Annotated in this window: 49 protein-coding genes and 1 riboswitch (2 of these 50 only partly in view); of the genes, 31 read left to right on the top strand and 18 right to left on the bottom strand. The window is 71.6% G+C overall.

The window, feature by feature from the left end; all coding sequences use genetic code 11:
• The 4 genes from ACZ4XD_RS11270 to ACZ4XD_RS11285 form a co-directional block, all read left to right on the top strand.
• Positions 1-1,006 carry the 3' portion of a M16 family metallopeptidase gene (locus ACZ4XD_RS11270; protein ID WP_042159786.1) on the top strand. 335 nt of this gene lie to the left of the window's left edge, so only the last 1,006 of its 1,341 coding nucleotides appear in the window; its start codon lies beyond the left edge, outside the window; it ends in the stop codon at positions 1,004-1,006.
• A 38-nt stretch (positions 1,007-1,044) separates the two neighbouring features.
• Entirely contained in the window at positions 1,045-2,427 is a 1,383-nt protein-coding gene (locus ACZ4XD_RS11275) for a M16 family metallopeptidase (protein ID WP_468040721.1), read from the top strand.
• Positions 2,428-2,638: 211 nt separating this feature from the next.
• A riboswitch (cyclic di-AMP (ydaO/yuaA leader) is annotated at positions 2,639-2,794 on the top strand.
• A gap of 12 nt (positions 2,795-2,806) precedes the next feature.
• Positions 2,807-3,607, top strand: a complete 801-nt coding sequence (locus ACZ4XD_RS11280; RefSeq protein ID WP_423613385.1) for a M23 family metallopeptidase — start codon at positions 2,807-2,809, stop codon at positions 3,605-3,607.
• 262 nt (positions 3,608-3,869) lie between these two features.
• The gene (locus ACZ4XD_RS11285; RefSeq protein WP_468040632.1) at positions 3,870-4,559 is read left to right on the top strand and encodes a GntR family transcriptional regulator; all 690 of its coding nucleotides are present in this window, start codon (positions 3,870-3,872) and stop codon (positions 4,557-4,559) included.
• 320 nt (positions 4,560-4,879) lie between these two features.
• Here ACZ4XD_RS11285 and ACZ4XD_RS11290 read toward each other — a convergent pair whose 3' ends face one another.
• Positions 4,880-5,161: an HPr family phosphocarrier protein gene (locus tag ACZ4XD_RS11290; RefSeq protein WP_026170334.1), complete on the bottom strand. Its 282-nt coding sequence runs from the start codon at positions 5,159-5,161 to the stop codon at positions 4,880-4,882.
• A 207-nt stretch (positions 5,162-5,368) separates the two neighbouring features.
• Between ACZ4XD_RS11290 and ACZ4XD_RS11295 the strand changes: the two genes are divergently transcribed.
• From ACZ4XD_RS11295 to ACZ4XD_RS11310, 4 genes are all read left to right on the top strand, one after another.
• Positions 5,369-8,353, top strand: a complete 2,985-nt coding sequence (locus tag ACZ4XD_RS11295) for a bifunctional acetate--CoA ligase family protein/GNAT family N-acetyltransferase (RefSeq protein WP_468040635.1) — start codon at positions 5,369-5,371, stop codon at positions 8,351-8,353.
• A 38-nt stretch (positions 8,354-8,391) separates the two neighbouring features.
• On the top strand, positions 8,392-8,982 hold the full coding sequence (locus ACZ4XD_RS11300) for a DUF5998 family protein (protein ID WP_006602644.1): 591 nt from the start codon (positions 8,392-8,394) through the stop codon (positions 8,980-8,982).
• Entirely contained in the window at positions 8,982-10,172 is a 1,191-nt protein-coding gene (locus ACZ4XD_RS11305) for an alkaline phosphatase family protein (protein ID WP_468040638.1), read from the top strand. Before ACZ4XD_RS11300 ends, ACZ4XD_RS11305 begins: the two co-directional genes overlap by 1 nt.
• A 67-nt stretch (positions 10,173-10,239) precedes the next feature.
• Complete coding sequence (locus ACZ4XD_RS11310) at positions 10,240-10,905, top strand: thymidine kinase (RefSeq protein ID WP_468040641.1); 666 nt, start codon at positions 10,240-10,242, stop codon at positions 10,903-10,905.
• A 50-nt stretch (positions 10,906-10,955) separates the two neighbouring features.
• Here the strand turns inward: ACZ4XD_RS11310 and ACZ4XD_RS11315 are convergent, their stop codons facing one another.
• Positions 10,956-11,741 (bottom strand): VOC family protein, encoded by a 786-nt coding sequence (locus ACZ4XD_RS11315; protein ID WP_468040643.1) that lies wholly within the window; start codon positions 11,739-11,741, stop codon positions 10,956-10,958.
• Between the two features lie 249 nt (positions 11,742-11,990).
• On the opposite strand from ACZ4XD_RS11315, the gene ACZ4XD_RS11320 reads away from it, so the two are divergent.
• Positions 11,991-12,830, top strand: coding sequence for a sulfurtransferase (locus ACZ4XD_RS11320; protein ID WP_468040645.1), 840 nt, complete (start codon positions 11,991-11,993; stop codon positions 12,828-12,830).
• Between the two features lie 83 nt (positions 12,831-12,913).
• Here ACZ4XD_RS11320 and sepH read toward each other — a convergent pair whose 3' ends face one another.
• Entirely contained in the window at positions 12,914-13,978 is a 1,065-nt protein-coding gene (gene sepH / locus ACZ4XD_RS11325; RefSeq protein ID WP_468040648.1) for a septation protein SepH, read from the bottom strand.
• Between the two features lie 495 nt (positions 13,979-14,473).
• On the opposite strand from sepH, the gene ACZ4XD_RS11330 reads away from it, so the two are divergent.
• The gene (locus tag ACZ4XD_RS11330) at positions 14,474-15,676 is read left to right on the top strand and encodes a hypothetical protein (RefSeq protein ID WP_468040652.1); all 1,203 of its coding nucleotides are present in this window, start codon (positions 14,474-14,476) and stop codon (positions 15,674-15,676) included.
• 120 nt (positions 15,677-15,796) lie between these two features.
• Here ACZ4XD_RS11330 and ACZ4XD_RS11335 read toward each other — a convergent pair whose 3' ends face one another.
• Together ACZ4XD_RS11335 and ACZ4XD_RS11340 are read right to left on the bottom strand one after the other, a co-directional pair.
• Positions 15,797-17,140, bottom strand: coding sequence for a D-arabinono-1,4-lactone oxidase (locus tag ACZ4XD_RS11335; protein WP_468040654.1), 1,344 nt, complete (start codon positions 17,138-17,140; stop codon positions 15,797-15,799).
• 295 nt (positions 17,141-17,435) lie between these two features.
• Positions 17,436-18,710, bottom strand: a complete 1,275-nt coding sequence (locus ACZ4XD_RS11340; protein ID WP_468040656.1) for an MFS transporter — start codon at positions 18,708-18,710, stop codon at positions 17,436-17,438.
• A 175-nt stretch (positions 18,711-18,885) separates the two neighbouring features.
• Here ACZ4XD_RS11340 and ACZ4XD_RS11345 point away from each other — a divergent pair, with 175 nt between their 5' ends.
• Both ACZ4XD_RS11345 and ACZ4XD_RS11350 read left to right on the top strand, forming a co-directional pair.
• The gene (locus ACZ4XD_RS11345; protein ID WP_468040658.1) at positions 18,886-20,040 is read left to right on the top strand and encodes a ferrochelatase; all 1,155 of its coding nucleotides are present in this window, start codon (positions 18,886-18,888) and stop codon (positions 20,038-20,040) included.
• Positions 20,041-20,085: 45 nt separating this feature from the next.
• The gene (locus ACZ4XD_RS11350) at positions 20,086-20,931 is read left to right on the top strand and encodes an inositol monophosphatase family protein (RefSeq protein ID WP_468040660.1); all 846 of its coding nucleotides are present in this window, start codon (positions 20,086-20,088) and stop codon (positions 20,929-20,931) included.
• 81 nt (positions 20,932-21,012) lie between these two features.
• Here ACZ4XD_RS11350 and ACZ4XD_RS11355 read toward each other — a convergent pair whose 3' ends face one another.
• Positions 21,013-21,186: a hypothetical protein gene (locus tag ACZ4XD_RS11355; RefSeq protein ID WP_181018680.1), complete on the bottom strand. Its 174-nt coding sequence runs from the start codon at positions 21,184-21,186 to the stop codon at positions 21,013-21,015.
• Positions 21,187-21,507: 321 nt separating this feature from the next.
• Between ACZ4XD_RS11355 and ACZ4XD_RS11360 the strand changes: the two genes are divergently transcribed.
• The 4 genes from ACZ4XD_RS11360 (at position 21,508) to ACZ4XD_RS11375 (ending at position 25,130) form a co-directional block, all read left to right on the top strand.
• Positions 21,508-22,161, top strand: a complete 654-nt coding sequence (locus ACZ4XD_RS11360) for a response regulator transcription factor (protein ID WP_006602630.1) — start codon at positions 21,508-21,510, stop codon at positions 22,159-22,161.
• Between the two features lie 6 nt (positions 22,162-22,167).
• Entirely contained in the window at positions 22,168-23,430 is a 1,263-nt protein-coding gene (locus ACZ4XD_RS11365) for a sensor histidine kinase (protein WP_468040663.1), read from the top strand.
• A gap of 528 nt (positions 23,431-23,958) precedes the next feature.
• Positions 23,959-24,261: a DUF4193 domain-containing protein gene (locus ACZ4XD_RS11370; protein WP_016575747.1), complete on the top strand. Its 303-nt coding sequence runs from the start codon at positions 23,959-23,961 to the stop codon at positions 24,259-24,261.
• 14 nt (positions 24,262-24,275) lie between these two features.
• Positions 24,276-25,130, top strand: a complete 855-nt coding sequence (locus tag ACZ4XD_RS11375; protein ID WP_468040667.1) for a hypothetical protein — start codon at positions 24,276-24,278, stop codon at positions 25,128-25,130.
• Positions 25,131-25,150: 20 nt separating this feature from the next.
• Here ACZ4XD_RS11375 and ACZ4XD_RS11380 read toward each other — a convergent pair whose 3' ends face one another.
• Entirely contained in the window at positions 25,151-25,594 is a 444-nt protein-coding gene (locus ACZ4XD_RS11380; RefSeq protein ID WP_468040669.1) for a DUF3093 domain-containing protein, read from the bottom strand.
• A gap of 58 nt (positions 25,595-25,652) precedes the next feature.
• Between ACZ4XD_RS11380 and ACZ4XD_RS11385 the strand changes: the two genes are divergently transcribed.
• The 8 genes from ACZ4XD_RS11385 to ACZ4XD_RS11420 all read left to right on the top strand — a co-directional run bounded on the left by ACZ4XD_RS11385 (position 25,653) and on the right by ACZ4XD_RS11420 (position 33,943).
• Entirely contained in the window at positions 25,653-26,246 is a 594-nt protein-coding gene (locus tag ACZ4XD_RS11385) for a PaaI family thioesterase (RefSeq protein ID WP_235470522.1), read from the top strand.
• Positions 26,243-26,764 carry a dUTP diphosphatase gene (gene dut / locus ACZ4XD_RS11390; RefSeq protein WP_042159747.1) on the top strand — a complete coding sequence of 174 codons (522 nt, stop codon included), beginning with the start codon at positions 26,243-26,245 and terminating at the stop codon, positions 26,762-26,764. The genes ACZ4XD_RS11385 and dut overlap by 4 nt, the downstream gene beginning before the upstream one ends.
• A 1-nt stretch (position 26,765) precedes the next feature.
• Positions 26,766-27,533 carry a DUF3710 domain-containing protein gene (locus ACZ4XD_RS11395; protein WP_468040672.1) on the top strand — a complete coding sequence of 256 codons (768 nt, stop codon included), beginning with the start codon at positions 26,766-26,768 and terminating at the stop codon, positions 27,531-27,533.
• A 325-nt stretch (positions 27,534-27,858) separates the two neighbouring features.
• Complete coding sequence (gene kdpF, locus ACZ4XD_RS11400) at positions 27,859-27,948, top strand: K(+)-transporting ATPase subunit F (RefSeq protein WP_055544543.1); 90 nt, start codon at positions 27,859-27,861, stop codon at positions 27,946-27,948.
• 31 nt (positions 27,949-27,979) lie between these two features.
• Complete coding sequence (kdpA, locus tag ACZ4XD_RS11405) at positions 27,980-29,656, top strand: potassium-transporting ATPase subunit KdpA (RefSeq protein WP_468040723.1); 1,677 nt, start codon at positions 27,980-27,982, stop codon at positions 29,654-29,656.
• Positions 29,657-29,688: 32 nt separating this feature from the next.
• On the top strand, positions 29,689-31,836 hold the full coding sequence (gene kdpB, locus ACZ4XD_RS11410) for a potassium-transporting ATPase subunit KdpB (RefSeq protein ID WP_468040725.1): 2,148 nt from the start codon (positions 29,689-29,691) through the stop codon (positions 31,834-31,836).
• A 5-nt stretch (positions 31,837-31,841) separates the two neighbouring features.
• Positions 31,842-32,510 (top strand): potassium-transporting ATPase subunit KdpC, encoded by a 669-nt coding sequence (gene kdpC / locus ACZ4XD_RS11415; protein WP_468040675.1) that lies wholly within the window; start codon positions 31,842-31,844, stop codon positions 32,508-32,510.
• Positions 32,511-33,202: 692 nt separating this feature from the next.
• Positions 33,203-33,943, top strand: a complete 741-nt coding sequence (locus ACZ4XD_RS11420) for an ABC transporter ATP-binding protein (protein ID WP_468040677.1) — start codon at positions 33,203-33,205, stop codon at positions 33,941-33,943.
• Positions 33,944-33,989: 46 nt separating this feature from the next.
• Here ACZ4XD_RS11420 and ACZ4XD_RS11425 read toward each other — a convergent pair whose 3' ends face one another.
• The gene (locus ACZ4XD_RS11425) at positions 33,990-34,553 is read right to left on the bottom strand and encodes a GNAT family N-acetyltransferase (RefSeq protein WP_468040679.1); all 564 of its coding nucleotides are present in this window, start codon (positions 34,551-34,553) and stop codon (positions 33,990-33,992) included.
• A gap of 889 nt (positions 34,554-35,442) precedes the next feature.
• On the opposite strand from ACZ4XD_RS11425, the gene ACZ4XD_RS11430 reads away from it, so the two are divergent.
• From ACZ4XD_RS11430 to ACZ4XD_RS11445, 4 genes are all read left to right on the top strand, one after another.
• Positions 35,443-37,995, top strand: coding sequence for a DUF4118 domain-containing protein (locus ACZ4XD_RS11430; protein WP_468040681.1), 2,553 nt, complete (start codon positions 35,443-35,445; stop codon positions 37,993-37,995).
• Between the two features lie 79 nt (positions 37,996-38,074).
• Positions 38,075-38,758, top strand: coding sequence for a response regulator (locus ACZ4XD_RS11435; protein ID WP_468040684.1), 684 nt, complete (start codon positions 38,075-38,077; stop codon positions 38,756-38,758).
• Positions 38,759-38,850: 92 nt separating this feature from the next.
• The gene (locus ACZ4XD_RS11440; RefSeq protein ID WP_085928285.1) at positions 38,851-39,249 is read left to right on the top strand and encodes an OB-fold nucleic acid binding domain-containing protein; all 399 of its coding nucleotides are present in this window, start codon (positions 38,851-38,853) and stop codon (positions 39,247-39,249) included.
• Between the two features lie 3 nt (positions 39,250-39,252).
• Positions 39,253-40,137, top strand: coding sequence for a DUF3159 domain-containing protein (locus ACZ4XD_RS11445; RefSeq protein WP_468040686.1), 885 nt, complete (start codon positions 39,253-39,255; stop codon positions 40,135-40,137).
• Positions 40,138-40,210: 73 nt separating this feature from the next.
• Here the strand turns inward: ACZ4XD_RS11445 and ACZ4XD_RS11450 are convergent, their stop codons facing one another.
• On the bottom strand, positions 40,211-40,882 hold the full coding sequence (locus tag ACZ4XD_RS11450) for a potassium channel family protein (protein WP_042159733.1): 672 nt from the start codon (positions 40,880-40,882) through the stop codon (positions 40,211-40,213).
• A complete protein-coding gene (locus ACZ4XD_RS11455; protein WP_018093582.1) occupies positions 40,879-41,547 on the bottom strand; it encodes a potassium channel family protein in 669 nt (222 codons plus the stop codon). Before ACZ4XD_RS11455 ends, ACZ4XD_RS11450 begins: the two co-directional genes overlap by 4 nt.
• A gap of 327 nt (positions 41,548-41,874) precedes the next feature.
• Between ACZ4XD_RS11455 and ACZ4XD_RS11460 the strand changes: the two genes are divergently transcribed.
• From ACZ4XD_RS11460 to ACZ4XD_RS11470, 3 genes are all read left to right on the top strand, one after another.
• Positions 41,875-43,881: an NAD-binding protein gene (locus tag ACZ4XD_RS11460; RefSeq protein ID WP_468040728.1), complete on the top strand. Its 2,007-nt coding sequence runs from the start codon at positions 41,875-41,877 to the stop codon at positions 43,879-43,881.
• A 423-nt stretch (positions 43,882-44,304) separates the two neighbouring features.
• Positions 44,305-46,356 (top strand): APC family permease, encoded by a 2,052-nt coding sequence (locus tag ACZ4XD_RS11465; RefSeq protein ID WP_468040689.1) that lies wholly within the window; start codon positions 44,305-44,307, stop codon positions 46,354-46,356.
• Between the two features lie 142 nt (positions 46,357-46,498).
• Entirely contained in the window at positions 46,499-47,827 is a 1,329-nt protein-coding gene (locus ACZ4XD_RS11470) for a class I SAM-dependent RNA methyltransferase (RefSeq protein WP_468040691.1), read from the top strand.
• A gap of 32 nt (positions 47,828-47,859) precedes the next feature.
• On the opposite strand, the gene ACZ4XD_RS11475 is transcribed toward ACZ4XD_RS11470, so the two are convergent.
• From ACZ4XD_RS11475 to ACZ4XD_RS11510, 8 genes are all read right to left on the bottom strand, one after another.
• Positions 47,860-49,869 (bottom strand): ABC transporter ATP-binding protein, encoded by a 2,010-nt coding sequence (locus ACZ4XD_RS11475; protein ID WP_468040693.1) that lies wholly within the window; start codon positions 49,867-49,869, stop codon positions 47,860-47,862.
• Positions 49,866-50,300 carry a lasso peptide biosynthesis B2 protein gene (locus tag ACZ4XD_RS11480; RefSeq protein WP_468040696.1) on the bottom strand — a complete coding sequence of 145 codons (435 nt, stop codon included), beginning with the start codon at positions 50,298-50,300 and terminating at the stop codon, positions 49,866-49,868. The genes ACZ4XD_RS11475 and ACZ4XD_RS11480 overlap by 4 nt, the downstream gene beginning before the upstream one ends.
• Positions 50,297-50,551, bottom strand: a complete 255-nt coding sequence (locus ACZ4XD_RS11485; protein WP_468040698.1) for a lasso peptide biosynthesis PqqD family chaperone — start codon at positions 50,549-50,551, stop codon at positions 50,297-50,299. The genes ACZ4XD_RS11480 and ACZ4XD_RS11485 overlap by 4 nt, the downstream gene beginning before the upstream one ends.
• Before the next feature lie 83 nt (positions 50,552-50,634).
• Complete coding sequence (locus ACZ4XD_RS11490) at positions 50,635-52,491, bottom strand: lasso peptide isopeptide bond-forming cyclase (RefSeq protein ID WP_468040701.1); 1,857 nt, start codon at positions 52,489-52,491, stop codon at positions 50,635-50,637.
• Between the two features lie 27 nt (positions 52,492-52,518).
• A complete protein-coding gene (locus ACZ4XD_RS11495; RefSeq protein WP_107070770.1) occupies positions 52,519-52,629 on the bottom strand; it encodes a keywimysin-related RiPP in 111 nt (36 codons plus the stop codon).
• Between the two features lie 1,332 nt (positions 52,630-53,961).
• A complete protein-coding gene (locus tag ACZ4XD_RS11500; RefSeq protein WP_468040703.1) occupies positions 53,962-54,777 on the bottom strand; it encodes a S1 family peptidase in 816 nt (271 codons plus the stop codon).
• Positions 54,778-55,405: 628 nt separating this feature from the next.
• Positions 55,406-55,645 carry a hypothetical protein gene (locus ACZ4XD_RS11505; RefSeq protein WP_468040705.1) on the bottom strand — a complete coding sequence of 80 codons (240 nt, stop codon included), beginning with the start codon at positions 55,643-55,645 and terminating at the stop codon, positions 55,406-55,408.
• A 106-nt stretch (positions 55,646-55,751) separates the two neighbouring features.
• A protein-coding gene (locus tag ACZ4XD_RS11510) for an inorganic phosphate transporter (RefSeq protein ID WP_468040730.1) crosses the window boundary here: on the bottom strand, positions 55,752-56,413 show its 3' portion. Its footprint extends 478 nt past the window's final position; 662 of the gene's 1,140 nt are visible here — the last part of the coding sequence; its start codon lies off the right edge, out of view; the stop codon is at positions 55,752-55,754.

Consider the following 56,413-nt stretch of genomic DNA (forward strand, 5'->3'; position numbering starts at 1 on the left):
GCTCTGGCTGGAGGCGGACCGGATGGGCTCACTGCTGACCGCGCTCGACGAAGAGTCACTGGAGAACCAGCGCGACGTCGTCAAGAACGAACGCCGCCAGCGCTACGACAACGTCCCCTACGGCACGGCCTTCGAGAAGCTCACGGCCATGGCGTACCCCGAGGGCCACCCGTACCACCACACCCCCATCGGGTCGATGGCCGATCTGGACGCGGCGTCCCTGGAGGACGCGCGGGCCTTCTTCCGTACGTACTACGCGCCCAACAACGCCGTCCTGTCGGTCGTCGGCGACATCGACCCCGAGCGGACGCTGGCCTGGATCGAGAAGTACTTCGGTTCGATCCCCTCGCACGACGGCAAGCAGCCGCCCCGGGACGGCACCCTGCCCGACATCCTCGGCGGCGAGCTGCGCGAGGTCGTCGAGGAGGACGTGCCCTCCCGCGCCCTGATGGCGGCCTACCGCCTGCCGCACGACGGCACCCGTGAGGCGGACGCCGGTGACCTGGCGCTGACCGTTCTGGGCGGCGGCGAGTCCTCCCGCCTGTACAACCGGCTGGTGCGCCGCGACCGCAGCGCCGTCGCCGCCGGCTTCGGCCTGCTGCGGCTGGCCGGCGCCCCCTCGCTGGGCTGGCTGGATGTGAAGACGTCCGGCGGGGTCGAGGTGCCCGACATCGAGCGCGCGGTCGACGAGGAGCTGGCCCGGTTCGCCGCCGAGGGGCCGACGCCGGAAGAGATGGAGCGGGCGCAGGCCCAGCTGGAGCGTGAGTGGCTCGACCGGCTGGCCACGGTCAGCGGCCGCGCCGACGAACTGTGCCGCTTCGCCGTCCTGTTCGGTGACCCGCAGCTCGCGCTGACCGCCGTCCAGCGCGTGCTGGACATCACCCCGGAGGAGGTGCAGGCGGTCGCCAAGGCCCGGCTGCGCCCCGACAACCGCGCGGTGCTCGTCTACGAGCCCACCGAGCCGACCGACGCCGCCGACACCGAGGAAGGGGAGGCGGACCAGTGAGCGACGCCACCACCCACGCCGATTCCCCCGTGAGCACCATGGACTTCCACCCGCAGCCCCAGGGGGGCGCACCCAAGCCGTGGGCCTTCCCCGCCCCCGAGCGCAGCCAACTGCCCAACGGGCTCACCCTCCTGACGAGCCACCGTCCCGGCCAGCAGGTCGTCGCCGTCGAGATCAACCTCGTCGCGCCGCTGGACGCCGAACCCGAGGGCCTGGACGGCGTCGCCACGATCATGGCGCGTGCGCTGTCCGAAGGGACCGACACGCTGGACGCGGAGGAGTTCGCCGCCGAGCTGGAACGCTGCGGCGCCACCCTGGACGCGCACGCCGACCACCCCGGTGTACGGGTCTCCCTCGAGGTGCCGGTGTCCCGGCTGAACCGCGCGCTCGGCCTGCTCGCCGACGCGCTGCGGGCGCCCGCCTTCCCGGAGAGCGAGGTCGAGCGGCTGGTCCGCAACCGCCTCGACGAGATTCCGCACGAGCTCGCCAACCCGGCCCGCCGTGCCGCGATGTCGCTGTCCAAGGAGCTGTTCCCGGCCACCGCCCGCATGTCGCGGCCCCGGCAGGGCACCGAGGAGACCGTCGCGCGGATCGACGCCGCGGCCGTCCGTGCCTTCTACGACGCCCATGTACGGCCCGCCACGGCCACCGCCGTAGTGGTCGGTGACCTCACCGGCGTCGACCTCGACGCGGCGCTCGCCGGCACTCTCGGCGCCTGGACCGGCTCCACGGCCGAGCCGCTGACGGCCGCGCCGATCATCGCCGACGACACCGGCCGGGTGGTGATCGTGGACCGCCCCGGGGCCGTCCAGACGCAGCTGCTCATCGGCCGTATCGGTGCCGACCGGCACGACCGGGTGTGGCCCGCGCAGGTCCTCGGCACGTACTGCCTGGGCGGCACCCTCACCTCCCGTCTGGACCGCGTGCTGCGGGAGGAGAAGGGCTACACCTACGGGGTGCGGGCCTTCGGCCAGGTCCTGCGCTCCACCGCCCCCAGCTCCCCGGAGGGCTCCACGGGCGCCGCGCTGCTCGCCATCAGCGGCTCGGTGGACACCGGCTCCACCGGCCCGGCGCTCGAGGACCTGTGGAAGGTGCTGCGCACCCTCGCGGCAGAGGGGCTGACGGACGAGGAGCGGGATGTCGCCGTGCAGAACCTCGTCGGGGTCGCGCCGCTGAAGTACGAGACCGCGGCGGCCGTCGCGGGCACCCTCGCCGACCAGGTGGAGCAGCAGCTGCCGGACGACTTCCAGGCGCAGCTGTACGCCCGCCTCGCGGAGACCGGCACGGTCGAGGCGACCGCGGCGGCGGTCAACGCCTTCCCCGTGGACCGGCTGGTGACGGTCCTGGTGGGCGATGCGGCACAGATCGCCGAACCGGTCAAGGCGCTGGGCATCGGAGAGGTGACCGTCGTCAGCGGCTAGTCCCGCCGGTGTGACGGAAGGTCATATATCGACATGCGGCTCCCGTGGCACTTATCGGCCACGGGAGCCGCCGTATGTCCGGTTTATCGCGGCTGGTGCCCCGGTTCTTGTGGCATCCCGCACAAAAAAGCTGATCTGTTTGCCGATTGAAAGTTGCCCCGTTTAGCGTCAGTCCGGCTGTTCGTCACAAGTCCGCCACAACAGTGGCACCGGGCAGCCATCGCCGAGTCCCCGTACGGCGCGAGCCAGGGGAGCCGGGGACCCACATGTCCCTTGGGGTGAATCGGGCTCCTCTCCGAGGAGTCCGTAGGAGACCTTCCTGCTCCGAACCCGTCAGCTAACCCGGTAGGCGAGAAGGAGGGAAAGGACAAGCCAGCACATGGCGTTCATCCGTGCCACCGGGAAGCACCGTCGCACGAGCCGTCCCGTCAAGACGGGCCGCAACATCGCCGGCATAGCCACCCTCGCGGCCGGTGGTGTGGTCGCTTCCGTGGCCTCGCCGGCGCTGGCCGCGACGGACGAGGCACGCCCGCACGACACCGGACTCCAGCAGGCCGTCGTGCTGGGGGACGAGCTCGCCAGCCGGGTCGAGGCCCAGGCCGACGCGCAGCAGGCCGACGCGGAGATCGCCGCGGCGAGGGCGAAGGCCGAGGCCGTCGCCAAGAAGCAGGCCGACGAGGCCAAGCGGCGTGCCGAGGCGGCGAAGAAGAAAGCCAAGGCCGCCCACGAGGCCAAGGTGCGCGCCGCCCGTGACGCGGAGCGCAAGCGCCTCAACGCCTTTGTCGCCCCGATTTCCGACTCCTACGTCTCCACCTCCTACAAGGCCTCCAGTGGCCTGTGGTCCTCCGGCAGCCACACCGGCATCGACTTCCACGCCGCCTCCGGCACCAGCGTCCACGCGGTCGGCTCGGGCACCGTCGTCGAGGCCGGCTGGGGCGGCTCGTACGGCAACAACATCGTGATCAAGATGAACGACGGCACGTACACCCAGTACGGCCACCTGTCGTCGCTCGGAGTCTCGGTCGGCCAGCAGGTCACCCCGGGCCAGCAGATCGGCCTCTCCGGCGCCACCGGCAACGTCACCGGCCCGCACCTGCACTTCGAGGCCCGCACCGGCGCCGACTACGGCTCGGACATCGACCCGGTCGCCTACCTGCGCGGGCACGGCGTCAACGTCTGATCCCGCGCCGCGTCGGTGCCGCGCCCCTACTGGCCCGGCGCCACACGCCGAGCGTCCTTCGGAGCCCCGGTCCCCCGGCCGGGGCTTCGGCGTATCCGGGGTGCGGTGCGCGCGCACGAGTTGCGCTGATGGCCGCGACTTCCGGCCAAAAATTATCCATGAATAACCGGACGCCGTCGGAAAAGCCGTGCCAGTCGAATAGAGTCACGGAAAAGCCGCCGACCGGCGGCGTTTCCAGGGGATTACGGCGGAGGCACGGAAGATGCGAGGCCATATTTCCGCGCATGCGGTGTGCACGGCGATTCGCGACGACATTGTCTCCGGTGCGCTGGCGCCGGGGAGCCGGCTGATCGAGGAGATCCTGGCGGCCCGTTACGGCGTCTCCAGAGTGCCGGTGCGCGAAGCGCTGCGCACCCTTCAGTCCGAGGGCTTCGTCACCACCCGCCACCACGCGGGTGCCTGCGTCGCCGAACCCACCGAGCAGGAAGCCGCCGACCTCCTGGACATCCGGGCCCTGTTGGAGCCGCTGGGCGCCGCCCGCGCGGCCGCCCGCCGCAGCCCGGCCCACCTCAAGGTGCTCCGCGGCCTGGTACGCCTCGGCCGCGAGCGAGCCCGTCACGGCAACCTGGCGGATCTGCGCCAACTGGACGGCTGGTTCCACGAAACGCTCGCCCAGGCGGTCGGCAGCCCCAGCCTGACGGCGCTGCTGACCCAGCTGCGGCGCAAGATCGAGTGGATGTACACGGTGGAACTGCCGTCCCGGGTAAGCGAGTCCTGGGACGAACACGGCGCGGTGCTGGACGCGGTGGCCCGGGGGGACGCGGAACGGGCGCGCGCCCTGATGGCGGCTCATGTCGAGCGCTCGCTCCCCGTCTACCGGCTGCGTCGTCCCGCCGCCCCCGAGGTGAGGGATCCGAAACGACCCGTCAACACGGCACGCGTCCGCCCTTAACAATCGCCCCGTATACAAAGAGGCGCGAATTCGGCAGCCGTGGCGCGCGGCGGTGCGTTATTCGATCCGGGCCTGCAATTGCCATGCCGCGATCCTGCATTTGGTATGCCGATTTTTTATCGGCGCCGCGTGCGCTTAATGGTGTGCGCTTTTTCGGGTGGCTCCCGGATATCGGCCGCCATCGCTCCCGGATGGCGCTCGCCCCGGAATTCCCCGTATCCCTCCCGCAACGGGAAGGCACGCAGCGAAACGGCCCCGCAGCGGCAACCGATCCGGTCACCACTGCGGGGCCGCCGTATGCGGCAGAAGTCCTGGCGGACTCAGACGGTCTCGGGGAGCTCCTCGAGACCCTCGGCGACGAGCTTGGCGAGACGGTCCAGTGCCGCCTCGGCGCCCTCGGCGTCGGAGGCCAGCACGATCTCCTCGCCGCCCTGGGCGCCGAGCCCGAGGACCGCGAGCATGGAGGCCGCGTTGACGGGGTTGCCATCAGCCTTGGCGATCGTCATCGGGACGCCGGAGGCGGTGGCCGCACGGACGAAGATCGACGCGGGGCGGGCGTGCAGGCCCTCGGCCCAACCGACATTGACGCGGCGCTCTGCCATGGTGTTGCCCTTCAAAGTCGTGACAGTTGTCTAGACCAGTCTCTCACGCTGCCGGGTGTGGTCCGCCGGCCCTGCGTTCCGGCCTGCGCGGCCGTGAGACCCCTGGGAGGCCCGGCAGGCCGTACGTCCTACGGGGCGCAGCCCGCCCCGCACCCCGAGCGTACGCGCGCCGGGTCGGTTGTCGGTGGCCGGTCGTACGCTGTCCGCATGCAGACGCCGCCGGAGCACGCATACCCGACCCACTGGGAAGCCGACGTGGTGCTGCGTGACGGCGGCACGGCGCGGATCCGCCCCATCACCCCCGACGACGCCGAGCGGTTGGTCTCCTTCTACGAGCAGGTCTCGGACGAATCGAAGTACTACCGCTTCTTCGCGCCCTACCCCCGCCTGTCCGACCGCGATGTGCACCGTTTCACCCACCACGACTACATCGACCGGGTCGGGCTCGCCGCCACGGTCGGCGGCGAGTTCATCGCCACCGTCCGCTACGACCGGATCAACGACCAGGGACTGCCCGCCAAGGACCCCGAGGACGACCAGGCCGAGGTGGCCTTCCTCGTCCAGGACGCCCACCAGGGCCGCGGAGTCGCCTCCGCCCTCCTGGAGCACATCGCGGCGGTCGCCCGCGAACGCGGCATCCGCCGGTTCGCCGCCGAGGTGCTCCCCGCGAACTCCAAGATGATCAAGGTGTTCACGGACGCCGGCTACACCCACAAGCGCACCTTCGAGGACGGCGTGGTCCGTCTCGAGTTCGACCTGGAGCCGACCGAGCAGTCCATGGCCGTGATGCGCGGCCGCGAGCAGCGCGCCGAGGCCCGCTCCGTGCAGCGGCTGCTCGCGCCGGGCTCGGTCGCCGTCATCGGCACCGGCCGGGCCCCCGGCGGTGTCGGCCGTACCGCCCTGCGCAGCCTCGTGGACTCCGGCTTCACGGGCCGGGTGCACGCCGTCAACCACGCCTTCCCCGAGGGCCTGCGACGGCTCGACCCGGAGGACGTGCCGGCCGTCCGCGCCCTGCGGGAGATCACCGACCCGGTCGACCTCGCCGTCATCGCCGTCCCCGCGGACAGCGTCCCCGAGGTGATCCGTGACTGCGGCGAGCACGGGGTCCAGGGCGTGCTGGTCCTGTCCTCCGGGTACGCGGAGGCGGGCCCGGAGGGCCGGGAGCGGCAGCGCGACCTGCTCCGGCAGGCCCGGTCGTACGGCATGCGGCTGATCGGACCCAACGCCTTCGGCCTGATCAACACCGCCCCCGACGTCCGGCTGAACGCCTCGCTCGCCCCGCGGATGCCCGGCGCCGGCCACATCGGCCTGTTCACCCAGTCCGGCGCCATCGGCATCGCCCTGCTCAGCGGACTGCATGCGCGCGGCCCCGGTGACGGCGGGATCGCCGGTGTCTCCGCCTTCGTCTCGGCCGGCAACCGCGCCGACGTCTCCGGCAACGACCTGCTCCAGTACTGGTACGAGGACCCGGACACCGATGTCGTGATCCTCTATCTGGAGTCCATCGGCAACCCCCGCAAATTCGCCCGCCTCGCCCGCCGCACCGCCGCCGTCAAACCGGTGGTGGTCGCCAAGGGCGCCCGGCACAACGGCACCGCCCCTCCCGGCCACGCCGTGCCCACCGTCCGGGTCCCCGACAGCACCGTCGCCGCCCTGATGCGCCAGGCCGGTGTGATCCGCGTCGACACGGTCACCGAGCTGATCGACGCCGGGCTGCTGCTGGCCTCCCAGCCGCTGCCGGCCGGCCCGCGGATCGCGATCCTCGGCAATTCCGAGTCGCTGGCCCTGCTGGCCTACGACGCCTGCCTGACCGAGGGGCTGCGCCCGCAGCGCCCCCGCGTCCTGGCCTCCGCCGCGACACCGGACGACTTCCGGGACGCGCTCGCCGAGGCGCTCGCCGCCGACGGCTGCGATGCCGTGGTCGTCACGGCCATCCCCTGGGTGGGGGAGGGAGCCGCTGTCTCCCCGGGGAGCAGCGAGGGCGCCGCGCTCGCCGACGCCCTGCGCACCGCCGCGACCGCCCACCCGCAGAAGCCGGTCACGGTCGTCCACCTCGCGATGGACGACCTGGCGGAGGCGCTCGCGGCACCGGCCCCACCGGCCGAGTCCCCGGCTCCCGTCGGGGGCGACCCCGAGCCGGCGGCCCGCCCCGCGGACCCGGCCCCGGCGCCCCCGTCCGTCCCGCCCGCCCCGGCTCGCGCCCCACGCCCCCCGGTCCCCACGGGCCCGCCGCCCACGCTCACCGCACGCCAGGCGCCCCCGGCCCGCGACGCCGAGACCGACCCCCCGCGCCGCCCCCGTCGGGAGCCCCTCCGGATCCCCGCCTACCCCGCCGCCGAGCGCGCCGTCCGCTCGCTCGCCGAGGCCGTCCGCTACGCCGCCTGGCGCCGGGAGGCCGCCGACCCGGGCCGGGTGCCGGAGTACGACGACATCCAGGAGGCCCAGGCCGGCGCCGACATCGACCGTCTCCTGGACCGGCTCACCCCCGACGTCCCCAGTGGCCGCTCCGTCCCGGTGCCGCCCCAGGACGCCGAGGCCCTGCTCGCCCGTTACGGCATCCACACCCGCCCCGTCCTCCCGGCCCCCGACCCGGACACCGCCGTCCGCGCCGCCGCCCGCCTCGGCTATCCGGTGGCCCTCAAGACCACCGCGCCCCATCTGCGCCACCGCCCCGATCTCGGCGGCGTACGCCTGGACATCGCCGGTGAGGCCGAACTCCGCCGTACCTACGCCGAATTGACCGACTACCTCGGCTCCCCGGAGGAGCTGCGCCCGGTCGTCCAGTCCATGGTGCCGCGCGGCGTGGACACGGTCGTCCGGGCCGCCATCGACCCGGCCGCCGGAGCCGTCCTCTCCTTCGGCCTCGCCGGGGCGCCCTCCCAGCTGCTCGGCGACATCGCCCACCGCCTCATCCCCGCCACCGACCGCGAGGTCGCCGAGCAGATCCGCTCGATCCGCGCCGCCCCGCTGCTGTTCGGCTGGCGCGGCTCCCAGCCCGTGGACACAGCCGCCCTGGCGGAGCTGCTGCTGCGCGTCTCCCGGCTCGTCGACGACCACCCGGAGGTGGTCGGCGTGGACCTCGAACCGGTCGTCGTCGCAGCCCACGGGCTGTCCGTCCTCGGTGCGACCGTCCGGCTGGCCAGGCCCCCCGCCACCACCGACCTCGGCCCCCGCCGGCTGCCCGTCTACTGAGGCTCTCGCGGCCCGGTACGCCCCGTAAGATGGACTCCATGGCTAAGACCGGTACGACGACCCAGGGGCTGCGCGCGGCGATCGAGCGCAGTGGCTATTACCCGACGCTCGTGGCCGAGGCGGTGCAGGCCGCGGTCGGCGGTGAGCCGGTGGTGTCGTACCTCGTCCACCAAGAGACGACCTTCGACGCCAACGAGGTCCGCCGCCATGTCACGGTCCTGGTCCTCACCGGCACCCGCTTCATCGTCAGCCACACCGACGAGCAGGCCGCCGACGCCACCTCCCCGTCGCCGTACGCCACCACCTCCACCGAGTCCGTCAAGCTGGGCCGGATCTCCTCCGTGGTGCTCAGCCGGGTCGTCGCCAACCCGGAGTCGTACACCCCGGGCCAGCTGCCCCGCGAGGTCGTGCTGACCATCGGCTGGGGCGCGGTCGCCCGCCTGGACCTGGAGCCCGCCGCCTGCGGCGACCCCAACTGCGAGGCGGACCACGGCTACACGGGCTCCTCCACCGCCGACGACCTCTCGCTGCGGGTCAGCGAGGCCGGGGACGGCCCGGACTCGGTGCGCGAGACGCTCACCTTCGCCCAGGCGCTCTCCGAGGCCACCGCGGCCACCACCACCCGCTGATGGTCCACACCGCCCCCGTCTGGCCGGAACCCGAACCGCTCGACCCGCTCAGCGCCCCGGTACCCCGATACGGCACCGCCTCCCTCGCCGATCTGCTGCCCACCCTCGCCACCGGGCTGGGCATACCCGGCCTCGCGGGCGCGATGGAGCTGGCGGCCGCCGACCGTGCCTGTGTCTTCCTGATCGACGGCCTCGGCTGGGAGCTGCTGCGTGCGCACCCGGAGGAGGCACCGTTCCTCACCTCGCTCCTGGGCACGTCGTTCAACGGCAGCGGCCGGCCGCTCACCGCGGGCTTCCCGTCCACCACCGCCACCTCCCTCGCCTCGGTCGGCACCGGACTGCCGCCGGGCGCCCACGGTCTGCCCGGCTACACCTGCGAGGACCCGGCGACCGGCGCCCTGATGAACCAGCTGCGCTGGTACCCGTGGACCGACCCCCATGTCTGGCAGCCGTATCCGACGGTCTTCCAGCTCGCGGACGCCGCCGGCATCCACACCTGCCAGGTCTCCGCGCCGAACTTCCAGCACACCCCGCTCACCAAGGTCGCCCTCAGCGGCGGCACCTTCCACGGCCGGCTCTCCGGCGAGGAGCGGATGGACCTGGCCGCCGAACAGCTCGCCGCCGGTGACCGTTCGCTGGTCTACACGTACTACTCCGAGGTCGACGGCAAGGGGCACCGCTACGGCGTCAACTCCGACGCCTGGCGCGGCCAGTTGATGTACGTCGACCGGCTCGCCCAGCGGCTGGCCGAGCAGCTGCCGCCGCGCAGCGCCCTCTACATCACCGCCGACCACGGCATGATCGACATCCCCTTCGACCCCGAGTCGCGGATCGACTTCGACGAGGACTGGGAACTGCGTGCCGGCGTACGCCTGTTGGGTGGCGAGGGCCGGGCCCGGCATGTGTACGCCCACCCGGGCGCGGCCGCCGATGTGCTCGCCGTATGGCGCGAGGTGGTCGGTGAGCAGATGTGGGTGGCCAGCCGCGAAGAGGCCATCGCCGCGGGGTGGTTCGGGCCGCGGGTCGACGACCGGGTGCGTGCCCGGATCGGCGATGTCGTCGCCGCCGCCCACGCCGATATGGTGATCATCGCGACGGAACGGGAGCCCCGCGAGTCGGAGATGGTCGGGATGCACGGCTCCATGACCCCGGTGGAGCAGCTGGTGCCGCTCCTGGAAGTCCGCACCTGACCCGTACGGCCGCTCGCCCGTCCGCCGCCCCGCCCCCCTCACGAGCCCGAAAGGCCCGCAACTCACCATGCCCGAGCTGGTGTTCTTCTCCGGAACGATGGACTGCGGCAAGTCGACACTGGCCCTGCAGATCGAGCACAACCGCTCGTCCCGCGGACTCCAGGGAATGATCTACAGCCGCAACGACCGGGCGGGCCACGGCAAGCTCTCCTCCCGCCTCGGTCTGGTCACCGAGGCCGTGGAGGCGGCGGACGACCTGGACTTCTACGCGCATGTCGTCGGCCATCTCTCCTCCGGCGGCCGGGTCGACTACGTCATCGCCGACGAGGCCCAGTTCCTCGCCCCCGAACAGATCGACCAGCTCGCCCGGGTCGTCGACGACCTCGAACTGGACGTCTTCGCCTTCGGCATCAGCACCGACTTCCGCAGCAAGCTCTTCCCCGGATCCCAGCGCCTGGTCGAACTGGCCGACCGGGTAGAGGTGCTTCAGGTCGAGGCGCTGTGCTGGTGCGGCGCCCGCGCCACGCACAACGCCCGCACGGTCGGCAACCGGATGGTCGTCGAGGGCGCCCAGGTCGTGGTCGGCGATGTCGTCGGTGACGCCGACGGCCCACCGGCCGAGGTCGGCTACGAGGTGCTGTGCCGGCGTCACCACCGCCGCCGCCAGACCTCGGCGTCCGCCCGCGCGGTCGCGCTCTCCCCGGACGTCCTGCCGGTCGACCAGGCGAGGTAGCAGCAGCCGGCAAACGGGAGCCGGCTTCCGGCGGATGAGGTGACCGGCCCTCAGTGCCGCTGGATGAGCGTGAAGACGGCACCCTCGCTGTCGGAGACGGTCGCCAGCCTGCCGTGCGCGGAGTCGTGGGCGCCGTCCAGCACATGCCCGCCCAGCTCGGTCACCCGGCGGACCGCCGCGTCCGTATCGGAGACGGCGAAGTACGTCATCCAGTGGGAGCCCCGGTCACGTGGCAGGGCGCTGCCCACCCCGTGGATGCCGGCCACCGGATGGTCCTTCAGATGCAGCGTCAGATAGTCGAAGTCGGCGGAGTCGTCCGGGGACAGGGGCTCCGCCTCAAGACCGAAGACATGCTCGTAGAACGGCCCGACGGCGGCGGTGTCCCGGGTGACCAGCTCGTTCCACACCGCGGTGCCCGGCTCGCCGGTGAACGCGGTGCCCATCATCGATCTGCCCTGCCAGACACCGAAGATCGCTCCCTGCGGGTCGGAAGCGATCGCCATCCGCCCCGTGTCGTCCTCGGCGTCCAGTGGTCCGACGCCCACCGTCCCACCGCAGGAACGGATCTGTTCGGCGGTCACATCCGCGTCGTCGCTGGCCAGATACGTGGTCCAGGAGACCGGGAGATGGCGGTCGGGCGCCAGTTCGCCGACCCCGGCGACTTCCCGGCCGTCGAGGAAGGCCCGGGAGTACGGACCGAAATGCTGCGGTCCCGGACGGAACTCCCAGCCGAACAGCGCCCCGTAGAACTCCTGCGTCACGGGCAGGCTGTGGGCCAGGAGGCTCACCCAGCAGGGCGCGCCGGGCATCCGCCGGGTCGCTGCCTCGGTCGTCATTGTCACTCTCTCCTCGGAGCGTCGGGTGCTGACCATGTGCGGTACGGGCGCGGGTCCCGTGCAGATGCTCGCACCCGGTGACCTCGTGTGCGCCCCGGCCGCGCCGTCCATGACACGTTCGCGAGGGAGAATGCCCGTTTTAGGGTTCCCCAGCCGTTTCAGCGGAGTTACGGCAGGGTGTAACTGCGCCATACGGAGGGTGGGCACCCACCTTCTGTACGTAGTCGTCGCTACGCAAGGATGAGTCCTATGAATGCCATCATCACCGCTACCGAACTCGCGAGCGAGTTGGCGCGGCCCGCCCCGCCGGTGCTTCTGGACGTCCGCTATCAGCTCGGCGGGCCGCCCGGCCGCCCCGAGTACGCGGCCGGCCATGTACCCGGCGCGGTCTATGTCGACCTCGACAGTGAACTGGCCGCACCCCCCGGCCCGGCCGGCCGTCACCCGCTGCCCGACCTCGACGTCTTCGCCGGGGCCATGCGGGCCGCCGGGGTCCGCGCGGACCATCCCGTGGTCGTCTACGACGGCGGCCAGGGCTGGGCGGCCGCCCGCGCCTGGTGGCTGCTGCGCTGGACCGGTCACCCCGAGGTGCGGGTGCTGGACGGCGGTCTCGCCGCCTGGCAGGCGGCCGGCGGCGCGCTGAGCACCGAACAACCGGCCCCGCCGGCCGGTGACTTCACGCCGCTGCCCGGCGCGCTGCCGCTGCTCACGGCGGACGACGCGGCCGCCGTGGCCCGCCGCGGCCTCCTGCTGGACGCCCGGGCCGCCGAGCGCTACCGCGGCGAGGTCGAGCCCATCGACCGGGTCGCCGGCCACATCCCGGGCGCCGTGTCCGCGCCGACCACCGAGAACGTCGTCGAGGGCGACACCGTCTTCCGTGACGCCGCGGACCTGGCCAAGCGGTTCGCGGCGCTGGGTGCCACCGCGGACGTCGAGGTCGGCGTCTACTGCGGTTCCGGGGTCTCCGCGGCCCACCAGGTGCTGGCCCTCGCGGTCGCCGGCATCCCCGCCGCGCTGTACGTCGGCTCCTGGAGCGAGTGGTCGGCCGACCCGTCCCGTCCGGTCGCCACCGGCCCGCAGCCCGGCTGAGCCTCCGTAGCACGCCCGTCCGCCCGCCCCGGGAAACCGGGACACGGGCGGACGGGGTGACGCGCTGGGGGACCGCGGCCCCGTTACTCCGGCTTCTTGCGCCGGGTGCCGAAGACGATCTCGTCCCAACTGGGCACCGCGGCACGGCGTCCGGGGCGCACACCGTCCGCCTCGGCCTGCCGGTCCGTCGTCCCGGTCAGCCGGTCACGATGGCCGGCCACCGCGCGCGGCATCAGCACATCGGCGTACGCGGAACCCGCGCCCGCGCTCGCCGCCGGAGCGGGTGGCTCCTCGACCTCGGCCTCGGACTCCTCATCGCTCTGCGGCGACTTCGTGCTCTCCGGTACGACCATGTCGCCACGGAAGCTCGGCACCGCCTCCAGCAGGCTGGTCAGCGAATCCCGCTCCCGCTCACCGGTGGCTTCCTCCACGACCCGCGGCTCGTCGTCCTCACCACCGGACTGCGCCGCGCGCTCGCCGCGCTCGGACGTCTGCCGGTCCAGGGCGCGGTCCAGCGGCCGGTCGCGCGGCAGCCGCGCGATCCGCGGCACGAACGGGAAGCTCGGCTCGGGCGTGTCGTCGCTCTCGCCGATCAGGGCCCGCGCCTCGTCGTCCACGGCCTGGACGAGCCGCCGCGGCGGGTCGTAGGTCCAGCTCGCCGAGTGCGGTTCGGTCGCGACGCGGTAGACCAGCAGCACCTCCCAGGTGCCGTCGTCCCGGCGCCAGGAGTCCCACTGGACGCTGTCCTTGTCGGCACCGCGCAGCAGCAGCCGCTCCGCGACCGCCTCACCGAGCTGCGGGCCGGTGTTCTCGCCGGGGCGCCGCACCGGGGTCTTACGGGCCCGCTCGGCCATGAACGCACGCTCGGCGAGCACCGGGCCCTCGAAGCGGCGCACCCGGTCGACGGGGATGCCGGCGAGCTGGGCGACCTCTTCCGCGGATGCACCTGCTCTTATACGCGCCTGGATGTCCCGTGGGCGCAGATGGCTCTCGACCTCGATCTCGATCTGGCCCAGCCGCGCACGGTCGTTGCGGACGGCGGCGCGCAGCCGTTCGTCGATCGGAAGCGTGTACTCGGTGCTGTCCGCAGCTTTGAGCACCAGCCGTGTGCCGTCGTTGGAGACGGCCACGACACGCAGTTCGGGCATGGGGACCTCCCGGGTGGTGCCTGCCGACGTCACGTGCGTCGCTGCTTCCGCTAGTCGAGTGTGGCCTGCCCGGGTGCAGCCTGCCACAACATTGCCGAGTTGCCCGGCGTGTCGGGGCTTGGCCCTGAAACGCCGTTATGACACGGTTACCTGTTCGCCACGCTCAGTGACCGTGCCCCTTGCCTGTCGCCGTGCACCCGTGCCGAGCGGCGGCACCCCGGGTGAGTGCCGCCTTCAGGGCCCCTCCCGCGGGTTCCGGGCAGCCGGACGGGAACCGGGGCCAGGGCTCGCCACAGTACTCCATTTGGACCACTTAGGTGGACCGCCGCGCCGCCGAACTTCTGGGCGGGCAAGGGTGTTCGGTCGTCTTGTCGACCTCTCTACCTGGTGCTCAGGTGGCGAGTTTCACAGATTCCCCAAAATCGGAACCAATGGCTCCGCCGAATGGTCACTTCTCCATGCAAGATGGATCGAAGGGGCTATCAAAGGTTGGAGATGGACGAAGAAACCGAAACCGACACGAAGAAGAAGGAGAAGCGGATAGACCTGAGCGTCGCTCAGGTTGCCGGCAGCGCGCTCGCTGCGGCCGTCGCCGCGTACCTCGCGGGCCGGCTCGGCGTCTACGGAACCATCATCGGCGCGGGTCTGGTCAGTGTCGTGGCCACGACCGGCGGCTCGATATTCCACCACCTGTTCCGGCGCACCGGCGAACAGATCAAGGAGGCGACGGTCACGACCCGGCCGAAGCCACGCCGCTCCTCCGCCACCCGAAATCGATCCACCGCACCGCACGCTCGGCAGGCCGGTTCCACGATGGTGCTGCCGACCTTCGACAAGCAGGGCACGGAGGACGAGGTCACCTCCGTCGCCGCCAGGACAACCGGGCGCGACACGGCCCGTACCCAGCTGATCCCGCGGGCCGAGCAGGCCCGCCGCCGTGATCCGGCGAGCGCCCACCCGGACCCGCCGTCCGACGACGCGACGCGGATGCTGTGGCCCACCGGCCACGGCGGGATCGGCGCCCCGCGCACGGCGGACGGCGCGGGCCGGGAGCGGCCCGCCGACCGCACGCAGCTGGTGCCGCGCCTCGACGAGCGGACCATGGCCCCGGGCCGGGCGCCCGCCCACCCGGCCGGCCGGTCCGCGCGGCACCCGGCCGGACCGCCCGAGGAGCTCAGCACCGCGACGTACGGCACCCGGCTGCGCGGCTGGAAGCGGCCGGCGCTCGGTGCGCTCGCGGTCTTCGTGCTCGCCATGGGGGTGGTCACCGGTACCGAGCTGATCACCGGGCAGACGCCGAGCGGCGAGAAGGGCACCACGCTGAGCCACCTCACCCAGACCGGGGGAGGGGGCCGGCAGCAGCCCGGTACGCCGAAGTCGCCCGACCCCGGTTCCCCGGAGAAGGGCAGGCAGCACGGCAACAGCGGTGAGCCCGGCCCGGACCGGGGCACGTCGGAGGACGACGGCACCGGCAAGGGAACGGACGGCGACTCCCCGTCGCCGGCCCCGAGCCCGTCCGACGGCGACAAGGCGTCGTCGGACCGCGGCGAGCCCTCGTCCCCGAACCCGTCCCCGAGCGAGTCCACCGATGACGGTGGCGCAGGCAGCGGCGACGGTTCGACCGGCGGCGAGGACCAGGGAGGCCGGGACGGCCAGCAGGAGTCCGCCCCTCAGGCCCCGGAGCCCGGCGCCTCCTGACCCTGTTGTCCGCTGACCCCGGTGGGTCCGTCCCGACGGACGGGCCGCCCGGTCGGGTGGACCCACGAAGGCCGCGCCCCGGTGCCCCTACGGGTGCCGGGGCGCGGCCTTCGTCGCCGGTCAGTCCCCCAGGACCCGCCGCAGATACGGATTGGCGAACCGGCGCTCCGGGTCCAGCCGATCGCGGAGCGCGGTGAACTCACCGAACCGCGGATAGACGTCGGCGAGATACGCGGCGTCGCGGGTGTGCAGCTTGCCCCAGTGCGGGCGCCCCTCGTGTGCCGTCATGATCCGCTCGGCGGCCGCGAAATACGCCTGGTGCGGCGTTCCCCGGTACATGTGCACGGCGAGGTACACGGTGTCCCGGCCCGAAGCGGTGGACAGCGGAAGGTCGTCGGCCGGCGCGGTGCGCACCTCCACCGGGAAGCTGACCTTGAAGTCGGAGCGCTCCACCAGGGCCTTCAGCTCACCCAGCGCCGCGACCGCGGCCGCGCGGGGCAGCGCGTACTCCATCTCCACGAACCGCACCCGCCGCGGCGAGGTGAACACCTTGTAGGGGATGTCGGTGTACGTACGGGCCGACAGCGCGCGGCTGGAGATCTTGGCGATGCCCGTTATGGCGGCCGGCACGGCCCGCCCGACGGTGCAGGCGAGCTGGAAGACCCCGTTGGACAGCAGCTCGTCCTCGATCCAGCCGCTGACCTTCCCGGGGGGCGCCGCCGGGCCCTGGCTGCGGTTGTTGCGCTTGGTGTTGCAGCTGCCGGTGTGCGGGAACCAGTAGAACTCGAAGTGTTCGTTCTCGGCGACCAGCTCGTCGAACCGGCCGGTCACCTCGTCGAAGGGCATCGGCTCCTCGCGGGCGGTCAGCAGGAACTCCGGTTCCACGGCGAAGGTGAGCTCGCTGATCACGCCGAGTGCGCCCAGGCCCAGCCGCGCCGCGGTGAAGATCTCCGGGTTCTCGTCGGCGGAACAGGTCAGGACCGAGCCGTCGGCGGTGACCAGTTCGAGGGCGGTGATCTGGGCGGCGATCGACGCGGAATCGCGGCCCGTCCCATGGGTGCCGGTGGCGGCCGCCCCGGAGACGGTCTGCTCCATGATGTCGCCCATGTTGGTCAGCGACAGTCCGTACGCGGCCAGCGTCGCGTTGAGGTACTTGAGCGGTGTACCGGCCGCGACCGTCACCGTCCCGGCCTCGCGGTCGACCGTACGGACCCCGGTCAGCCGCTCGGGGCGGATCAGCAGTCCGTCGGTGGCGGCCACCGGGGTGAAGGAGTGGCCGGTGCCGGCCGCCTTGACCGTCAGCCCGTCCGCGGCGGCGGCGCGGATCGCGGCCGCCAGCTCCTCGGTGCTCGCCGGGGCCACGCTCCGGGTGGGGCGGGCGGTGACATTGCCCGCCCAGTTGCGCCAGGTCCCGGTGGTCGGCCCCCGTCCTCCCGAGCCGTCGACGGCGTTGCTGACTGCCATGGTGACGTCCCCTCCCTGCGCGCGGGTCGGCCGCGTACGGCCGCCTTGGTGTGAGCGCATGATGTCAGTCACCGACACGACATCCGGGTGGGGTGACGGGAATCACAGGGGCGGGAAACCGGCTGGAATCGACCGGCTCCCGGGCATGTCGTACCGCCGGTAACAGGCAAGCGGGCGGGGCCTGTTCACGCCGTGCGCCGGAACGGCCCGATCGGGCCCGGGCGTCGCCCTGACGGCCGGGCCCGGTCCGAGCTCCGCCATAACGGCCGGGCCGGCGAGCTCTACGGGACCGCCCCTACGGGACGCGCTCCTCGTCCTGCCGCTCCGCGGCCGGTCCGTCCCGGCCGGGCAGCCCGCCGGCCACGGCCGGGCCCGCCACCGGAGGGGTGGGCCGCGGACGGAGCCTGCGGTAGCCGGCGAACGCCACCAGCGCGGCGAGCAGACCGGCGGCCCCCGGCACCAGATAGCCCCGGGCGGCACCGGCGGCGTCCACCACCCAGCCGGCCGCCGACGAACCCAGCGCGACGCCCACCGCCAGACCGGTGCTGGTCCAGGTCATGCCCTCGGTCAGCTTCGACCGCGGGACATGTTCCTGGATCAGCGCCATCGTGGTCACCATCGTCGGGGCGATGGACAGCCCCGCGACGAACAGCGCGACGGCCAGCAGCGGCAGGGAGCCCACCAGTTGCAGCGGCACCATGCTCACCGCCATCGCGCAGACCCCCACCACCCACCGCCGCGACGCATGCCCCTTGAGGTGCAGCAGCCCGAAGACGGCACCGGCCAGACAGGAGCCCAGGGCGTAGACCGCCAGCACCAGGCTGGCCGCGGCCTTGTGCCCGACCTCCTCGGCGAAGGCCACGGTCACCACATCGATCGCCCCGAAGATCGCGCCGGTCGCCACAAACGTCACCACGAGCACCTGCAGCCCCCGTGAGCGCAGCGCCGACCCCTTGGTGTGCTGCTCCCGCGGATGCGGCACCGGTTCCGTGGCCCGCTGGGCCGTCAGCCAGAACACCCCGGCGGCCAGGAAGACGGCGGCCAGCAGCGGTCCGGCCTCCGGGAACCACGCGGTGGACAGGCCGATGGACAGGATCGGCCCGAAGATGAAGCACGCCTCGTCGACGATCGACTCCCAGGAGTACGCGGTGTGCAGCTCGCGCGGGGAGCCCCGGTAGATCTCCGCCCAGCGCGCCCGGATCATCGAGCCGACGCTCGGCACACACCCCGCACAGCCCGCGAAGACGAACAGCAGCCAGTCCGCCCAGCGCTGCTGCGCACTCAGCAGCAGACCGGCGACCGCGGCGATCGAGACCAGGGTGGCCGGGCGCAGCACCCGGCTCTGCCCGTGCCGGTCCACCAGCCGGGAGATCTGCGGGCCGAGGACCGCGGCGGACAGTGCGAGGGTCGCGGAGAGCGCGCCCGCCAGGCCGTAGCGGCCGGTGAGCTGGGAGACCATCGTGACGATGCCGATGCCCATCATGGACAGCGGCATCCGGCCCAGGAGTCCGGCGGCGGAGAACGACTTGGTGCCGGGGCGGCCGAAGATGGCGCGGTAGGGACTGGGCAACGAGGATGCTCCGCCGGTGAGGACCGAAGATCGGTAAGGGATGTCTTGAGCCGATACAGCTTACGGGCGGTGTCCGCTGGCCGCCTCCGGTTTTCGGGGCGCGCGGGAGCCGCCGGCCGGGCCCGTGCCGGGGCCTGCCCCTCGCCCCCGTGGGAAGGGTGGCAGGATCGATGGCATGCCCGAACAGCGTGATCCCAGCCCCTATGACGCCCTGCTGCTGCTGTCGTTCGGCGGCCCCGAAGGCCCCGACGACGTGGTCCCGTTCCTGGAGAACGTCACCCGTGGCCGTGGCATCCCCCGTGAGCGTCTCAAGGAGGTGGGTCAGCACTACTTCCTGTTCGGTGGCGTCAGCCCGATCAACGCCCAGAACCGGGAGCTGCTGGACGCGCTGCGCAGCGACTTCGCCGCACACGGCCTGGATCTGCCCGTCTACTGGGGCAACCGCAACTGGGCGCCCTACCTGACCGACACCCTGCGCACCATGGTCCAGGACGGCCACCGCCGGATCGCCGTCCTGGCGACCAGCGCCTACGCCTCGTACTCGGGCTGCCGCCAGTACCGCGAGAACCTCGCCGACGCGCTCGCCGCCCTGCGGGCCGAGGGCCTGCCGGTGCCGCAGGTCGACAAACTGCGGCACTACTTCAACCACCCGGGCTTCCTCCGCCCCATGATCGACGGGGTACTGGCGTCGCTCGCCGGACTGCCCCAGGACGTACGGGACGGCGCCCACCTCGCCTTCACCACGCACTCCATCCCCACCGCCGCCGCCGACACCTCCGGCACCCCCGGCGACCACACCCGGGACGGCGAGGGCGGCGCCTACGTCGCCCAGCACCTGGACGTGGCGCGGACGATCGCGGACGCCGTGCGCGCGGAGACCGGGGTGGCGCACCCCTGGCGGCTCGTCTACCAGTCCCGCAGCGGCGCCCCGCACATCCCGTGGCTGGAGCCGGACATCTGCGACCACCTGGAGGAGCAGCACGCCGCGGGCGTCCCCGCCGTCGTCATGGCCCCCATCGGGTTCGTCTCCGACCACATGGAGGTCAAGTACGACCTCGACACCGAGGCCACCGCCAAGGCCGCCGAACTGGGACTGCCGGTCGCCCGGTCGGCCACCGTGGGCGCCGACCCCCGTTTCGCCGCGGCCGTCCGTGACCTCCTCCTGGAGCGCGCGGCCGCCGAACGGGGCGACACCCCGGAGCGCTGCGCCCTGGGGGCCCTCGGCGCGAGCCACGACCTGTGCCCGGTCGGCTGCTGCCCCGCGCGCGCGGCGCGCCCGGCGGCGGCCGGCGCCGACTGGCGGGGCCCGGTCGCCGAGGCCCCCGCGTAAGCCCGTACGCCCGCCCGACCACCGCTCGTCCGAGCAAGGAGCATCGTGCCCGATCAGCAGCACTCCGACGCCCCGCAGACCGACCCGGCACAGACCGCGGCGCTGTACGACGAACTGCTCGACATCGCCCTGGAGGCCGCCCGCCGCGCGGGGACACTGCTGCGCGACGGCCGGCCCGCCGACCTGGGCGTGGCCGCCACCAAGTCCAGCCCCATCGACGTCGTCACCGAGATGGACATCGCCTCCGAGAAGCTGATCACCGGCTTCATCGGGGAGCACCGCCCCGACGACGGCTTCCTGGGGGAGGAGGGCGCCAGCACCGACGGCACCAGCGGCGTCCGCTGGGTCATCGACCCCGTCGACGGCACCGTCAACTACCTCTACGGCCTGCCGTCCTGGTCCGTGTCCATCGCGGCGGAGAAGGACGGCGAGGTGGTCGTCGGGGTCGTCGCCGCCCCGATGCGCGGTGAGACCTACCAGGCCGTCCTGGGCCGTGGCGCGTTCAACAACGGCGAGCCCATCCGGCACCGGCCCGCCCCGCCGCTCTCCCAGGCACTGCTCGGCACCGGCTTCTCCTACCTCGCCGAGCGCCGGGCGGCCCAGGCCGAGGTGCTGCGCACGCTGGTGCCGCAGGTCCGTGACATCCGGCGTGGCGGCTCGGCCGCGATCGACCTGTGCGATGTGGCCTGCGGCCGGCTCGATGCCTACTACGAGCGCGGCCTGAACCCCTGGGACCTGGCCGCCGGCGCCCTGATCGCCCGCGAGGCCGGTGCGCTCACCGGTGGCCGCCCCGGCCGGGAGGCCGCCCTGGAGCTGACCCTCGCCGCCTCGCCGGAGCTCTTCGCGCAGCTCCAGCCGCTGCTGGACGAGCTCGGCGCCTGGCACGACTGAGCGGACGCCCGTCCGGGCACGACAGCGCCCCGGCACCATCCCCTGGATGCCGGGGCGCTGTCGTCATACGCGGCGGAGCGGTCAGGCGCTGACCGCTCCCAGGCGCACACCGTGCTCGTTCGCCAGCCGCTGAAGATCTTCAAGCTCTGCCTGCTCGACCTCGGCGAGGAAGTCATCGCCCGCAGCACGGGCCCGGTCCAGATCGGCTTCGGTGTTCTGTATGCGCTGCAAAATGCCTGCGGTGAAAGCGTCCATGTGCGCCCCCTCGTCGTGGGTCGGTGGGCACGGGGTGTGCCGACGGGTGGGTCGATCACGGCGTGATCCCTGCGATGGAGCAGTCCATGGCAAGTAGCCGAAGAAACAGGGCGTGATCGCGGGTGTGCAGTCGTCCTCCCCACCCGCCACCTCAGCAAAACCTCAACCCGCCCAGGAATCCTGACCGTCCGGCCCCCGGCCCCGCCCGCCGGCCACCCCACACCCCTCTTACCGCCGGTTTACGGCTCTTCGGGGCAGGATGGAAGAGCTTTCGGACAGAGTTGTACCCGCCCGTAAGGGCCCTGAGGAAGGACTAGCGACGTGCGTGTTCTCGTCGTCGAGGACGAGCAGCTGCTCGCCGATGCGGTGGCCACCGGACTACGCCGGGAGGCCATGGCGGTCGACGTGGTCTACGACGGCGCTGCCGCTCTGGAACGGATCGCGGTGAACGACTACGACGTCGTCGTCCTCGACCGTGACCTGCCGGTCGTCCACGGCGATGATGTCTGCCGCAAGATCGTCGAGCTGGGGATGCCCACCCGTGTCCTGATGCTCACCGCCTCCGGCGACGTCAGCGACCGCGTCGAGGGCCTGGAGATCGGTGCGGACGACTACCTTCCGAAGCCGTTCGCCTTCACCGAGCTGACCGCGCGGGTGCGGGCCCTGGGGCGGCGTACGACCGTCGCGCTGCCGCCCGTCCTGGAGCGGGCCGGGATCAAGCTCGACCCCAACCGGCGCGAGGTCTTCCGCGACGGCAAGGAGGTCCAGCTCGCACCGAAGGAGTTCGCGGTGCTGGAGGTCCTGATGCGCAGCGAGGGCACGGTCGTCTCGGCCGAGCAGCTCCTGGAGAAGGCCTGGGACGAGAACACCGACCCGTTCACCAACGTCGTCCGGGTCACGGTCATGACCCTGCGGCGCAAGCTCGGCGAGCCCGCGGTGATCGTCACCGTCCCCGGCTCGGGATACCGGATCTGACCGGCGATGCCTTCCCTGCCCTCGTTCTCCAAGACGGCCGGCCCGCCGCCGGCCACTCCGCCCAAGCCCACCTGGGACCCCCGGCCGGTCAACGTCCGGCCCTTCCCGTGGCTGCGCCCGACCATCCGGATACGGCTGACGCTGCTGTACGGCGGCATGTTCCTGATGGCCGGCATCGTGCTGCTGACGATCATCTACATGCTGGCCGCTGACGCGCTGCACGACGGCAGTGCGCTGCCGCTGAAGATCCTCGGCGGCAAGTTCGAGTCGACCAGCGACATCTGTGACCTGCCCACCCAGACGTCCGGGCAGCTGCTCCAGGAGGCCGTCAACAGCTGTCTTCAGCATCAGCGGGCGGTGGCCCTCAACAGCCTCCTCAACCGCTCCCTGCTGGCCCTGCTCGGCCTGACGGTGGTGGCGTTCGCTTTTGGTTATGCGATGGCGGGGCGGGTGTTGTCGCCGTTGGGGCGGATTACGCGGACGGCGCAGCGGGTGGCGGGTTCGGATCTGCATCGTCGGATCGAGTTGGGTGGTCCGGATGATGAGTTGAAGGAGTTGGCGGACACGTTCGATCAGATGCTGGACCGGTTGGACCGGGCGTTTGAGTCGCAGCGGCGGTTTGTGGCGAATGCGTCGCATGAGTTGCGGACGCCGTTGGCGATCAATCGGACGTTGTTGGAGGTGCAGCTGGCGGATCCGGCGGCGTCGCCGGAGCTGGCGCAGTTGGGTAAGACGTTGTTGGCGACGAATGAGCGCAGTGAGCAGTTGGTGGAGGGGTTGTTGCTGCTGGCGCGCAGTGAGAACCGGGTGGTGGACAAGAAGCCGGTGGATGTGGCGGAGGTGGCGGCGCAGGCGGTGGATCAGACGCGGGAGGAGGCGCATGCCAAGGGGGTGGAGTTGCGTGGGGTGCGGCAGCAGGTGTTTGTGCAGGGGAATGGTGTGCTGTTGGAGCGGATTGCGTTGAATTTGGTGCAGAACGCGGTGCGCTACAACGTGGCGGAGGGGGGTTGGGTGGAGGTGGTCACCGAGCCGCAGCCGGGGTGTGCGGTGTTGGTGGTGGCCAATACGGGGCCGGTGGTGCCGGCGTATGAGGTGGAGAATCTTTTCGAGCCGTTCCGGCGGCTGCGGACCGAGCGCACCGGTAGTGACAAGGGTGTGGGTCTGGGGTTGTCGATCGTGCGGTCGGTGGTGCGGGCTCATGACGGGAGCATCACCGCGCAGCCCCGTGAGGGCGGCGGGCTGATCATGCGGGTCGTCCTCCCGCTCTGACGCAGGCCGGAGCGCGGTTGTACGCCTGCTGGAGCCCCTGTACGCCCCCGTGAGCAGGCATCGGACATCTGTGCGTACGATCGCTCCTCTCGCGGCCGTATGCCGCCTCGCCTCCCGGTTTGACGAGAAGGGGGGTCGGCGTGGATCCTTCGCCCCGAGTTCGCTTTGCGCGGAATTGAACCGGTCCGCCTGCCGGTCTTTGCGTGTGTGATCCCTCACAGCCGCGAAATTCCAGCCATCTACGCTCCGTGATCAAAATACCCGTCGGAATGCCGGGGAAGTCCGGGTTTCCGGGGGGTCAGATCACGGGAAGTACAGGTGGTGGGCTGCGCGAGGTGCGACTTTCGGACCGTGTACGGTCCTGATCGCCATCCAAACCGATCACCTCTTCAGGGGTGCGGTTGGGTGTCGATTGAGTAACAGACCTTGATGTGAGGCAAAATCTCCGCCTCAGGTCGGGCACAAGTCCGGCCTCTCACGCGTTACGAGCGCTGAGACACCGCAGACACCCAGAGGGGGAGAGCGAAAATGGCTACGGATTACGACACCCCACGCAAGACCGACGACGACCTCAACGAGGACAGCATTGAAGAGCTGAAGTCGCGGCGGAACGACAAGTCCGCCTCGGCCGTCGACGTCGACGAGTTCGAGCAGGCCGAGGGCCTGGAGCTGCCGGGCGCGGACCTTTCCAACGAAGAGCTCGCGGTGCGCGTGCTGCCCAAGCAGCAGGACGAGTTCACGTGCATGAGCTGCTTCCTGGTCCACCACCGCAGCCAGCTGGCCGCCGAGGACAAGAACGGCAACCCGATCTGCCGCGACTGCGCGGCCTGAGAACGGTCTGCGCCGTGGCAGGCGTGAACCCGTTCCGTAAGGGACCCAAGGGCGCCGAAGGACCGGCGGCCGGCGCACCATCACGCGAGGAAACCGCGCCCGCGCCCGCCGACCCGACCGCCCTCCCCGCGGAGCGGACGACCGGTGCACTGAAGGGGCGAGGCCGCACGGCCTCGCTCGCGGCCGTGCTCGGTCGCGGTGCCGGCGTCGGGGTGCGGGCAGGGCTCGCCGTGATCGCCGACCGGATCATCGACCTCGCCCCGCGGATTCCGGTCCGCGACCTCGCCACCCTGCGCGCCCAGTTCCCCGGACTGACCCCCGAGGACCTGGCCGACAAGCTCGTCGCGGGCGCCTGCAAGGGCACCGCCACCGTCGGAGCGGGCGTCGGCGCGGCCGCGATGCTGCCCGTACCGCCCGCCATGCCGGCCGAGCTGGCCGCCGAGGTCACCGGCGTCGCCTCGGTCGAGATCAAGCTGATCGCCGAGCTGCACGAGGTCTACGGCCTGCGGCCGCCGGGCAATTTCCGGCAGCGGGGGATGGCCTATCTGATGGCCTGGACCGAGGAGCGGGGCATCGATATCGCGAAACCGACCTCGCTGAACTTCGCCCTCGGCATGCAGATGCGGCGCGAACTGCGCCAGCAGATCATGAAGCGCACGCTGCGCAATCTCCCCAACCTCATCCCGTTCATGATCGGCGCCTCCGTCGGCGCGTTCATGAACCGCAGGGACACCCGGAAGCTCGCGGACAAGGTCCGTAAGGACCTGCGCACGAAGCAGGTCCCCTGGGAGACGCTCCCCGACTCCGCCCCGGCCGCCGGCACGGACGACGCGGACCCCGGCCGGCCCCCGCTCCCGCCGGGCGCCTGATACGAGCCGGAAACCGCAGGTCAGCCGCGTGCGGCCGTCAGCGCCGCCACCAGACGCTCCGGCTCCCGCGTCGAGAGATAGGCGTACGGCGTCGGGTCCTCGGGGTCGGTGATCTCCACCCGCACCGCGGTACGGATATAGCCGCGCAGCAGCATGAACGCCCGGGCGTCGGCCTTGTGCGTACGCCACGCCAGCGCCTCGTCCGCGTCCAGCACCCGGGCCTCGCCCAGCGCCGTCGCCGGGATCTTCGCGTCGCCGGCGATCAGCGCACCGCCCACCACCCGGATCCGCGCCGAGCCGTACCCGCTCACGCCCACCGCGGCCAGCGCCGCGCCGCCGATCAGCCCGCCGAGCATCGGCAGCGTCCCCAGGGGCAGCAGCATCAGGGCACAGGCGACGCCGGTCAGCGCGGCGATCACCCACCAGGACCGGGGCGCGGTGAGACGTTCTTCGTACGACTGCATGGCTCCAGCTTGGCACGGCGGCGCGGGCCCGCTACGCGCGCGGGTAGGGTCTGCACTCGTGAGTGGAACTGACGAACCCAGGGCGCGGCTGACGCCACCGACGGACGCCGTCGCTCCGGTCCGGCATGCCGAGGCGCCGGCACCCGGAGAACTCCTCGGCGCGCACTACGACCGGTGCTTCGGCTGCGGCACCGGCCAGCCCCACGGTCTGCACCTGGAGGCGCGGGCCGGGGACGGCGTGAGCGTGACCGCCGAGTTCACCGTCAAGGAGGCCCACCAGGGCGCGCCCGGTCTGGCGCACGGCGGAGTGCTGGCCACCGCGCTGGACGAGACGCTCGGCTCGCTGAACTGGCTGCTGCGGGTGATCGCGGTGACGGGCCGCCTGGAGACCGACTTCGTACGGCCGGTCCCCCTGGGCACCGTGCTGCACCTCGACGCGCGGGTCACCGCCGTACACCGCAGAAAGATCTACTCGACGGCCGTGGGGCGCATAGGCGGCCCGGACGGCCCGGTCGCGGTGCGTGCCGAAGCCGTCTTCATCGAGGTGAAGGTCGACCACTTCATCGACAACGGCAGGACCGAGGAGATCCAGGCGGCGATGGCCGACCCGGACCAGGTCAAACGAGCGCGTGCCTTCGAGGTGAACCCGTGAGTCAGGTACGGAATCCGGTAGATGTGCTGCTGCGCCGGCTGGATCCGGACGTGCCCGTTCCGTCGTACGGACATCCCGGCGACGCGGGCGTGGATCTGGTGACCACCGAGGCCGCCGAGCTGGCGCCGGGGGAGCGCACCGTGCTGCCCACCGGGGTGTCGATCGCGCTGCCCGACGGCTACGCGGCCTTCGTGCACCCGCGGTCCGGGCTGGCCGCGCGGTGCGGACTGGCGCTGGTGAATGCCCCCGGGACGGTCGATGCCGGGTACCGTGGAGAGATCAAGGTGATCGTGGTCAATCTGGACCCGCGCGAGCGCGTGCGGTTCGAACGATTCGACCGGATCGCCCAACTGGTCGTCCAGCAGGTCGAGAAGGTGCGCTTCCACGAGGTGGCGGAACTTCCCGGCTCGGCGCGGGCCGAGGGGGGATTCGGTTCCACCGGCGGTCATGCGGCGGTGGGCGGCTCCACGGGCGGGAATGAATACGCATCGGTCGGTGCCGACCGGGAAGGACAGTGACGTGTTCGGACGTCGCAAGAAGAACGAGGCTCCTGAAGAGTCGGCCAAGGACACCACGCTCGCCGACGAGCGAGCGGTGAGCGACGCCGACGAGGAAGAGGCGGAGCAGCAGCGGCTCAGCCTTCCGCCCGCGCCGCGTCCCGACGGTCCCTGGGACGCGTCGGAGGTCTCCGAGCCCGGCGAGGGCCGGGTGGACCTCGGCGGGCTGTTCGTGCCCGGTGTCGAGGGCATGGAACTCCGGGTGGAGGTCGCCGGTGACGCCATCGTCGCCGCGACCGTGGTGCTTCAGGACAGCGCCGTACAGCTACAGGCCTTCGCCGCCCCCAAGAACGAGGGGATCTGGGGCGAGGTCCGCGAGGAGATCGCCGCCGGCATCACCCAGCAGGGCGGGGTCATCGACGAGGTCGAGGGCCCGCTGGGCTGGGAGCTGCGTGCCCAGGTACCCGTACAGCTGCCGGACGGCACCAACGGGGTGCAGGTCGTGCGCTTCATCGGCGTCGACGGCCCCCGGTGGTTCCTGCGCGGTGTGATCTCCGGCCAGGGCGCGGTGCAGCCGCAGGCCGCTGGCGTGCTGGAGCACATCTTCCGGGACACCGTGATCATCCGCGGCGATGCCCCGATGGCGCCCCGCGACCCGATCGTCCTGAAGCTGCCGGACGACGCCCAGATGGTGCCGGACGGTGTGCAGCAGGAGCCGGTCGAGCAGTCGCGCTTCGGCGGCGGTGTGGAGCGTCTGGAGCGCGGACCGGAGATCACCGAGATCCGCTGACCCCACCCGGCGGCCGGGCGGCGCGCAGGCGCCCGGGGACGGCCGGAACATGACGGTCACCAGGGCCCGTACTCCCCGATGGGGGGTGCGGGCCCTTCCGTTTGTGCAGGTCAGGTCGTGGTGCGTAAGAAAGCCGTCAATGGAGCGCTAATGGCCGTAAGGGAGGCGTCAACAGCGGTCACAAGGGGCGCGAGCGGCGCTTTGCTCTAGGGGTCCTGTCCGCCCCGTCCCTCTAGGAGCACACGATGGCCGACGTGGCCTTCGTCGTCGTCACGATCGCGGTCTTCGCGCTGGTGGCCCTCGTCGCCAAGGGGGTGGCGAAGCTGTGACCGCCGAAAACATCGTCGGCCTGATCGTGGCCGTCGCCCTGCTCGGCTATCTGGTCCTCGCCCTCGTCTTCCCGGAGAGGTTCTGAGGTGTCGACTGCTGCTGCCGCGGCGGGCCAGATGAGCCCCGTTCTCGCAGGCGTGCTCCAGCTGACCGCGCTCATCGCGGCGCTGGCCCTGGCCTACCGTCCCCTCGGCGACTACATGGCCGCCGTCTACAGCTCTCCCCGGCACCTCCGTGCCGAGAAGGTCATCTACCGCTGCATCGGTGCCAACGCGGATGTCCAGATGCGCTGGCCGGCCTACCTGCGCAGCGTCCTGGCGTTCTCCGCTGCGGGCGTGCTCTTCCTCTACCTGCTCCAGCGCCTCCAGGGCGGGCTGCCGCTGTCCCTCGGCTTCGCGTCGATCAGCCCCGACCAGGCGTTCAACACCGCGGCCTCCTTCGTCGCCAACACCAACTGGCAGTCCTACAGCGGCGAGCAGGCCATGGGCCACGTCGTACAGACCGCCGGCCTCGCGGTGCAGAACTTCGTCTCGGCCGCCACCGGCATGGCCGTCGCCATCGCCCTCGTCCGCGGCTTCGCACGCACGCGGACGGGCGAACTCGGCAACTTCTGGGCCGACCTGGTCCGCGGCACCGTACGGGTCCTCGTCCCGATCGCCGTGATCGGCGCGCTCGTCCTCGTCGCCTGCGGCGCCCTCCAGAACTTCTCCGGCATCCATGAGGTCGGCCAGTTCATGGGCGGCTCCCAGCAGACCAACGGTGGTGCGGTCGCCTCCCAGGAGGTCATCAAGGAACTGGGCACCAACGGGGGAGGCTACTTCAACGCCAACTCCGCCCACCCCTTCGAGAACCCCACCGCCTTCACCAACCTCTTCGAGATCTTCCTGATCCTCGTCATCCCCTTCGCGCTGACCCGCACCTTCGGCAAGCTCGTCGGGAATGTGAAGCAGGGCTACGCCGTCCTCGCCACGATGGGCGTCATCTGGCTCGGCTTCACGGCGCTGATGATGTGGACCGAGTTCGCCCACGGCGGCCCGGCACTGGAGGCCGCGGGCGCCGCCATGGAGGGCAAGGAGACCCGCTTCGGCGTCGGCTCCTCCGCGATCTTCTCGGTGGCCACCACGCTCACCTCCACCGGTGCGGTCGACTCCTTCCACTCCTCGTTCACGGCCTTCGGCGGCGGCATCCAGCTGCTCGGCATGATGCTGGGCGAGATCGCCCCCGGCGGCGTCGGCTCCGGCCTCTACGGCATGCTGGTGATGGCGATCATCGCGGTGTTCATCGCCGGTCTGATGGTGGGCCGGACCCCCGAGTACCTCGGCAAGAAGATCGGCACCCGCCAGATCAAGCTGGCCGCCTGCTACATCCTCATCACCCCGACGCTGGTGCTCGGCTTCACCGCCGCCTCGATGGTGCTGCCGGACGCACTGGGCTCGATGCTCAACACCAAGGCGCTGGGCGCCGGTTCGCACGGCTTCTCCGAGGTGTTGTACGCCTTCACCTCCGGCGCCAACAACAACGGCTCCGCATTCGGCGGCCTCAACGCCAACACCCCCTGGTACAACACCACGATCGGTCTGGCGATGCTGCTCGGCCGCTTCCTGCCGATGGTGTTCGTGCTCGCCCTGGCCGGCTCGCTCGCCGAGCAGCAGCCCGTCCCGGAGACCGCGGGCACCCTCCGTACCGAGAAGCCGCTCTTCGCCGGGCTGCTCGTCGGCACGATCCTGATCATCACCGGTCTGACCTACTTCCCGGCGCTGGCCCTCGGGCCGCTGGCGGAGGGTCTGTCATGACCGCCCCCGTGAAACCGGAGGAGCCCGGCTCCATGTCCACCGCCACACCGACGCGCGCTCCGCACCAGGACGTCCCCAGCGGGCACAAGCCCGGCGACGGCCGGGTGGGCGGCGGCCTCTTCGACCCCAAGCAGCTGCTCAAGTCCTTCCCGGACGCGCTCCGCAAGCTCGACCCGCGGGTGATGGCCAAGTCCCCCGTGATGTTCGTGGTCGAGGCCGGCTCCGTGCTGACCACCCTCTTCGCCTGTATGTCCCCGTCGGACTGGTTCGGCTGGGCGATCGCCGTCTGGCTGTGGCTGACCGTCATCTTCGCCAACCTGGCGGAGGCGGTCGCCGAGGGCCGCGGCAAGGCGCAGGCCGACACCTTGCGCAAGGCCAAGACGGACACCGTGGCGCGGCTGCTGAACGGCGCGGTGGAGGAGCAGGTGCCCGGCACCGAGCTGCGCATCGGCGATCTGGTCGTGTGCGAGGCGGGTGACATCATCCCGGGTGACGGCGATGTGGTCGAAGGTGTCGCGTCCGTCGACGAGTCCGCGATCACCGGCGAATCGGCTCCGGTCATCCGCGAGTCCGGCGGTGACCGCTCCGCGGTGACCGGTGGGACGAAGGTGCTCTCCGACCGCATCGTCATCAAGATCACGACGCGGCCCGGTGAGACCTTCATCGACCGGATGATCAACCTCGTCGAGGGCGCCGCACGACAGAAGACGCCCAACGAGATCGCGCTGAACATCCTGCTCGCGTCGCTCACCATCGTCTTCCTGCTGGCGGTGGTCACCCTCCAGCCGTTCGCGATCTACGCGGGCGCCGAACAGTCCATGATCGTGCTGCTCGCCCTGCTGGTCTGTCTGATCCCGACGACGATCGGCGCACTGCTCTCGGCCATCGGCATCGCCGGTATGGACCGACTGGTGCAGCGCAACGTCCTGGCCATGTCCGGCCGTGCCGTCGAAGCCGCAGGCGATGTATCGACATTGTTGCTCGACAAGACCGGCACCATCACCCTCGGCAACCGTCAGGCCGCCGAGTTCGTGCCCGTACACGGCACCACCGAGGCCGAGGTCGCGGACGCGGCCCAGCTGTCCTCCCTGTCCGACGAGACCCCTGAGGGCCGCTCCATCGTCGTCCTCGCCAAGGAGAAGTACGGACTGCGCGAACTCCCACCCGTCGCCCACCACCACCCTTCAGGGGAAGCGCTTCGCGCCCTTCATCCGGGCGAGCTGGAGCACGCCGAGTGGATCGCCTTCACCGCCCAGACCCGGATGTCGGGTGTGGACGTCGACGGGCGCAAGGTCCGCAAGGGCGCGTCCGGTTCGGTCATCGCCTGGGTCAAGGAGCGCGGCGGCACGGTCGCCGCCGACGCCCAGCAGCTCACCGACGCCATCTCGCAGGCCGGCGGCACCCCGTTGCTGGTCGCCCTGGAGGACGAGAGCGGCCCCCGCGTCCTGGGAGTCATCCACCTCAAGGACGTCGTCAAGGACGGGATGCGCGAACGCTTCGTCGAGCTGCGCAAGATGGGCATCAAGACCGTCATGATCACGGGCGACAACCCGCTGACGGCCAAGGCCATCGCCGACGAGGCGGGCGTGGACGACTTCCTCGCCGAGGCCACGCCCGAGGACAAGATGGCGCTCATCAAGCGCGAACAGGCCGGCGGCAAGCTGGTCGCGATGACCGGCGACGGTACGAACGACGCCCCGGCGCTCGCCCAGGCTGATGTCGGCGTGGCCATGAACACGGGTACGTCGGCCGCCAAGGAAGCCGGCAACATGGTCGACCTCGACTCGAACCCGACCAAGCTCATCGAGATCGTCGAGATCGGCAAGCAACTGCTGATCACCCGGGGCGCACTGACGACCTTCTCCATCGCCAACGACGTCGCGAAGTACTTCGCGATCATCCCGGCGATGTTCGCGGTGGCCTATCCGGGCCTGGACACGCTCAACATCATGCGGCTGTCGAGCCCTAACTCCGCCATCCTCTCGGCGATCATCTTCAACGCACTGATCATCGTCGCGCTGGTACCGCTCGCCCTCAAGGGCGTCCAGTACCGCCCCGTAAGCGCCGACAAGATGCTGCGACGCAACCTGGCGGTCTACGGACTCGGCGGCCTCATCGCCCCCTTCATCGGCATCAAACTCATCGACCTGCTCCTCTCTCTCCTCCCCGGAATCGGGTGACCGCCGTGAACAACTCCGTACGCAACACCGCCCGGTTGATCGGGGCGGGCCTGCGCGCCCTGCTCGTACTGACCGTGGTCTGCGGCGTCCTCTACCCGCTGGTGGTCACCGGGGTGGCGCAGGCGGCGTTCCCCGATCAGGCCAACGGGTCCGAGGTGCGCTCCCACGGCAAGGTCGTCGGCTCATCACTGATCGGCCAGCGCTACGACAAGGGCCAGGACAAGGACGGCGAGCCGGTCCCCGACCTGAGGTACTTCCAGCCGCGCCCCTCGGCGGGACTGGGCAGCAACCAGGCCAACGGCGTCAACACCCGCTACGACCTCCAGGTCTCCGGCGCCTCCAACCTGGGCGCCACCAACACCGACCTCATCAAGGCGGTCAAGGAGCGCAAGCACTGGGTCTCCACCACCTACGGAGTCCCCGAGTCGAAGGTCCCGGCGGACGCCGTCACCTCCTCCGGCTCCGGCCTCGACCCGGACATCTCCCCGGCCTACGCCCAACTACAGACCGCCACGGTCGCCCGGCGGAACCACCTCCCCGCCGGCGCGGTGGAGAAGCTGGTCCGGGAGCACACCGACGGGCGCGACCTCGGGTTCCTGGGGGAGCCGCGGGTGAATGTCCTGGAGCTGAATGTCGGGCTGAGGGAGTTGGTGTTGAGGGCGGGGGAGGACTGAGGAACGGGTGCTTGGCGGGGGTTGGCTGAGTTGGGCGTGCGGCTGAGCCGGCCATTTGGCTGAGCTGACCGGCGTGCTGAGTTGGGCGGTGTGGCGGAGTCGGGTGGTGCGGCTGAACCGGCCGGTGGGGCTGAGTCGGCCGGTGGGGTGCGGCGGTTGGTGTATCGGGGGTGTGTTGACGCGGTGGGACAGGAAGGGCGGCCTTGGGGCGATGTCTCCAAGGCCGCCCGGTCGTTTCCGCGGGAGGTCATGTCAGGCTGAACGGCCGCTGACTGAGGGCGGCGGGGCGACTGGTCGTGGCCGGACTCCGCGGCGTGGGTGGACCCGGGGGCTGAACGGGTCTGAATCGGGTCTGCATCGCGCTGATGCGGCGTTGATCCGAGCCGGCCGGGGGCGTGGGGTGGAGCCGGTCCGAGAGTTATCCACAGGCGTTGCCTGCCGAAGCGCGCGGTACGCATACTGACGTCAGCGGCAGGCAATCCGAGATCTGCGGGGAGGCCACCAAGTCGCCGTCAGGTGGGGGTAGTTGGTGTGGTGGGTCGGTCCCGAGGTGGCAGGTGGGCCGGTGCGGGGAGCGCTACGAGATGGGAGCGGGGGAGCAGCTGATGAGTGGCGGGGGAAGCGCGTCGGGTGAGGGCCGGTGGCGCAGGGGCTGGACTCGGAAGAAGGCGCACGCGGCGCCGGAGGAGGGGATGAGGAAAGGAGCGGCCGTCGCGGATCCGGCGGCGGTAGGGGCCATGGTCGTCGTCGAGGATCTGCACCGCAGCTACGGCACCGGGGCCGGCGCCGTACACGCCCTGCGCGGGGTGTCCTGCAACATCCCGCGGGGCGAACTGGTCGCCCTGCGCGGTCGTTCCGGATCGGGCAAGACAACCCTCCTCAACCTCATCGGCGGTCTGGATACCCCCGACTCGGGGCGGATCACCGTCGACGGCACACCGCTGGCGGACCTCGGCGAGAGTGAGTTGCTGGAGATGCGCCGCGACCGCATAGGTTTTGTCTTCCAGTCGTTCGGGCTCATACCGATACTCAGTGCCGCGGAGAATGTCGGGGTACCGCTGCGGCTGCGGAAGGTCCCGCCGCGTGAGCGTGAGGACCGCGTCGCGCTTCTGCTGTCGCTGGTGGGCCTGGCTGACCACGCCGAGCAGCGGCCCGGCGAACTCTCCGGCGGTCAGCAACAGCGCGTGGCCATCGCCCGTGCACTCGCCAATCGCCCCGCGCTGCTCATAGCCGACGAGCCGACCGGTCAACTGGACGCCGAGACCGGCATGGAGGTGATGGACCTGCTGCGCGCCGTCGTTCGCAGTGAGGGCGTCACGGCGTTGGTGGCCACCCACGACGCAAACCTCCTGGGCTTGGCCGACCGCGTCTTGGAGCTGAGCGATGGAGTGATCACGGAGGCGGGGGTGGAGCGCGAGGCGGGGGTGGGGTGAGGAGGGGGAGGGGAGGGGGAGGGGCCCTTCCCGTACCTCCCCTGCCTCACCAGACGTCGCCGTCGCGCCAGTCGCAGGTGAGGTCGGAGTCGAGGTCGAGTCGGGTGGCTGCGGCCGGCAGGACGTAGATGCAGCCGTCCTCGTCGGCGGTGCGCTGGACGCCGTCCGGGGTGAGTGCCCAGGAGCGGCCGCGCCACCGTTGCCAGCCACGGGCCGCGTAGAAAGTCGCGGCCTCGTCGGAGGCGCCGAGCGCGCCCAGGTCGTAGCCGCTGTGCACCACCCGCTCCAGGGCGTCCATCAGGGCCGCGCCATGGCCACGGCCGCGCCGGTCGGCGCGTACGCCGACGCCCTCCACATAGCCGCAGCGCAGCGCCCGGCCCCCGTGCAGCAGTCGTCGTTGCACGACGCTCGCGTGCCCGATCAGTTCACCGTCCTCGTGGATCAGGGCGTGCAGCCCGCCGAGTGAGTGTTCCCAGTCCTCGGCGGTCATGTCGTCGAAGACGTCGTAGAGGAGGGCGCGGGCCGCCTTGAGGGTGGTGACGTCCAGATCGGCGGTGTGGGCGATGCGTACGTCGGTCATGCGGGGCGTCGTCAGATATGCCTCGGTCATGGTGGCATCGTCGCAGTCGGCCGGTGGCCGGGCGACGGCATTTTTCCGGCCATGGTGCATGCCTTACCACCGGCCGTTCGGTGTCAGTGATGCGTCAGGGAAGGCGCGTTGGGCTGGTGTGTCTCCGCCCCGGCCGGTGTCATGAGGGCATGACCGGGCGCTCTGCGCCGCCGGGCAGCCGTCGGACGGCGGTGCGTGGTGGGCGCCGCCCGGGTCCGGCCCCTCAGCCGGATGTCATGGCGGGCGTCGCGTACCTCTTCGCGCGGCGCCCGCCCGTATGCGGCGGTATGGGGCCGCGCCCCGGCCGAGCCACGGCCGAATCGGTCTGTCGGGCCAATCGGCCGCCGGGTCGACCACACCATCGGCCCCTGCCGGCCATGCCAAAGACCTTCCTGATCGCCGGCCCGCCCTCCCGATCGCTGCCCTCAGACGCACCCGCTCGCAACCCGGACACCGCTACCGCTACCCGACGAGCTACCTCCGTCCACTCGAACGCCCCCGCGCGCCGCGTCACCCCGTCCACCGGTTCGTCACCGCACGATGCGTCGCCCCGTCCACTGGCTCGTCACCGCACGACGCCTTCCCCCCCCGCCCACCGGTTCGTCACCACACGATGCCTCCCCCCGGCCCCCCGGTTCGTCACCGCACGCTGCGCCACCCCACCCACCGAATCGCCGACCTCGCCCACCACCCACCCACCAGACGCGCCCCCCGGACGCCCCACCCCCACTTCCACCCCACCCCCACTCCCCCCACCCCACCCCCCATCAGAGTCCCGTCAAAACCCACCCTCCAGCCCCCAACTGCGCCCTTTGTCCCCATGTTCGGTCGGTAGGGTCGCAGGAGGTTCAGCCCGGTGGGGGCGGCCTTCACGTAAGACAATGGGGCCATGGCACGCGGCAAGCTACGGATCTATCTCGGCGCGGCACCGGGCGTCGGCAAGACGTACGCGATGCTGTCCGAGGCGCACCGGCGTGTGGAGCGGGGGACGGATGCCGTCGTGGCGTTCGTGGAGCACCACGACAGGCGCCGTACGGAGGTCATGCTGCACGGGCTGGAGCAGATCCAGCGCCGGGAGCTGGAGTACCGCGGCACGGTGTTCACCGAAATGGACGTGGACGCGGTGCTGGCGCGGCGGCCGGCCGTGGCGCTGGTCGACGAACTGGCGCACACCAATGTCCCCGGTTCGCGCAACAGCAAGCGCTGGCAGGACGTCGAGGAACTGCTGGAAGCGGGGATCCATGTGATCTCGACGGTGAACATCCAGCATCTGGAGTCGCTCGGTGATGTCGTCGAGTCCATAACGGGTGTGCGGCAGCGCGAGACCGTGCCGGACGAGATCGTCCGCAGGGCCGACCAGATCGAGCTTGTCGACATGTCGCCCCAGGCGATCCGCCGGCGGATGGCGCACGGCAACATCTACCAGCCCGACAAGGTGGACGCGGCCCTGTCGAACTACTTCCGGCCGGGTAACCTCACGGCGCTGCGCGAGCTGGCGCTGCTGTGGGTCGCCGACCGGGTGGACGAGTACCTCCAGGAGTACCGCGCGGAGCATTCGATCCGTTCCACCTGGCAGGCGCGGGAGCGGATCGTGGTCGGGCTGACCGGCGGGCCGGAGGGGCGCACGCTGATCCGTCGTGCGGCCCGGATGGCGGCCAAGGGCTCGGGCAGCGAGGTGCTCGCCGTCTACATAGCGCGCAGCGACGGGCTGACGTCGGCCTCGCCCAAGGAACTCGCCGTCCAGCGCACCCTGGTGGAGGACCTCGGCGGGACGTTCCACCACGTCATCGGCGACGACATACCGAGCGCGCTGCTGGAGTTCGCGCGGGGCGTCAACGCCACCCAGATCGTGCTGGGCTCCAGTCGCCGCAAGGCCTGGCAGTACATCTTCGGTCCGGGGGTGGGCGCGACGGTCGCCCGGGACTCCGGGCCCGATCTCGATGTGCACATCGTCACCCACGACGAGGTGGCCAAGGGCCGGGGGCTGCCGGTGGCACGCGGTGCGCGGCTGGGGCGGGCCCGGATCATCGCCGGCTGGCTCGTCGGCGTCGTCGGCCCGGCACTGCTCTCGCTGCTGCTGACCAGCATCGAGAACGGTCCCGGCCTGGCCAACGACGTCCTGCTCTTCCTCTTCCTGACGGTCGTCGCCGCGCTGCTCGGCGGGCAGCTGCCGGCGCTGGCGTCGGCCGCGGTCGGCTCGCTGCTGCTGAACTTCTACTTCACACCGCCCACCCACACCCTCACGGTCAGCGACCCCCAGAACCTCGTCGCCATCGTGATCTTCTTCGCGGTGGCCGTCTCGGTCGCCTCGGTGGTGGATCTCGCCGCCCGCCGCACCCATCAGGCCGCCAGGCTGCGCGCCGAGTCGGAGATCCTGTCCTTCCTCGCGGGCAGTGTGCTGCGTGGGGAGACGACGCTGGACGCGCTGCTGGAGCGGGTGCGCGAGACCTTCGGGATGGAGACGGTGGCGCTGCTGGAGCGGGCCGGCGATGTCGAGCCGTGGACCTGTGCGGGCCGGGCCGGCAGTGACCACGGCACACCGCTGCTGCGCCCCGAGGACGCCGATGTCGACATGCCCGTGGGCGACCACATGGCGCTGGCGCTGACCGGCCGGGTGCTGCCCGCCGAGGACCGCCGGGTGCTGGCCGCGTTCGCCGCCCAGGCCGCCGTCGTCCTGGACCGGCAGCGGCTGGTGGGCGAGGCGGAGCGGGCCCGGGAGCTGGCCGAGGGCAACCGCATCAGGACGGCGCTGCTGGCCGCCGTCAGCCATGACCTGCGGACCCCGCTGGCGAGCATCAAGGCCTCCGTCACCTCCCTGCGCTCCGACGATGTCGCCTGGTCCCCGGAGGACGAGGCGGAGCTGCTGGCCGGCATCGAGGCGGGCGCCGACCGGCTCGATCATCTCGTTGGCAATCTTCTGGACATGTCCCGGCTCCAGACCGGCACGGTCACCCCGCTGATCAGGGAGATCGACCTCGACGAGGTGGTGCCCATGGCGCTCGGCGGTGTCCCGGAGGGCAGCGTCACCCTCGACATCCCCGAGGAGCTGCCGATCGTCGCCGTCGATCCGGGGCTGCTGGAACGTTCGGTCGCCAATCTCGTCGAGAACGCCGTGAAGTACAGCCCGGACGGGGTGGCGGTGCTGGTCTCGGCCAGTGCGCTCGGTGAGCGGGTGGAGCTGCGTATCGCCGACCGCGGGCCGGGGGTGCCGGACAGCGCCAAGGACCGGATCTTCGAGCCCTTCCAGCGCTACGGCGACGCGCCGCGCGGCGCCGGGGTGGGCCTGGGGCTGGCCGTGGCGCGTGGTTTCGCGGAGGCGATGGGCGGCACGCTCGCCGCCGAGGACACCCCCGGAGGCGGGATGACCATGGTCCTGACCCTCCGGACCGCCCCCGGCCGCCCGCCGGCCCGGCCTGATCTTCCGGCCCAGGCCACGACATGAGCCGTACCGCACGGATCCCCCGCATCCCACACCCGGCGGGCCCGCCCCGCCGGGAGACGACACCACGAGGAGAACGCCAGTGAACCGGGTGCTTGTGGTCGATGACGAGCCGCAGATCGTGCGCGCCCTCGTGATCAACCTGAAGGCGCGCAAGTACGAGGTCGACGCCGCCCCCGACGGGGCCACCGCCCTCAAACTCGCCGCCGCCCGCCACCCCGATGTCATCGTCCTCGACCTCGGTCTGCCCGATATGGACGGCGTCGAGGTCATCAAGGGGCTGCGGGGCTGGACGCGGGTGCCGATCCTGGTGCTCTCCGCCCGGCAGACCTCCGACGAGAAGGTGGAGGCGCTGGACGCCGGCGCGGACGACTACGTCACCAAGCCGTTCGGCATGGACGAGCTGCTGGCCCGGCTGCGGGCGGCGGTGCGCCGGGCCGAGCCGACCGGTCCGGCCGATGACGAGGTGATCGTGGAGACGGAAGGTTTCTCCGTCGATCTCGCCGCGAAGAAGGTCAACCGCGGCGGCCGGGACATCCGGCTGACCCCCACCGAGTGGCATCTGCTGGAGGTCCTGGTCCGCAACGCGGGCCGGCTGGTCAGCCAGAAACAGCTGCTCCAGGAGGTCTGGGGGCCCTCGTACGGCACCGAGACCAACTACCTGCGGGTGTACATGGCCCAGCTCCGCCGCAAGCTGGAGAGCGACCCCTCGCATCCGATGCACTTCATCACGGAGCCGGGGATGGGCTACCGCTTCGAGCAGTAGCGCCCCGGCGGCCGGAAGCGGCTTTGTGCGGTGGGTACGAACCGCGCGTGCGGGCCGTGATCCCGGTACCCGGCCACCGGTACGCTGGGGCCATGAGTGCTGGGACCCGACCCGAGAAGCCGGCAGGCCGTTTCCGCCGGCTGCTCGACAGGCTGTCCTCCTCCGAGGAGGAGTTGCAGTCCGCCGAGCTGCAACAGGACGCGCAGGACGCGGGATGTACCCGTATCTGCGACTGCGACGACCGGCAGATAGTGAAGGTCACCGGCACCCTGCGGCATGTCACGCTGCGCCCGCGCGCCGGTGTGCCCGCGCTGGAGGCGGAGCTGTTCGACGGCTCCGCGGCGCTGGACGTGGTGTGGCTCGGCCGCCGCTCCATCGCCGGGATAGAGCCGGGCCGCAAGCTCATCGCCTCGGGCCGGGTCTCCCTGAGCCACGGACGCCGGGTGCTCTTCAATCCGAAGTACGAACTCCGACCGCTCGGACAGGAGTAGCCGGTGACGTCTCACGACCGACCGACCACTGACGCGCATGCCGATACGGACCCCTCCGCAGGCCCCTCACCCGCCTCGCCCGACCCGGGCACCGAAGGAGCCGCCGACGGCAGGCAGGTGACCGAGGCGGCGCTGTTCGAGGCGTTCGGCGGGGTCCGCGGCATGGTGGAGACCGTGGCGCCCGGCCTGCTGTTCGTCACGATCTTCACGATCAACAAGGACCTGCACCTCTCGGCGATCGCCGCGCTGGCCGTCTCGCTGGTGCTGGCGGCCGCCCGCCTGGTCCGCAGGGACACCCTCAAGCACGCCTTCAGCGGCGTCTTCGGGGTGGCCTTCGGCGTGGTCTTCGCGATGATGACCGGCAACGCCAAGGACTTCTACCTGCCGGGCATGCTCTACACCCTCGGGCTGGCCCTCGCCTACATGATCACCACGCTCGCGGGCGTCCCGCTGATCGGGCTGATCCTGGGCCCGGTGTTCAAGGAGAACCTCTCCTGGCGCACCCGCAACCCGGGCCGGAAGAAGGCGTACGCGAAGGCCAGCTGGGCCTGGGGGCTGATCCTGCTCGCCAAGTGCGCGATCCTCTTCCCGCTGTATTGGTGGGCGGACACCACCCAGCTCGGCTGGGTGCTGATCGCGCTGAAGATCCCGCCGTTCCTGCTGGCGGTCTATCTCACCTGGGTCTTCCTGGCGAAGGCGCCCCCGCCGATCGATGTCTTCGCGGAGATGGAGGCGAAGGAGAAGGCCGAGGAGGAGGCCGAGGAGCGGCGCCGCGCCGAGCGCGAGACGCTGGACCGGGTCGCCGACGACCTCAGCAGGGACCTCGTGCAGGAGATCGTGGCCGAGCCGCAGTCCGACCGGCCGCAGGGCGGCCGCCACCGCCGCTGACGCGACACGGAAACGCCGGGGCCCGGGAACCGCTTGGTTCCCGGGCCCCGGCGTTTCCGGCCTCCGCCGGGCGCTACGCGTCCTCGCGCCGCACCGACAGCAGGTCCTCCAGCTGCTCCTCGCGCGACTGCGCCGCCACGAACAGCAGCTCGTCGCCGGCCTCCAGCGCGTCCTCCTTGTTGGGCGTGAGCACCCGCGTCCCGCGGATGATCGTGACCAGGGAGGTGTCCTCGGGCCAGGCGACATCGCCGACCCGGGTACCGGCCAGCGCGGCCTCCGGGGGCAGCGTCAGCTCGACGAGGTTGGCGTCACCGTGGCTGAAGCGCAGCAGCCGTACGAGATCGCCGACGCTCACCGCCTCCTCGACCAGGGCCGACATCAGACGCGGTGTGGAGACCGCGACATCGACGCCCCAGGACTCGTTGAACAGCCACTCGTTCTTCGGGTTGTTGACCCGCGCGACCACCCGCGGCACGCCGTACTCGGTCTTGGCGAGCAGCGAGACGACCAGATTGACCTTGTCGTCGCCGGTCGCCGCGATCACGACATTGCAGCGCTGGAGCGCCGCCTCGTCGAGCGAGGTGATCTCGCAGGCGTCGGCCAGCAGCCACTCCGCCAGCGGCACCCGCTCGACCGAGATGGCGGTCGGCGCCTTGTCGATGAGCAGGATCTCGTGCCCGTTTTCCAGGAGCTCGCCCGCGATGGAACGACCCACCGCGCCCGCGCCCGCAATGGCGACTCTCATGCGTGCGCCCCCTCAGGACCCGTGGCGAATGCCGCTTCGACCTTCTCGACCTCGTCGGTGCGCATCATCACGTGCACCAGATCGCCTTCCTGCAGCACCGTCTGCGAGGTCGGCAGCATCGCCTCGCCCAGTCGGGTGAGGAAAGCGACGCGGACGCCGGTCTCCTCCTGGAGGGTGCTGATCTTGTGCCCCACCCAGGAGGCCGCGGTGTGCACCTCGGCGAGCTGGACGCCGCCGCTCGGGTCGCGCCACAGCGGCTCGGCGCCCGACGGCAGCAGCCGGCGCAGCATCTGGTCGGCCGTCCAGCGGACGGTCGCGACGGTGGGGATGCCCAGCCGCTGGTAGACCTCGGCGCGGCGCGGGTCGTAAATACGGGCCGCGACATTCTCGACACCGAACATCTCCCGGGCCACCCGGGCGGCGATGATGTTCGAGTTGTCACCGCTGGAGACGGCCGCGAAGGCGCCCGCCTCCTCGATGCCGGCCTCCCGCAGGGTGTCCTGGTCGAAGCCGACGCCGGTCACCCGGCGGCCGCCGAAGGACGAGCCCAGGCGGCGGAACGCGGTCGGGTCCTGGTCGACCACCGCGATGGTGTGACCCTGGCTCTCCAGGGTCTGCGCGAGCGCGGAGCCCACCCGCCCGCACCCCATGATGACGATGTGCATGCTGATTACCCCGTGCCCTGTACTAGCGCGCTGACCTGCACAAACACCCTGCTCACTACTTTCTTCTCCCAGTACCGGCGACACGAAGCCACGGCTCGCGACAGACCGGGTGCGGCAGCGGGAGCGCCGGGCGCACCGTGGTCCGGTACAACCGTAGCCGTAATGGCGCTTCCGGTAGGGGGCGCGGTGGGCCGCGGTCTCCAGCGGATCCGCACCGCCGGTGCCGCGCCTCCCGTGCCGGGCTGCGTCGCGCCGGGCCCGTAAGGCACGCTACGAGGTGTGCCCAACCTGCCTCTCCAGCCCCAACAGGGCTCCTACACCTCGCACATGGTGGTCTGCGGCGACGATGCGCTGGCTCATCGACTGGCTGCCGAGCTCCGGGACGTCTACGGCGAACGGGTGACGCTCGTCGTCCCCTCCGCCCGGGAACCGCACCGCCCCCGTATTCCGCCACCGGCGGGTGCGCTGGGCCGGGCCGGCGCGCTGCTGGGCCGGGTGTCGGCGGCGATGGTGCGTCCCTCGCCGCTGTCGTCCGAGGCGGCCGGGGACGGGGCGGAGCCACCGGAGGAGACGCCGTTACGGATCCTGGAGGCGGCGCAGCCGGACGACGCGGCGCTGACCGACGCCGGTATCGCCGGGGCGGGCGCGCTGGCCCTGGTCTACGACGACGATGAGCTCAACATCCATGCCGCGCTGCGCGCCCGCCGGCTCAATCCCCGCCTGCGGCTGGTCATCCGGCTCTACAACCGCAAACTCGGCCAGCATCTGGAGGAGTTGCTCGACCAGGCAGCGGCGGTCGCCGCGCCGGTCGCCGAGGACACCGGGGACGCGGTGGGCGAGGGCGCGACCACGACCGTGCTGTCCGACGCCGACACCGTGGCCCCCGCGCTGGCGGGCGCCGCGGTCGCCGGTACCAGCAGGGTCATCGAGGCGGACGGGCTGCTGCTGCGGGCCGTGGAGCGTACGCCGGTGCCACCCGGCCGACCCGGCGAGCCCGGACTGTGCACCCTGGCCCTGCTGTCCGCGTCCGCCAACGACCCGGCGGACGCGACCGGTTCGGCGGCCGGCGACGAGGGGCCCGTCCTCCTGCCGGACGATGCCGCGACCGCGGCCGCCACCGGCTGCGGCACCGTTGTCCTGGAGACCGTCTCCTATACGGGCCGGCCCATACGGCGCCGATGGCTGCGTGGCCGGGGCGCGCCGCTCGCGTCCCTGTTCTCCCGGCGGCTGCGCTGGTCCCTGGCGGGGGTCATCGGCGCGGTGCTGGCGCTGGCCGTCGCGTCCTCGCTGACCATGGGCGAGGACCCGGTGCACGCGGTCTACCTCTCGCTGCTGGACCTGTTCGCGATCAACGACCCGGCCGTCAACGAGCCGGCACCCCGCAAGGTGATCCAGCTGCTGTCCGGGCTGACCGGGCTGTTGCTGCTGCCGGTGCTGGTCGCGGCGGCGTTCGAGGGGCTCGGCACCTTCCGCAGCGCCTCGGCGCTGCGCCGTCCGCCGCGCGGGCTGTCGGGCCATGTGGTGCTGCTGGGCCTCGGCAAGGTCGGCACCCGGGTACTGGCGCGGCTGCACGAGATGGGCACCCCCGTGGTGTGCATCGAGGGCGACCCGGAGGCCAGGGGCATCGCCCTGGCTCGCCGGCTGCGGGTACCGACCGTCCTGGGGGACGTCACCCAGGAAGGCGTCCTGGAAGCCGCGATGATCGAGCGGGCGGCCACCCTGCTCGCCCTGACCAGCGAGGACACCACGAATCTGGAGGCCTGCCTCTATGCCCGCTCGGTCAGCCCCCGGCTGCGGGTGACGCTGCGGCTGTTCGACGACCGGTTCGCCACCGCCGTCTACCGCACCCTGCGCGCCGCGCATCCAGGGGCGCTGACCCGCAGCCGGAGCGTCACCTACCTGGCCGCGCCCGCCTTCGCCGGCGCGATGATGGGGCGCCAGATCCTCGGGGCCATTCCGGTCGAGCGCCGGGTGCTGCTGATCGCCCGGTTCGAGGTACGGGGCCATGCCGCGCTGGAGGGCCGTACGGTCGCCGAGGTGCTGCGGACGGGGCGGCTGCGGGTGCTGGCGGTCGACACCTCCGCCCCCGACGAACCGGAGCCGGACGCCGCGGCCGCCGCCGCCACGCCCCCGCCGGCCGAGGAGCGCACGCCGGCGCAGCTGGTGCAGGAGCTCGGCGACGACTATGTCCTGCGGCCGCAGGACCGGGTGCTGCTGGTCGCCACCCGGCAGGGGCTGGGCGAACTGCACGCCCGCAACCGGCAGCCGGCGGCGGCCCGCAGAGCAGGGGCCGCCAGGGGTGACCGCGAGGGGGCGGGCGACCGCGCACCGTAGGGCGGGCGACCGGGCACCGTAGTACGGCTACGGTGCCGGGCCCCGCCGTACGGGACCGTGGCGCCGACCGGGGCCATGGCGCCGACCGCCGACCGCCGACCGCCGACCGCCGACCGCCCCGCTGCCCCGCCTGTGCGGCCCGCCCTGCCCCGCCTCCGGCCCGCCCCGCTCCGTCCCGCCTCCCCACCGTGACCCCACCATCGCGCCCCGTGACCGCGATGCCGTCCCGTGACGAATGCCACGAAGGTGTCCTGAACGGGGCCGTGACGTGCACAGGACGTGCGGATCCTGTGGAGGCGGGGCCCTGATGCGCCCCCTCAGCAGGCCGGATGCGCCTCGGCCGCCCCGCTGTGCTCCTCCGAGGCGCAGAGCGTGCGGGGAGCGGGTGGGCGCGGACCTTGACGAAGGCTTAGCATCCTCTGCGTGTCCAAACTGACCGACGTGCCCAAACGGATCTTGATCGGGCGCGCACTGCGCAGCGACAAGCTCGGGGAAACCCTGCTTCCCAAGCGCATCGCACTCCCCGTCTTCGCCTCCGACCCGCTGTCCTCCGTGGCCTACGCGCCGGGCGAGGTGCTGCTCGTCCTGTCCGTCGCGGGTGTGTCTGCGTACAGCTTCAGCCCCTGGATCGCGGTCGCGGTCGTGGTGCTGATGTTCACCGTCGTCGCGTCATACCGGCAGAACGTGCACGCCTACCCGAGCGGTGGCGGCGACTACGAGGTCGCCAACACCAACCTCGGCCCCAAGGCCGGTCTCACCGTCGCCAGCGCGCTGCTCGTCGACTATGTGCTGACCGTCGCGGTCTCCATCTCCTCCGGAGTGGAGAACCTGGGCTCCGCGATCCCGTTCGTGGTCGAGCACAAGACCCTGTGCGCGATCGCCATCATCGTGCTGCTGACGCTGATGAACCTGCGCGGCGTCAAGGAGTCGGGCAAGCTCTTCGCGATCCCGACCTACGTCTTCGTGGCCGGCGTCTTCATCATGATCGCCTGGGGTGTGATCCGCGGCGTCGTCATGGGCGACACCATGAAGGCCCCCACCGCTGACTACAGCATCCACGCCGAACAGGGCGGCCTGGCCGGCTTCGCCCTGATCTTCCTGATGCTGCGTGCCTTCTCCTCCGGCTGTGCCGCGCTCACCGGCGTCGAGGCGATCTCCAACGGTGTGCCGGCCTTCCGCAAGCCGAAGTCCAAGAACGCCGCGACCACCCTGGCCCTGATGGGCGGCCTGGCCGTCACCATGTTCTGCGGCATCATCGGCCTGGCCATGGCCACCGACGTCAGGATGGCCGAGAACCCGGCCACCGACCTGCTCCTCAACGGCAAGCCGCTCGGTTCCGGCTACACCCAGAACCCGGTCATCTCGCAGGTGGCCGAGGCGGTCTTCGGCAAGGGCAGCCTCCTGTTCGTCGTGCTCGCCGCGGCCACCGCCCTGGTCCTGTTCCTGGCCGCCAACACCGCCTACAACGGCTTCCCGCTGCTCGGCTCGATCCTCGCCCAGGACCGCTATCTGCCGCGCCAGCTGCACACCCGCGGTGACCGGCTGGCGTTCTCCAACGGCATCGTCCTGCTGGCCGGCGCCGCCGCGATCCTCGTCTACCTCTACGGCGCGGACTCCACCCGGCTCATCCAGCTCTACATCGTCGGCGTCTTCGTCTCCTTCACGCTCAGCCAGATCGGCATGGTCCGGCACTGGAACCGCCATCTGGTCACCGAGAAGGACCCGGCCAAGCGCCGCCGTATGCACCGCTCGCGCGCCATCAACGCCTTCGGCGGCTTCTTCACCGGCCTGGTGCTGGTGGTCGTCCTCCTGACCAAGTTCACCCACGGCGCCTGGGTCGCGCTGCTCGGCATGGTCATCTTCTTCGTGACGATGTCCGCGATCCGCCGCCACTACGACCGGGTCGCCGACGAGATCGCCGCCGAGGACACCCCCGACGACGATGTAGTCCGCCCCTCCCGGGTGCACTCCCTCGTCCTGGTCTCCAAGGTGCACAAGCCCACCCTGCGCGCCCTGAACTACGCCAAGCTGATGCGCTCCGACAGCCTCGAAGCGGTCAGCGTGGACGTGGACCAGGCCGACACCAGGGCCCTGCGGGAGGAGTGGGAACGCCGCGGCATCGAGGTGCCGCTGAAGGTCCTGGCCTCCCCGTACCGCGAGATCACCCGGCCGATCATCGACTACGTCAAGTCGCTGCGCCGCCAGAGCCCGCGCGACGCCGTCTCCGTCTACATCCCCGAATACGTCGTCGGCCACTGGTACGAGCACCTGCTCCACAACCAGTCCGCCCTGCGCCTCAAGGGACGCCTGCTCTTCACCCCCGGCGTCATGGTCACCTCGGTGCCCTGGCAGCTGGACTCCTCGGAGGCCGCCAAGCTGCGCGCCCGCAAGCGCGCGGAGTGGAACGCTCCGGGTGCGGTCCGCCGCGGCCCGGTCGCCCAGCCGAAGAAGGAGAAGGCGGCCACCAAGAAGTAGCGCGGGCTTTCCGCCGTGCCCCGGTGGCGGCCGTCCGCGCACGGGCCGGGGCACGGCCCACGGGACGTAGACTTGACGGCTGGCCTCCCTCCGGAGGCCGGCCCCCGTCCCCGCTCACACCCACCTCAGGAGCCCTCCCGCCATGCAGGCAGAACCCAAGAAGTCGCTGGTCGGCGAGGAGTACGAGGTCGAGGTCGGCCCGGTCGCCCACGGCGGTCACTGCATCGCCCGCACCGACGAGGGCCAGGTCCTCTTCGTACGGCACGCGCTGCCCGGCGAGCGCGTCATCGCCCGCGTCACCGACGGCGAGGAGGGCGCCCGCTTCCTGCGCACCGACGCCGTCTCGATCCTGGAGCCCTCCAAGGACCGGGTCGAGGCCCCCTGCCCCTTCTCCGGCCCCGGCCGCTGCGGCGGCTGCGACTGGCAGCACGCCGCCCCCGGCGCCCAGCGCCGCCTGAAGTCCGCGGTGATCGCCGAACAGCTCCAGCGCCTGGCCGGACTCTCCCCCGAGGACGCCGGCTGGGACGGCACCGTCGAGCCCGCCCCGGGCGACAAGGTCGCCAAGGGCGAGGTCCCCGCCTGGCGCACCCGTGTCCAGTACGCCGTCGACGCCGACGGCCACGCCGGGCTCCGCAAGCACCGCTCCCACGACATCGAGCCGGTCACCCACTGCATGATCGCCGCCCCGGGAGTCTCCGAACTCGGCATCGAGAAGCGCGAGTGGCCGCAGATCGCCACCGTCGAGGCGATCGCCGCCACCGGCTCCCATGACCGCCAGGTCATCCTCACCCCCCGCCCCGGCGGCCGCCTCCCCATCGTCGAACTCGACAAGCCGGTCTCGGTCATGCGGGTGGGCGAGAAGGACGGCGGCGTGCACCGCGTCCACGGCCGCCCCTTCGTCCGCGAACGCGCCGCCGACCGCACCTGGCGGGTCGGCAACGGCGGCTTCTGGCAGGTCCACCCGAAGGCCGCCGACCTCCTGGTCGAGGCCGTCATGCGGGGCCTGATGCCCAAGAAGGGCGATATGGCCCTCGACCTGTACTGCGGCGTCGGCCTCTTCGCCGGTGCCCTCGCCGAACGCGTCGGCGACAAGGGCGCGGTCCTCGGCATCGAATCCGGCAAGCGCGCCGTCGAGGACGCCCGCCACAACCTCCAGGACCTCGACCGCGTCCGCATCGAACACGGCAAGGTCGACCAGATCCTGCCCCGCACCGGCATCACCGACGTCGACCTCATCGTCCTCGACCCACCCCGCGCCGGCGCCGGCAAAAACACCGTCACCCACCTCGCCTCCCTCACCCCCCGCCGCATCGCCTACGTGGCCTGCGACCCGGCAGCCCTGGCCCGCGACCTCAAGTACTTCGCAGAGGCGGGCTATGCGCCGCGCCGGATGCGGGCGTTTGATCTGTTTCCGATGACGCATCATGTGGAGTGCGTGGTGATCCTGGAGAAGGCGAACAAGGGCGCCTGAGCTCCCCGCATCTCGTGAGCTGAGGCCGTCGGCTACGGCGTTCGGGGCCGTCCGTGCGCGGCCGTCGCCGCATCATCCGCCCCGGACGTGCTGTGGGCCGGCCGGAGCATTTGGCCGGCTGCGAGCGCGCGGTAAGAGGGGCTGGTGGTCAGCAGTTCCTCGTGGGCGCCGGAGGCGACGGTGCGGCCTTCTTCCAGCACGATGATGCGGTCGGCGTGCCGGACGGTGGAGAGGCGGTGCGCGATCACCAGAAGGGCGCATTCCTGGGCGGCTTCCTTCATGAGCGTGGTGAGGGCGGTCTCGTTGATGGCGTCGAGGTGGGAGGTCGGTTCGTCGAGGAGGAGGAGTGCGGGCCGGGCGAGGAGGGCGCGGGCCAGGGCGACCCGTTGCCGTTCGCCGGCCGACAGGGTGTTGCCGCGTTCACCGAGTACGCCGGACAGACCGCCGGGCAGCCGTCGGACCACCCCGTCGAGCCGGGCGAGTTCGACGACCCGCCGGACCTCGGCGTCACTGGCGCCGGGTGCCGCGTAGGTGATGTTGTCCCGGAGCGAGCCGTGGACGACATGGGTGTTCTGGTCGACGACGGCGAGGCGTGCCCGGCATGCGGCGCGGCTCAGCTCGGCTGCGGGACGACCGTCGAACAGCAGCGTTCCGGAGTCCGGTTCGTGGAAGCGCGCCACCAGCGCGAAGATCGTGCTCTTGCCCGCGCCCGACCGTCCGACGAGGGCGACCTGCCCGCGGTGGGGGACGGTGAACGAGACACCGTTCAGCACCGGCCGGTCCGGGACGTATCCGAAACGGACGTCGCGTAGGGCCAGGGCCGGTGCCTCGCCCCTCACCGTCCGCTCCACCCGCCGGGGCGCCACACGGACGACGCACACGCCTGGCCCGGTCCGCTCCCCGGGCCTCACGGATTCCACGGGATCAACCGCCTTTGCGGGCTCCACGGGCTCCACGGCCTCCGCGTGCCCCACGGCCTCCGCGGGCTTCACGGCCTCCGCGGGCTCAACGGTCTCCGCGGACTCAACCGCCTCCGCATGCCCCACGACCTCCTCCGGCTCCGCCGGCAGCGCCAGCGCCTGGGCGATCCGCTGGTAGGCGCCCATGCCGCGCTGCATCAGCCCGACCGCCCGGAACACCGACGACAACGGCAGCACCAGGTAGGAGGCGTACAGCAGAAATGCGACCAGATCGCCGAGGGAGTTGGCGTGTCCGTTGACCCGCAGCCCGCCGATGACCAGGACGAGCAGGAAGGAGCCCTGGACGGCGAGTTCGACGGCGGGGCTCATTACCGAGGCGAGTTTCGCGGTCCGTACGCCGGCGTCGTACGCCGCGTCGACCCGCTTGCCGATACGCGTCGCCTCGCGGTCCTCGGCGCGGTGCACCCGGACCATCGGCAAGGCGCCGAGCGCGCGTTCCAGTTCGGCAGCGAGGGCGCCGACGGAGCCCTGCATGTGTGCGGAGGCGGCCCGGATGCCTTTGAGCAGTGAGGCCACGACCGCGGCGGCGGTGGCCACGGTCAGGGCGACCAGAAGCAGCAGCAGCGGGTCGATCCACGCCATCAGGACGACCGCCCCGGCAGCGGCGAGGGCGCCGGTCACCAGGTCGACCAGTGCCTGGGACACGACGTCCCTGAGCAGGGTGGTGTCCGTGGTCACGCGGGAGATCAGGTCGCCGGTGCGGTGCCGGTGGTACTGGTCCATTTCCAGCCGCAGCAGGCGCGCGATGAGGCCGTGGCGCAGTCCCCGTACGACGCCTTCACCCATGCGTTCCAGGACGAAGCGTCCCACCGCGCCGGTCGCCGCCTCGGTGACGAACAGCGTGGCCAGGAGCGCGAGCAGCGGCCAGAAGGTCCGTCCGTGTCCGCTGGCGTCGACGATGTTCCTGGCGAGGAGCGGCTGGGCCAGGCCGAGGGCGGAGCCGATCAGGGTGAGCACGGTGGCGACGACGACGGAGGCCCGGTGCCCGGTGGTGAGCCGGTACATGGTGGCGACCGCACCCCATGTCGAACGGTCCGGTGTCTCCGTGGTGGACGCGGTCATCGGGTGGGCCGGCTGACCGGTGCCACGGCGATGAGCCGGGTGAAGTAGTCGTCCGGCACCCCTTCGTCCACCGGGCGGGCATCGACCTCGATCCAGGCGTGCGCCGTGAAGGGAGGCACGACCCGCACCCCGGTGCACCAGGTCGGCCAGCTGCCGCGCAGCCGGCACAGCAGCGCGGCCCCCAGGGAGCGGGGCAGGCAGCCGCGCGGCCCGGCGCAGCGCAGGCTGACCGCGCACATCGCGTCCCGGGCAGCCTTGGCCTGGCCGGTGGAGGCGGGTGCGGCTCCTCGGCGTACGAGGCCGAGTACGGCACGGATGCGGTGCGGGGGCAGGAAGGACAGTGCGAGGGCGGGGAGGAGGACGAGTCGGGCGGCCAGCCGCCGGGCGAGGGGGACTCCGGTGGGCCGCTCCAGTGCACTCGGTGTCGTCATGCGGCCAGCCCCGACGCGCGCAGCTCCTCGACCAGGGCCGCGACGTCCTGCTCGGCGCGCGTGCGGTCGATGGCGAACTCGGCGAGGAGCGCGTCGGCCGCCGCTGTTTCGTCGCCGCCCGCCAGCAGGGTGGTGACGATCAGGCCGGCGGTGGGGTTCAACTCCCAGTACTGTCCGCTGCGTTCGTCCAGCAGGACCGTGCCGTAGTCGGTCGCGGCCGTGGAGATCTTGTCACCGAACCGCAATGCCATATGCGTACCTTTCGTATCGGGGCGTATAGGGGGTGGATGGGGCGCGGATAGGGGTCGGCAGCGAGGCGCCTAGGGGGAAGTGCCTAGGGGGCCGTGCGGGCCCTGTCCTGCGCGGGGCGGGAGAGGCTGCGCAGCCACACTTCGCCGGCGATGGTCGAGTAGAGGATCGCGTCGCGCAGCCCGGGGGTGGCGGGCCGCTGGGCCAGCCGGCGCAGAGCCTCGCCGTCCACCAGGCCGAACCGTTCCAGCCGTGAGTCCTCCCAGAGCGCCAGCAGGTCACCGCGGTGCTCGCGCAGCCCGTTGGACGCGTCCATGGACGCCGCGGCCTTGTTGGTACGCCCCAGACAGGACTCCGGCACGATGCCGCGCATGGCCGTGGTGAGAAGAGGCTTGTACCGCCAGGGCGTCACGCGCTCGCTCGGGCGGACCGCCAGGCATGCCTCGATCACCCGGTCGTCGAAGAACGGCGACGCCATCGGCACCCCGGCCCTGGCCGCCATCCGGTCCCACTGCCGGATGATGCGCGTACAGGAGCGGATCTGCTCCAGGTCGGTGTGCAGGCCCCGGTCCGGATGCAGCGGTACGGCGGTCGCGGCCGCCGCCCGAAGCGCCCGCCCGGCCAGCCGTTCGGCCTCGGGAGTGACCCAGTCGAACAGCCGCGGTGCCATGCCCCAGCCCAGACCGCTGCTGACGGACGCGGGCCGCGGACCGCGCAGGTCGCGACCGGCGTCCGCCAGCCATGTCCCGTACGGCCGGGAGTCGGCCAGCGCCCGGGCCATACCGCCGAGCGGCCACTGCCACAGCGCCCGGAACCCACGAAGCTGCCGCACGGCGAACAACGGGCGCCTGCGCAGCAGGCGGTGGTAATACGCCTCGGAGCACCACGCCACATGGTCACCGCCGATACCGGTCAGATGCAGCCGGCTGCCCCGTTGGGCCAGGCCCGGCAGGTGGTGCAGCACCCGTGAGCGGTCCATGACGCCGATGGTCGGCTCGTCCAGCAGGTCGTCGATGCCGAGGAGGTCGTCGTAGACGAGGGGTGAATCGTCGGCGTTCCACACCACATGCTCGATCTGCGGCAGGCGCTCGGCGGCCTGCGAGGCCCAGTACAGGTCGGTGTCCGCGGGATCGCGCCCCGGCCAGGTACTGGCCACCACCTTGGCGGGCGACCGAGCGGCCAGGAAGGTGATGGAGGTGGAGTCCAGCCCGCCGGACAGATCGCAACTGACCACACCGCCCTGCCGCGTACGGGCATCGACGGCTTCGGTGAGTGCGTCCCGGACGAGGGGGGCGCCGTCGGCGAGCGACCGGGTCGGCTCCGGCGGCGTCCACCAGCGCGAGTGCCGTACGGACCGCCCGTCCGCCGCGACGATCAGCGCGTCCTGCGGGGGCACGGCGGTGACCTCCCGCCACAACGGTGCTTCGAGCAACGGGTGGGGAACCGGCCACAGCAGCCTGACCGCGACTTGTTCCTCGTCCGGTTCGGCTCCGAGCGCGTCGGCGAGCACATCGGCGCTGGTGGCCGCCACCCGCACGCCGTCGACGAGCGCATGGAACACCAGCCGCAGGCCGGACGCGGTGCCCTGCACCCGGAGCTGCCCGTCATGTGCGGCCACAAGATGGAAGCTGCCGGGCAGGCTGCGCGCCCAGGCATCGAGTTCGGAGAGATCCCTCAACCGGCCGATCCGGCGCTCCAGTTCGGCGGAGTCGACCGGACAGCAGCCGAAGAGGGCGAGGGCGTCCGTGCCGGCGCGAGCGGTCACGAGGTCCTCGTCGTGCCAGTGGCCCACCAGCCAGGGACGGCCGGAGGCGTACGTCAGGGTGCGGGTTTGCGGGCGGGCGAAGCAGTGGGCCACGGCGGCCGCGTCCGCACGGTCGGGAAAGACCGCGAAGTGCGCGTCGCCGGGGCCCCTGCCCGCACCTGGGTGCGTTTCAGTCATGGCTTCGGATCAGCGAGCCGTCGACCCTCAGTTCTTGCTCAGGACCAGCCGGTCGTTCCCGGAGCTGTTCAGGAGCCCGGTCTTCTTCCGGAACGAACCCAGTCGGACGAGCGTCGGCGCTTCGTAAGCCTTCTTCATCGCTGTCTCCTTCGATGCGGATTACGCCACCCCTCCCCAGCCCGGCCACGAGCCGGCCGTCCGGCTCATGAACAGCTGTGCCCGGATTCATCGGAAACCCGGAACAGGAGCTGCGGCGCGCCACCGAAGCTAGTTGCAGCCCCGCAGCCCCTCGCAACAGAAGAACCACAAATAGGTTTGTATGAATTAGCGTGCGACTCGTGATCGAAATGGCTCGATAGATGCGTACCACTGAATCGCCAACCACCGGGCCTGCGTTCCGGCTCCGCTCAGAAAAAACCTTTGGACCTGTGCAGACTTGGCGGCCGTCTCACCCGGCGCACGGGGGCGCAGGAACCCGGAGTGGTCGCCACCGGGTAGCGCCCGGCCTCGCTCCCCGCACAACCAGTCTGCTGCCTTTCACGCCGGACGACTGATGAGCTTCATGGGTGAGGCGCAAGGTGATGACGGGGGACCTGCTCCCTCAGGGACGTCCGGCTCCACGTCGGCGCATTCGACGTACGAATGCCGGCTGTTGTGCGTCTTGGAAGGTCAGGAGGTCGCTGATCCACGTCGTGTGGTCGTTGGCCAGGGGGGCGCCGGCTGGTCGGTGGGCGGGCGGGGGCCGGGGGTGGGGTCCGCGCCGGGACCGGCCGCATTTACAAACCGGGTGAGGGAGGTCTGGCAGGCATGCAGGTCGATCACCGCTCCCGCGGGCCCTGCCCGGCAGCGAACCGGCCCGCGCCTGCCGCCAGCGGGCTCCCGATGGTTTACCTACGAAGGGCCGGGCAGCCGATAGTGCCGGCAGACCAGTCGACTGCCGTTCAGTCGATGGTGTTGGTCAGTGAGCGGTCCATCGACAGCGCAATCGGCATGACGACACCTCCTGCCTGTGACCACACGTGGACCATGGCGGGCAGGCAGCAGGTCTGTCGGCCACCGCAGCCTCCGGATCACCGGGCTGGCAGACGTGCTCGACGTGGAAGCGCCTTAGCTCGGACGTGGGCGTGCTGCTGGAGCGACGCCCTCAGTGAGCCAAGCAGGGCTGCTGACAAGGGGGTTGCTGGTCTTACCGCTCAGCCGCGGCTTCACAACCCCACCACCCACGCACTCCACGCGTACGCAGGGTGTCTGTAGGCGCGTACGGCCTGGCACGCTGGGCAGGCTGCTCCGTGGGGCGCCAGACCATCGCATGTCGAGCCTCTGCCGGGCGGGCCAAACTGTAGCTCGCCCAAGCACCGCCGCGTCCCGGTTGTCGCGGCAGGCGGGCGGTGCCCGGCGGCGGCCCGGAATGCGCCAGCGCCGAAGTGTGCGCGTCGGGTCAGCAGGACGCGGACGCCGGCGGGTTCCTGATCAGGTGTTGTGCTTGATGATCTTGTGGATCCAGTCCGCGTAGGCGGGCACGTTGCTGTAGAGGCCCGGTCCGGCGGAGCATGCGACGCCTGGGGTTCCGGGGCCCGATGTGGCTCCGATCAGTTCCCAGCGCCCGTGCCGGTCCTTCTGGAGCTGGGGTCCGCCGGAGTCTCCGAAGCATGCCATGGCCTTGGGCACGCGGCTGGTCGTGCACAAACGGGCCCGGTCCGCGTAGTTGGGGGCGCACTCGGCGTCGGCGCCCCTGCGCGTGTTGAGCTCCTGCAACCGCTCCGCGAACCTCAGCTCGGTGTCGACGGTGGTGCCGAAGCCCAGGATCAGGGTCGGGGTGCCCGGTCGCCCGGCCCGCTCCGCGATGCGGACGGGCTTCTGGGCGACCGGGCGGTCGAGGCGGACCAGTGCGATGTCATCCTTGTTCGCGGTTTTCCCGTTGCCGTTCACATAGCCGGGGTGGACGACGGTCCGCTCGATGGCCCGGACGGTGCCGCCGGACTTCCGGTGTCCGCTGCCGATACGGACGATGCCGGCCAGCTCGAGGCCGTCGCCCTGTACGCAGTGGGCCGCCGTCAGCACCCACTGCGGATCGATCAGCGACGCCCCGCACGTACCGTCGTACAGCCCCTGGTCCGGGGCCGACTCCGGGATCGTCGCCATGTACGGGTAGCGCTCGGTGGACTCGGTCCCGTTGACGATCGCTGCCGCGCTGCCGGTCATCAGGGTGGCGCACGCCGCGAGGGCGAGAGCGCCGGCGGCAGTGGTGCGCGCCGCGCAGCGACGCACCGACTTCACACTGGGCACGGAGAGTTCCTTCTGCTGGAGAACTGGAGGTGTTCAGCCTGCGCGTTCAAGATCCACCAGACCATCCGGGCAGCGGGACCGAACACGGTCCCGGCAGCGGGCCCGAGCACAGTAGGGGTAGCCCCCTAATGGGACTCAGCTTTCTGGCGAGCCCGCGCCTCCTTCGCGGCGGGGCCGTGGCCACCGGTGCCGATCTGCACATGCGCGGTGTCGGGGGCCATGACTGCCTGGACCTGCGGCAGGACACCACGATGACGTTCCTGTACGTCGACGCCGCCTCCCGACTGGGGCGTAGCGTCAGTCCCGCCGACCAGGGCTCGCGCGGCGGCTCCAGTGACAGGAGAAGCGTCTCCCCTCCGGTCCCATGGCCTGGACCGCCCTCGCCCTCGCTCTCACCCCCGCTCGACGATTCCCACCCCGCCGCGCCGCGCCGCTCGCACCCCGGACCGACCGGCACCCTGGAGCCACCACGAACTGAGCGACTGAGCGCGACACGGCCACAGCCAGCCCAGCCCCTCAGACGGCTTGCCGACGTACGGCGCCCCGGCGATCTGCTGAATCGCGGTGGTCGGTCGAACACCCGCCGCGGGGCTCGCCCGCCCCGACGAGTGCCGTGCCCCAGCCGGCCTCAACCGGTCACGATCAAGGCGATCCCGTAGGCCGCGACCGCGAGGCAGGAGGCGAAGCAGAGAACGGCTGTGGCCGTGGCCGCCTTCTGGTGCTGGGCTTTGGATGTGTGGGAGGCGGGCTCCCCGTGGCCGGCGCGGGCCCATGCGGCCAGGCCGAGGGAGAACATCACGACCACCACGGCGGTGATTCCGAGGCTCACGGCGAAGACCCCGGCGAGTGTGCCCCAGTTGATGTCCATCCCGTTCTCCCTTCCTGGACGCGGGCCCTGCCGGTCCCCCTCGGTCCGTCCTGCCGGTCCGTCCTGCCGGTCCCGCTCCGCGCGCCGGCCGGTCCGCCCGCCCGGCTCAGGCGGCCGGGTTGACGGTGGCGGCCGGTTCGGGTGCCGGCACCTCGTTGACGTTCTCGGGGTTCACCGGGCGGCGGCGCGAGAGCACGTAGAAGGCCGCCGAGGCGGCGATGGCGACGAACGCCACCAGGGCCACGCCCAGGTCGCCTTGATCGGCCACCCATGCCGCCACGCCTCCGACGGCGGCCGCGGCCGGAAGCGTCAGCAGCCAGGACACCGCGATCCGCCCGGCGACTCCCCAGCGCACATGTGCCAGCTTGCGGCCCAGCCCCGCGCCGAGGATGCTGCCGGTGCACACCTGGGTGGTCGACAGCGCGAACCCCATGTGTGACGAGGCGAGGATCACCGCGGTGGCGCTGGTCTCGGCGGCGAAGCCCTGGGGGGCCTGGATGTCGGTGAGCTGCTTGCCCATGGTCCGGATGATCCGCCAGCCGCCCGCGTAGGTGCCCAGCGAGATCGCCAGGCCCGCGCTCAGCACCACCCACCAGGGCGGCCCCGCGCCATGGCTGAGCACCCCGGTCGAGATGAGCGCGAGGGTGATGACGCCCATCGTCTTCTGGGCGTCGTTGGTGCCGTGGGCCAGTGCCACCAGGGACGCCGACCCGACCTGACCCGCGCGGAAGCCTTTCCTGACGGCGCGGCGCGAGGTCCTCCGGGTGA

This window comes from Streptomyces sp. NPDC029466 (assembly GCF_055574515.1).

What these genes read in the sequence shown, in the direction of transcription:
- ACZ4XD_RS11460 (WP_468040728.1), top strand. Translation starts at nt 41,875, where the DNA reads ATGGTGGTCTGCGGCGACGATGCGCTGGCTCATCGACTGGCTGCCGAG.
- ACZ4XD_RS11495 (WP_107070770.1), bottom strand. Translation starts at nt 52,629, where the DNA reads ATGAAGAAGGCTTACGAAGCGCCGACGCTCGTCCGACTGGGTTCGTTC.
- ACZ4XD_RS11380 (WP_468040669.1), bottom strand. Translation starts at nt 25,594, where the DNA reads ATGCAGTCGTACGAAGAACGTCTCACCGCGCCCCGGTCCTGGTGGGTG.
- ACZ4XD_RS11450 (WP_042159733.1), bottom strand. Translation starts at nt 40,882, where the DNA reads ATGAGAGTCGCCATTGCGGGCGCGGGCGCGGTGGGTCGTTCCATCGCG.
- ACZ4XD_RS11290 (WP_026170334.1), bottom strand. Translation starts at nt 5,161, where the DNA reads ATGGCAGAGCGCCGCGTCAATGTCGGTTGGGCCGAGGGCCTGCACGCC.
- kdpB (WP_468040725.1), top strand. Translation starts at nt 29,689, where the DNA reads ATGTCCACCGCCACACCGACGCGCGCTCCGCACCAGGACGTCCCCAGC.
- ACZ4XD_RS11335 (WP_468040654.1), bottom strand. Translation starts at nt 17,140, where the DNA reads ATGGCAGTCAGCAACGCCGTCGACGGCTCGGGAGGACGGGGGCCGACC.
- ACZ4XD_RS11490 (WP_468040701.1), bottom strand. Translation starts at nt 52,491, where the DNA reads ATGACTGAAACGCACCCAGGTGCGGGCAGGGGCCCCGGCGACGCGCAC.
- ACZ4XD_RS11315 (WP_468040643.1), bottom strand. Translation starts at nt 11,741, where the DNA reads ATGACGACCGAGGCAGCGACCCGGCGGATGCCCGGCGCGCCCTGCTGG.
- ACZ4XD_RS11280 (WP_423613385.1), top strand. Translation starts at nt 2,807, where the DNA reads ATGGCGTTCATCCGTGCCACCGGGAAGCACCGTCGCACGAGCCGTCCC.
- ACZ4XD_RS11470 (WP_468040691.1), top strand. Translation starts at nt 46,499, where the DNA reads ATGCAGGCAGAACCCAAGAAGTCGCTGGTCGGCGAGGAGTACGAGGTC.
- ACZ4XD_RS11330 (WP_468040652.1), top strand. Translation starts at nt 14,474, where the DNA reads ATGGACGAAGAAACCGAAACCGACACGAAGAAGAAGGAGAAGCGGATA.
- ACZ4XD_RS11310 (WP_468040641.1), top strand. Translation starts at nt 10,240, where the DNA reads ATGCCCGAGCTGGTGTTCTTCTCCGGAACGATGGACTGCGGCAAGTCG.
- ACZ4XD_RS11275 (WP_468040721.1), top strand. Translation starts at nt 1,045, where the DNA reads ATGGACTTCCACCCGCAGCCCCAGGGGGGCGCACCCAAGCCGTGGGCC.
- ACZ4XD_RS11295 (WP_468040635.1), top strand. Translation starts at nt 5,369, where the DNA reads ATGCAGACGCCGCCGGAGCACGCATACCCGACCCACTGGGAAGCCGAC.
- ACZ4XD_RS11440 (WP_085928285.1), top strand. Translation starts at nt 38,851, where the DNA reads ATGAGTGCTGGGACCCGACCCGAGAAGCCGGCAGGCCGTTTCCGCCGG.
- sepH (WP_468040648.1), bottom strand. Translation starts at nt 13,978, where the DNA reads ATGCCCGAACTGCGTGTCGTGGCCGTCTCCAACGACGGCACACGGCTG.
- ACZ4XD_RS11430 (WP_468040681.1), top strand. Translation starts at nt 35,443, where the DNA reads ATGGCACGCGGCAAGCTACGGATCTATCTCGGCGCGGCACCGGGCGTC.
- ACZ4XD_RS11420 (WP_468040677.1), top strand. Translation starts at nt 33,203, where the DNA reads ATGAGGAAAGGAGCGGCCGTCGCGGATCCGGCGGCGGTAGGGGCCATG.
- ACZ4XD_RS11505 (WP_468040705.1), bottom strand. Translation starts at nt 55,645, where the DNA reads ATGGACATCAACTGGGGCACACTCGCCGGGGTCTTCGCCGTGAGCCTC.
- ACZ4XD_RS11300 (WP_006602644.1), top strand. Translation starts at nt 8,392, where the DNA reads ATGGCTAAGACCGGTACGACGACCCAGGGGCTGCGCGCGGCGATCGAG.
- ACZ4XD_RS11370 (WP_016575747.1), top strand. Translation starts at nt 23,959, where the DNA reads ATGGCTACGGATTACGACACCCCACGCAAGACCGACGACGACCTCAAC.
- ACZ4XD_RS11365 (WP_468040663.1), top strand. Translation starts at nt 22,168, where the DNA reads ATGCCTTCCCTGCCCTCGTTCTCCAAGACGGCCGGCCCGCCGCCGGCC.
- ACZ4XD_RS11345 (WP_468040658.1), top strand. Translation starts at nt 18,886, where the DNA reads ATGCCCGAACAGCGTGATCCCAGCCCCTATGACGCCCTGCTGCTGCTG.
- ACZ4XD_RS11425 (WP_468040679.1), bottom strand. Translation starts at nt 34,553, where the DNA reads ATGACCGAGGCATATCTGACGACGCCCCGCATGACCGACGTACGCATC.
- ACZ4XD_RS11355 (WP_181018680.1), bottom strand. Translation starts at nt 21,186, where the DNA reads ATGGACGCTTTCACCGCAGGCATTTTGCAGCGCATACAGAACACCGAA.
- kdpA (WP_468040723.1), top strand. Translation starts at nt 27,980, where the DNA reads ATGAGCCCCGTTCTCGCAGGCGTGCTCCAGCTGACCGCGCTCATCGCG.
- ACZ4XD_RS11455 (WP_018093582.1), bottom strand. Translation starts at nt 41,547, where the DNA reads ATGCACATCGTCATCATGGGGTGCGGGCGGGTGGGCTCCGCGCTCGCG.
- ACZ4XD_RS11305 (WP_468040638.1), top strand. Translation starts at nt 8,982, where the DNA reads ATGGTCCACACCGCCCCCGTCTGGCCGGAACCCGAACCGCTCGACCCG.
- ACZ4XD_RS11480 (WP_468040696.1), bottom strand. Translation starts at nt 50,300, where the DNA reads ATGACGACACCGAGTGCACTGGAGCGGCCCACCGGAGTCCCCCTCGCC.
- ACZ4XD_RS11285 (WP_468040632.1), top strand. Translation starts at nt 3,870, where the DNA reads ATGCGAGGCCATATTTCCGCGCATGCGGTGTGCACGGCGATTCGCGAC.
- ACZ4XD_RS11320 (WP_468040645.1), top strand. Translation starts at nt 11,991, where the DNA reads ATGAATGCCATCATCACCGCTACCGAACTCGCGAGCGAGTTGGCGCGG.
- ACZ4XD_RS11485 (WP_468040698.1), bottom strand. Translation starts at nt 50,551, where the DNA reads ATGGCATTGCGGTTCGGTGACAAGATCTCCACGGCCGCGACCGACTAC.
- ACZ4XD_RS11475 (WP_468040693.1), bottom strand. Translation starts at nt 49,869, where the DNA reads ATGACCGCGTCCACCACGGAGACACCGGACCGTTCGACATGGGGTGCG.